47 protein-coding genes, 1 tRNA gene, 1 pseudogene and 1 riboswitch (2 of these 50 running past the window's edge) are annotated in these 57,518 nt (G+C 72.7%); of the genes and pseudogenes, 22 read left to right on the forward strand and 27 right to left on the reverse strand.

Annotated features, from left to right (window positions below; all coding sequences use genetic code 11):
* Nucleotides 1–342, forward strand: partial view of a Gfo/Idh/MocA family oxidoreductase gene (locus AB0F10_RS00985; protein WP_360619613.1) — the end only. It extends 636 nt beyond the left edge of the window; 342 of the gene's 978 nt are visible here — the last part of the coding sequence; the start codon falls outside the window, past its left edge; the stop codon is at nt 340–342.
* 61 nt (nt 343–403) lie between these two features.
* Here AB0F10_RS00985 and AB0F10_RS00990 read toward each other — a convergent pair whose 3' ends face one another.
* The 3 genes from AB0F10_RS00990 to AB0F10_RS01000 all read right to left on the reverse strand — a co-directional run bounded on the left by AB0F10_RS00990 (nt 404) and on the right by AB0F10_RS01000 (nt 3,155).
* Nucleotides 404–1,411, reverse strand: a complete 1,008-nt coding sequence (locus AB0F10_RS00990; RefSeq protein WP_360619615.1) for an inorganic phosphate transporter — start codon at nt 1,409–1,411, stop codon at nt 404–406.
* Nucleotides 1,412–1,414: 3 nt separating this feature from the next.
* The gene (locus AB0F10_RS00995) at nt 1,415–2,041 is read right to left on the reverse strand and encodes a DUF47 family protein (protein WP_360619617.1); all 627 of its coding nucleotides are present in this window, start codon (nt 2,039–2,041) and stop codon (nt 1,415–1,417) included.
* A gap of 145 nt (nt 2,042–2,186) precedes the next feature.
* Nucleotides 2,187–3,155 (reverse strand): hypothetical protein, encoded by a 969-nt coding sequence (locus AB0F10_RS01000; RefSeq protein WP_360619618.1) that lies wholly within the window; start codon nt 3,153–3,155, stop codon nt 2,187–2,189.
* 110 nt (nt 3,156–3,265) lie between these two features.
* Here AB0F10_RS01000 and sigJ point away from each other — a divergent pair, with 110 nt between their 5' ends.
* Nucleotides 3,266–4,150 (forward strand): RNA polymerase sigma factor SigJ, encoded by an 885-nt coding sequence (sigJ, locus tag AB0F10_RS01005; RefSeq protein WP_360619620.1) that lies wholly within the window; start codon nt 3,266–3,268, stop codon nt 4,148–4,150.
* Here the strand turns inward: sigJ and AB0F10_RS01010 are convergent.
* The gene (locus AB0F10_RS01010; protein WP_360619622.1) at nt 4,133–4,639 is read right to left on the reverse strand and encodes a DUF402 domain-containing protein; all 507 of its coding nucleotides are present in this window, start codon (nt 4,637–4,639) and stop codon (nt 4,133–4,135) included. The genes sigJ and AB0F10_RS01010 overlap by 18 nt on opposite strands.
* A 20-nt stretch (nt 4,640–4,659) precedes the next feature.
* Here AB0F10_RS01010 and AB0F10_RS01015 point away from each other — a divergent pair, with 20 nt between their 5' ends.
* Nucleotides 4,660–6,714 carry an ATP-dependent DNA helicase gene (locus tag AB0F10_RS01015; RefSeq protein WP_360619624.1) on the forward strand — a complete coding sequence of 685 codons (2,055 nt, stop codon included), beginning with the start codon at nt 4,660–4,662 and terminating at the stop codon, nt 6,712–6,714.
* Between the two features lie 45 nt (nt 6,715–6,759).
* Here the strand turns inward: AB0F10_RS01015 and AB0F10_RS01020 are convergent, their stop codons facing one another.
* Nucleotides 6,760–8,046, reverse strand: coding sequence for an AI-2E family transporter (locus AB0F10_RS01020; protein ID WP_360619625.1), 1,287 nt, complete (start codon nt 8,044–8,046; stop codon nt 6,760–6,762).
* A 105-nt stretch (nt 8,047–8,151) separates the two neighbouring features.
* On the opposite strand from AB0F10_RS01020, the gene AB0F10_RS01025 reads away from it, so the two are divergent.
* Nucleotides 8,152–8,448 carry a co-chaperone GroES gene (locus tag AB0F10_RS01025; protein ID WP_360619722.1) on the forward strand — a complete coding sequence of 99 codons (297 nt, stop codon included), beginning with the start codon at nt 8,152–8,154 and terminating at the stop codon, nt 8,446–8,448.
* Nucleotides 8,449–9,525: 1,077 nt separating this feature from the next.
* On the opposite strand, the pseudogene AB0F10_RS01030 reads toward AB0F10_RS01025, so the two are convergent.
* Both AB0F10_RS01030 and AB0F10_RS01035 read right to left on the reverse strand, forming a co-directional pair.
* Nucleotides 9,526–11,418: pseudogene (locus AB0F10_RS01030) on the reverse strand (PrsW family glutamic-type intramembrane protease); the annotation flags it as partial.
* 76 nt (nt 11,419–11,494) lie between these two features.
* On the reverse strand, nt 11,495–12,700 hold the full coding sequence (locus tag AB0F10_RS01035; RefSeq protein WP_360619626.1) for an FUSC family protein: 1,206 nt from the start codon (nt 12,698–12,700) through the stop codon (nt 11,495–11,497).
* A gap of 40 nt (nt 12,701–12,740) precedes the next feature.
* Between AB0F10_RS01035 and AB0F10_RS01040 the strand changes: the two genes are divergently transcribed.
* Complete coding sequence (locus AB0F10_RS01040; RefSeq protein WP_360619628.1) at nt 12,741–13,379, forward strand: metal-dependent phosphohydrolase; 639 nt, start codon at nt 12,741–12,743, stop codon at nt 13,377–13,379.
* Here the strand turns inward: AB0F10_RS01040 and AB0F10_RS01045 are convergent.
* From AB0F10_RS01045 to AB0F10_RS01055, 3 genes are read right to left on the reverse strand one after another with little or no spacing between them, the layout of a single operon-like run.
* Entirely contained in the window at nt 13,363–13,632 is a 270-nt protein-coding gene (locus AB0F10_RS01045) for a DUF4031 domain-containing protein (RefSeq protein ID WP_360619629.1), read from the reverse strand. The genes AB0F10_RS01040 and AB0F10_RS01045 overlap by 17 nt on opposite strands.
* The gene (locus tag AB0F10_RS01050; RefSeq protein ID WP_360619631.1) at nt 13,629–15,428 is read right to left on the reverse strand and encodes a glycerol-3-phosphate dehydrogenase/oxidase; all 1,800 of its coding nucleotides are present in this window, start codon (nt 15,426–15,428) and stop codon (nt 13,629–13,631) included. Before AB0F10_RS01050 ends, AB0F10_RS01045 begins: the two co-directional genes overlap by 4 nt.
* A 26-nt stretch (nt 15,429–15,454) precedes the next feature.
* Nucleotides 15,455–16,333 carry a winged helix-turn-helix transcriptional regulator gene (locus AB0F10_RS01055; RefSeq protein WP_360619633.1) on the reverse strand — a complete coding sequence of 293 codons (879 nt, stop codon included), beginning with the start codon at nt 16,331–16,333 and terminating at the stop codon, nt 15,455–15,457.
* A 56-nt stretch (nt 16,334–16,389) separates the two neighbouring features.
* Here AB0F10_RS01055 and AB0F10_RS01060 point away from each other — a divergent pair, with 56 nt between their 5' ends.
* Together AB0F10_RS01060 and AB0F10_RS01065 are read left to right on the forward strand one after the other, a co-directional pair.
* Nucleotides 16,390–17,622 carry an MFS transporter gene (locus AB0F10_RS01060; RefSeq protein WP_360619634.1) on the forward strand — a complete coding sequence of 411 codons (1,233 nt, stop codon included), beginning with the start codon at nt 16,390–16,392 and terminating at the stop codon, nt 17,620–17,622.
* Nucleotides 17,623–17,633: 11 nt separating this feature from the next.
* Nucleotides 17,634–18,635: a GNAT family N-acetyltransferase gene (locus AB0F10_RS01065; RefSeq protein ID WP_360619635.1), complete on the forward strand. Its 1,002-nt coding sequence runs from the start codon at nt 17,634–17,636 to the stop codon at nt 18,633–18,635.
* A 63-nt stretch (nt 18,636–18,698) separates the two neighbouring features.
* Here AB0F10_RS01065 and groL read toward each other — a convergent pair whose 3' ends face one another.
* Nucleotides 18,699–20,321 carry a chaperonin GroEL gene (groL, locus tag AB0F10_RS01070; RefSeq protein WP_360619637.1) on the reverse strand — a complete coding sequence of 541 codons (1,623 nt, stop codon included), beginning with the start codon at nt 20,319–20,321 and terminating at the stop codon, nt 18,699–18,701.
* A gap of 350 nt (nt 20,322–20,671) precedes the next feature.
* Here groL and AB0F10_RS01075 point away from each other — a divergent pair, with 350 nt between their 5' ends.
* Complete coding sequence (locus tag AB0F10_RS01075; RefSeq protein ID WP_360619638.1) at nt 20,672–21,190, forward strand: GNAT family N-acetyltransferase; 519 nt, start codon at nt 20,672–20,674, stop codon at nt 21,188–21,190.
* 204 nt (nt 21,191–21,394) lie between these two features.
* On the opposite strand, the gene thrC is transcribed toward AB0F10_RS01075, so the two are convergent.
* Nucleotides 21,395–22,675 carry a threonine synthase gene (gene thrC, locus AB0F10_RS01080; RefSeq protein ID WP_360619640.1) on the reverse strand — a complete coding sequence of 427 codons (1,281 nt, stop codon included), beginning with the start codon at nt 22,673–22,675 and terminating at the stop codon, nt 21,395–21,397.
* Between the two features lie 12 nt (nt 22,676–22,687).
* A riboswitch (SAM riboswitch) is annotated at nt 22,688–22,825 on the reverse strand.
* Between the two features lie 176 nt (nt 22,826–23,001).
* Here thrC and AB0F10_RS01085 point away from each other — a divergent pair.
* From AB0F10_RS01085 to AB0F10_RS01095, 3 genes are read left to right on the forward strand one after another with little or no spacing between them, the layout of a single operon-like run.
* A complete protein-coding gene (locus AB0F10_RS01085) occupies nt 23,002–23,994 on the forward strand; it encodes an ATP-binding cassette domain-containing protein (RefSeq protein ID WP_360619642.1) in 993 nt (330 codons plus the stop codon).
* Complete coding sequence (locus AB0F10_RS01090) at nt 23,991–25,001, forward strand: ABC transporter permease subunit (protein ID WP_360619643.1); 1,011 nt, start codon at nt 23,991–23,993, stop codon at nt 24,999–25,001. Before AB0F10_RS01085 ends, AB0F10_RS01090 begins: the two co-directional genes overlap by 4 nt.
* Nucleotides 25,002–25,041: 40 nt before the next feature.
* A complete protein-coding gene (locus tag AB0F10_RS01095; protein ID WP_360619724.1) occupies nt 25,042–25,419 on the forward strand; it encodes a DUF3263 domain-containing protein in 378 nt (125 codons plus the stop codon).
* A 5-nt stretch (nt 25,420–25,424) separates the two neighbouring features.
* Here AB0F10_RS01095 and AB0F10_RS01100 read toward each other — a convergent pair whose 3' ends face one another.
* Nucleotides 25,425–27,638 (reverse strand): AAA family ATPase, encoded by a 2,214-nt coding sequence (locus AB0F10_RS01100; protein ID WP_360619644.1) that lies wholly within the window; start codon nt 27,636–27,638, stop codon nt 25,425–25,427.
* 78 nt (nt 27,639–27,716) lie between these two features.
* Between AB0F10_RS01100 and AB0F10_RS01105 the strand changes: the two genes are divergently transcribed.
* Genes AB0F10_RS01105 through AB0F10_RS01115 form a run of 3 tightly spaced genes read left to right on the forward strand, consistent with a single transcriptional unit; the run spans nt 27,717 to nt 32,079 of the window.
* Nucleotides 27,717–28,409, forward strand: coding sequence for a hypothetical protein (locus AB0F10_RS01105; protein ID WP_360619646.1), 693 nt, complete (start codon nt 27,717–27,719; stop codon nt 28,407–28,409).
* Nucleotides 28,410–28,453: 44 nt separating this feature from the next.
* Nucleotides 28,454–31,228 (forward strand): alpha/beta fold hydrolase, encoded by a 2,775-nt coding sequence (locus tag AB0F10_RS01110; RefSeq protein ID WP_360619647.1) that lies wholly within the window; start codon nt 28,454–28,456, stop codon nt 31,226–31,228.
* A complete protein-coding gene (locus AB0F10_RS01115) occupies nt 31,225–32,079 on the forward strand; it encodes an ABC transporter permease subunit (RefSeq protein WP_360619649.1) in 855 nt (284 codons plus the stop codon). The genes AB0F10_RS01110 and AB0F10_RS01115 overlap by 4 nt, the downstream gene beginning before the upstream one ends.
* Here the strand turns inward: AB0F10_RS01115 and AB0F10_RS01120 are convergent.
* Together AB0F10_RS01120 and AB0F10_RS01125 are read right to left on the reverse strand one after the other, a co-directional pair.
* Nucleotides 32,069–33,394, reverse strand: coding sequence for a HAMP domain-containing sensor histidine kinase (locus AB0F10_RS01120; RefSeq protein ID WP_360619650.1), 1,326 nt, complete (start codon nt 33,392–33,394; stop codon nt 32,069–32,071). The genes AB0F10_RS01115 and AB0F10_RS01120 overlap by 11 nt on opposite strands.
* Nucleotides 33,391–34,077, reverse strand: coding sequence for a response regulator transcription factor (locus tag AB0F10_RS01125; protein ID WP_360619652.1), 687 nt, complete (start codon nt 34,075–34,077; stop codon nt 33,391–33,393). The genes AB0F10_RS01120 and AB0F10_RS01125 overlap by 4 nt, the downstream gene beginning before the upstream one ends.
* Before the next feature lie 36 nt (nt 34,078–34,113).
* Between AB0F10_RS01125 and AB0F10_RS01130 the strand changes: the two genes are divergently transcribed.
* A complete protein-coding gene (locus AB0F10_RS01130; RefSeq protein WP_360619654.1) occupies nt 34,114–34,716 on the forward strand; it encodes a DNA mismatch repair protein MutL in 603 nt (200 codons plus the stop codon).
* A 15-nt stretch (nt 34,717–34,731) separates the two neighbouring features.
* On the opposite strand, the gene AB0F10_RS01135 is transcribed toward AB0F10_RS01130, so the two are convergent.
* Entirely contained in the window at nt 34,732–35,517 is a 786-nt protein-coding gene (locus AB0F10_RS01135) for a DeoR/GlpR family DNA-binding transcription regulator (RefSeq protein WP_360619656.1), read from the reverse strand.
* 187 nt (nt 35,518–35,704) lie between these two features.
* On the opposite strand from AB0F10_RS01135, the gene AB0F10_RS01140 reads away from it, so the two are divergent.
* The 3 genes from AB0F10_RS01140 to nagA all read left to right on the forward strand — a co-directional run bounded on the left by AB0F10_RS01140 (nt 35,705) and on the right by nagA (nt 38,720).
* Nucleotides 35,705–36,628 carry a sugar isomerase gene (locus tag AB0F10_RS01140; RefSeq protein ID WP_360619657.1) on the forward strand — a complete coding sequence of 308 codons (924 nt, stop codon included), beginning with the start codon at nt 35,705–35,707 and terminating at the stop codon, nt 36,626–36,628.
* 68 nt (nt 36,629–36,696) lie between these two features.
* Nucleotides 36,697–37,623, forward strand: coding sequence for an ROK family protein (locus AB0F10_RS01145; protein WP_360619658.1), 927 nt, complete (start codon nt 36,697–36,699; stop codon nt 37,621–37,623).
* Nucleotides 37,620–38,720, forward strand: a complete 1,101-nt coding sequence (gene nagA / locus AB0F10_RS01150) for an N-acetylglucosamine-6-phosphate deacetylase (protein WP_360619660.1) — start codon at nt 37,620–37,622, stop codon at nt 38,718–38,720. The genes AB0F10_RS01145 and nagA overlap by 4 nt, the downstream gene beginning before the upstream one ends.
* On the opposite strand, the gene AB0F10_RS01155 is transcribed toward nagA, so the two are convergent.
* Entirely contained in the window at nt 38,686–39,456 is a 771-nt protein-coding gene (locus tag AB0F10_RS01155) for a phosphatase PAP2 family protein (protein WP_360619662.1), read from the reverse strand. The genes nagA and AB0F10_RS01155 overlap by 35 nt on opposite strands.
* A gap of 15 nt (nt 39,457–39,471) precedes the next feature.
* On the reverse strand, nt 39,472–40,875 hold the full coding sequence (locus AB0F10_RS01160; RefSeq protein ID WP_360619663.1) for a serine protease: 1,404 nt from the start codon (nt 40,873–40,875) through the stop codon (nt 39,472–39,474).
* 112 nt (nt 40,876–40,987) lie between these two features.
* Between AB0F10_RS01160 and AB0F10_RS01165 the strand changes: the two genes are divergently transcribed.
* Nucleotides 40,988–42,193 carry a DUF4032 domain-containing protein gene (locus AB0F10_RS01165; RefSeq protein ID WP_360619664.1) on the forward strand — a complete coding sequence of 402 codons (1,206 nt, stop codon included), beginning with the start codon at nt 40,988–40,990 and terminating at the stop codon, nt 42,191–42,193.
* Nucleotides 42,194–42,212: 19 nt separating this feature from the next.
* Here AB0F10_RS01165 and AB0F10_RS01170 read toward each other — a convergent pair whose 3' ends face one another.
* A complete protein-coding gene (locus AB0F10_RS01170) occupies nt 42,213–43,997 on the reverse strand; it encodes an NAD-binding protein (RefSeq protein WP_360619666.1) in 1,785 nt (594 codons plus the stop codon).
* A 117-nt stretch (nt 43,998–44,114) separates the two neighbouring features.
* On the opposite strand from AB0F10_RS01170, the gene AB0F10_RS01175 reads away from it, so the two are divergent.
* Entirely contained in the window at nt 44,115–44,966 is an 852-nt protein-coding gene (locus AB0F10_RS01175; protein ID WP_360619668.1) for a hypothetical protein, read from the forward strand.
* Here AB0F10_RS01175 and AB0F10_RS01180 read toward each other — a convergent pair.
* On the reverse strand, nt 44,959–45,558 hold the full coding sequence (locus AB0F10_RS01180; protein WP_360619669.1) for a peroxiredoxin-like family protein: 600 nt from the start codon (nt 45,556–45,558) through the stop codon (nt 44,959–44,961). The two genes, AB0F10_RS01175 and AB0F10_RS01180, sit on opposite strands and share 8 nt — an antisense overlap.
* A 67-nt stretch (nt 45,559–45,625) precedes the next feature.
* On the opposite strand from AB0F10_RS01180, the gene AB0F10_RS01185 reads away from it, so the two are divergent.
* Entirely contained in the window at nt 45,626–46,231 is a 606-nt protein-coding gene (locus AB0F10_RS01185) for a TetR/AcrR family transcriptional regulator (RefSeq protein WP_360619671.1), read from the forward strand.
* A 21-nt stretch (nt 46,232–46,252) separates the two neighbouring features.
* Here AB0F10_RS01185 and AB0F10_RS01190 read toward each other — a convergent pair whose 3' ends face one another.
* Entirely contained in the window at nt 46,253–46,678 is a 426-nt protein-coding gene (locus tag AB0F10_RS01190; protein WP_360619673.1) for a GNAT family N-acetyltransferase, read from the reverse strand.
* A 36-nt stretch (nt 46,679–46,714) separates the two neighbouring features.
* Nucleotides 46,715–46,791, reverse strand: a tRNA-Thr gene (locus tag AB0F10_RS01195).
* Between the two features lie 173 nt (nt 46,792–46,964).
* On the opposite strand from AB0F10_RS01195, the gene ugpC reads away from it, so the two are divergent.
* Nucleotides 46,965–48,050, forward strand: coding sequence for a sn-glycerol-3-phosphate ABC transporter ATP-binding protein UgpC (gene ugpC, locus AB0F10_RS01200; protein ID WP_360619675.1), 1,086 nt, complete (start codon nt 46,965–46,967; stop codon nt 48,048–48,050).
* Between the two features lie 65 nt (nt 48,051–48,115).
* Here ugpC and AB0F10_RS01205 read toward each other — a convergent pair whose 3' ends face one another.
* The 5 genes from AB0F10_RS01205 to AB0F10_RS01225 form a co-directional block, all read right to left on the reverse strand.
* Complete coding sequence (locus tag AB0F10_RS01205; protein WP_360619677.1) at nt 48,116–51,013, reverse strand: Hsp70 family protein; 2,898 nt, start codon at nt 51,011–51,013, stop codon at nt 48,116–48,118.
* A 57-nt stretch (nt 51,014–51,070) separates the two neighbouring features.
* Nucleotides 51,071–52,192, reverse strand: coding sequence for a 23S rRNA (guanosine(2251)-2'-O)-methyltransferase RlmB (rlmB, locus tag AB0F10_RS01210; RefSeq protein WP_360619679.1), 1,122 nt, complete (start codon nt 52,190–52,192; stop codon nt 51,071–51,073).
* Nucleotides 52,192–53,607 (reverse strand): cysteine--tRNA ligase, encoded by a 1,416-nt coding sequence (gene cysS / locus AB0F10_RS01215; protein WP_360619681.1) that lies wholly within the window; start codon nt 53,605–53,607, stop codon nt 52,192–52,194. Before cysS ends, rlmB begins: the two co-directional genes overlap by 1 nt.
* Before the next feature lie 89 nt (nt 53,608–53,696).
* On the reverse strand, nt 53,697–55,097 hold the full coding sequence (locus tag AB0F10_RS01220; protein ID WP_360619683.1) for a class II fumarate hydratase: 1,401 nt from the start codon (nt 55,095–55,097) through the stop codon (nt 53,697–53,699).
* A gap of 35 nt (nt 55,098–55,132) precedes the next feature.
* A protein-coding gene (locus AB0F10_RS01225; RefSeq protein ID WP_360619685.1) for a BTAD domain-containing putative transcriptional regulator crosses the window boundary here: on the reverse strand, nt 55,133–57,518 show its 3' portion. 587 nt of this gene lie beyond the right edge of the window; 2,386 of the gene's 2,973 nt are visible here — the last part of the coding sequence; its start codon lies off the right edge, out of view; the stop codon is at nt 55,133–55,135.

The following is a 57,518-nucleotide window of genomic DNA, read 5'->3' on the forward strand; positions in this document are numbered from 1 at the left end:
ACGGGAATCCTGCTGGGCTGGGACTCCGGTGCGGTCGCGGCCCTGTCCTGCAGCCTGGTCGGCGAGACCCGCACCGCGGCGTCGATCACCGGCACGCTGGGGCGGATCGACCTGCCGCAGGGCTTCTTCGTGCCGCGCGGCTTCGTGCTGCACCGGGCCGGCCAGGCGACGGAGGACATCTCCTACCCGTTCCCGGGCAGCGGCTACCAGTACGAGGCGGTGGAGGTGCAGCGCTGCCTCGCCGCGGGCCTGCGGGAGAGCCCGCTGATGCCGCACGCGACGACCCTGGAGATCATGAGCCTGCTGGACACGATCCGCGCCCAGATCGGCGTCGCCTACTGACGGAGCTTGTTTATCGGCGAAGCTCGGGGCCCGACCCCTCGGTGCGGCCGGGCCCTGCGGCTCAGCTGAAGAGCGGCTTCACCAGGAAGTAGACGACGCAGGCGATCAGCGCCGCCGCCGGGAACGTGGTGATCCAGGCGATCACGATGTTGCCGGCCATGTTCCAGCGGACCGCGCTCAGGCGCTTCGTCGCGCCGACGCCCATGATCGCCGAGGTGATCGTGTGAGTCGTCGAGATCGGCGCGTGCAGGACCAGCGCGTTGAAGAACAGCACGGAGCTCGCCACCATCTCGGCCGCGAAGCCCTCCGCCGGACCCAGATCGATGATCTTGCGGCCGAGCGTGCGGATGATGCGCCAGCCGCCCGCGTAGGTTCCCGCCGCCAGCACCAGCGCCGACGTCCAGAACACCCACCACGGAATGTGTGACGGGCTGTCCTGGAAGCCGCCCGTGTAGAGCGCCAGGACGATGATGCCCATCGTCTTCGCCGCGTCCTGCATGCCGTGGCCGACCGACATGAAGGCCGCCGAGACCGTCTGTGCGTGACGAAAGCCGCGGCTGAGCCTGCCCGGTTGGCCGCGGCGGAAGATCCACATGATCGCGACCATGACGATGAAGCCCAGGATGAAGCCGGCGAACGGCGAGAGCACCATCGGGATCAGGACCTTGTCGATGATGCTGCCCCACAGGACTGTGCCGTGGCTGGCGAACAACGTCGCGCCGACCAGGCCGCCGAAGAGCGCGTGCGACGAGGAGGACGGCAGGCCGAAATACCAGGTGATCAGGTTCCAGGCGATCGCGCCGACAACGCCGGCGAAGACCACCCCCAGGCCGGATACGCCTTTCGGGAGGCTGACCAGCCCTTCGCCGACCGTCTTGGCCACCTCCTTGCCGAAATACGCGCCGACGAGGTTGCCGATCGCGGCCATCGCAAGGGCCACGCGCGGGGTCAGGGCCCGGGTACTGACGCTGGTGGCGATGGCGTTCGCCGCGTCGTGGAAGCCGTTGGTGTAGTCGAAGGCCATCGCGGCGATGATCACCGCGATAACGGCTATGAGCTCGGGGGACAAGGTCTAGGACTCCTTGACCGTGATGGTCTCGACCGTGTTCGCCACGTGCTCGAAGGCGTCGCAGGCGGCCTCCAGCTCGTCGGCGACCTCCTTCATCTTCAGGACCGTCAGCGCGTCGTACTCGCCGGAGAAGAGGCGGACCAGCAGCATCCGGTACGCCCGGTCACCGTCGTTCTCCAGGCGGTTGATCTCGATCCAGTACTCCTCGAGATTCTTCATGGTCTTGAGCCGCGGCATCGCGTCCGCGGTGATCTTGGCCTGCTGGTCGAGCACGGTCACCAGCTCGTGCATCTCGCGCGGCAGCGACGGCAGCGCGGTGAGCCCGTACAGGTAGAGCAGGTTGCCGACCGCCTCGAGGTGGTCCATCACGTCGTCGAGCTGCGAGCCCAGCTGGTAGATGTCCTCGCGGTCGAACGGCGTGATGAAGGTCGAGTTGATCTTCTTGTACAGCGTGTGGGTGATCTCGTCGCTGTCGTGCTCGACATCGGTGAGCCGGTCGCTGACCGACTGCACGTCCGCGCCGGGCAGGGCGAGCTCGTTGAGCAGCGCGGTGCCCTTGACGAGGTTCTGGGCGGCGCGGCTGAACAGCTCGAAAAAGGCGCCCTCGGTGGGGCGGAAGGAGAACTTCACGGCGCGAACCTCGATCGAGGAGTGGACGAGACGGAGGAATGCTAGGTAACCCCTCCCCGGTTGCCGATCTCGCCCACCCCTGCTTAGCGGCAGTTCAAGGCGCGTTCACTTGCCGTTAACCTGGGATGCCGTCTATCTGGTTGCTTCAGACAGTTTGGGCGATGTCAGGTCGCGACGCGTTCGGTCGCGGGGTCGGCGTGAGGCGGCGGCCCACCGACGCGGACGGCATCCGCGGCGCGGCCGGGCGGGACACCGGATGCCGGCGCAGGTGCCGGGCCAGGCCGACCTGGTCGACGTCGGCGATGACGTCCACGCCGGCGGCGCCGAGCTCGGCCCAGATCGCCCGCCGGGCCCGCCGGTTACCCTCGGGCAGCCCCGAGAACCGCACGGTGCGGCCGTCCTCGTGCGCGGCGCGGACCATCGCGTGCAGCAGGTGCCGCTCCTCGGCGGAGATCGGCTCGCGCCCGTCCCAGCCGAACCGCCGGTTCCACGCCTCGCTGACCATCGGCGCCAGCGCGGGCGGCGCGGAGGCGGTGCCGAGGTCGTCGAAGGTGCCGTCGGCGAACGCGTACCGGCGGCGCTGGCCGGCGAGCAGCTCGCGGACGTCGACGATGCCCGCGATGATCACGGTGATCGCGCCCGGGTCGATCTGCCCGTCGACGCAGCGGGTCAGCAGCGGGGCGTGGTCACGCAACTGCTGATCAAGCATCCGGAACGCCCGCAGCAGCATGTCGGCGTCCCGGGTGGGACCGGCGAACTCGACGACGAGCCGGAACGGCACCCGTTGATCGCGGCAGAGGCGGCCGCCGCGCGCGTGAACCCGGGCGAAGAGCGGGGAGAGCACCAGCCGGCGCAGCGTGCGGCCGGGCTGCGGCCCCCCGGGCCCCATGAACAACTCGCCGTGCGGGCCCGGCCGGACCGGCACGGTGAGGCCGGCCAGCCCGCGCCGCAGCACGTCGGGCAGTGGATCAATGACCTGGTCTCCGACGAGCGCGTGCCCGGCCGGCAGGTACGCGCGCGGACGCCGGGCCACCGCGACCCCGACGGTCGCCGCGCCGGCGGCCCCCGTGACCCCGGCAAGACCGCCGAGGAGCGTCGCCACGTCGTTCGTCATCGCCTGCCCCCGCCCCGAGTACGTGAAATAGGACTAAATGGTCTTATAGCGCTCACCACTGTGTCACATGAGACACCTGTGGCAAGGCAATCTCGCGCAGAATTTCATTCATGCCGTCGGACGAGTTCGAAGCTGAGCGCCCCCGTCTACTCGCGGTCGCGTACCGGATGCTGGGCAGCCGGGCCGAGGCCGAGGACGTCGTGCAGGAGGCCTGGCTGCGATATCACGCCGCCCGGACCGGCGGCGGGATCCGTGATCTGCGGGCCTGGCTGACCACGATCACCGGGCGCCTCTGCCTGGACGTGCTCAGGTCGGCCCGGGTGCGCCGCGAGGCGTACCCGGGTCCCTGGCTGCCGGAACCGGTCGTGTCGCCGGCGGAGGACCCGGCCGAGAAGGTCGCCCAGCGCACGGAGGTGAGCCTGGCGCTGCTCGTCGTGCTGGAACGGCTGACGCCGGAGCAGCGGGTCGCGGTCGTGCTGCACGACGCGTTCGAGATGCCCTTCGACGAGGTCGCCGCGGTGCTCGACACCAGCGCCGGCGCGGCACGCCAGCACGCGTCCCGGGGCCGCCGCGCGGTCGCCGAGGGCCGGCCCCGGCACAATGCGGACGTCGCCGAGCAGCGGGCGGTGCTGGAGGCGTTCCTGGCGGCGGCGTCCTCCGGCGACCTGCGCGCCCTCGCGGCCGTGCTCGCGCCCGAGGTCGTGGCGATCGGTGACGGCGGCGGCGTGGTCAGGGCGGGCCGCAGGCCGATCCTCGGACCGGACCGGGTGGCCCGCTTCTACGCGGGAATCCTGCGCAAGATCACCGAAAGTGCCCACGGCGTCACGATGGAGCCGATCCTGGTGAACGGAGACGCGGGTGTGCTGATCCGCGGCGACTACCCGGACGGGCGAAGGCTGCTCTCCGTGCTGAGCGCCGCCGTCTCGGACGGCCGCATCACGGCCGTCTACAACCAGGCCAACCCCGCCAAGCTGGCGTCAGTCGACGACCGCTGACAGCCATTTCCGGTAGGCGGACGCGAACGGCTCGGAGCCGTCGCCCAGGGCGGTGAAGAGGAGCCCGGCCGCGGCGTGCGCCTCGGCGACGACCTCCGCGGTGTAGCCGTACGCGAGCCGGTGCTCCTCGAACTCGTCCTCGTCGCGAAGCTCGATCAGCCCGGTGTCGCGCCGGCGCGAGACGTCGAGGTCGAGGTCGACGATGTGCACCGTGTCGCCCTCCCAGCGCGCGGGGGTGGCGACGTCGCAGTAGACCTCGCTGGTGCGCGGCGGCGGGTTGAACATCCCGGTCCACCAGGCGTGATGCGGGATGAACAGGACGAACGGGATCTGCTCCACGGAAGGCTGACCGTGGTAGACGGAAACCGTGCCGCGCGTCACACCGACCCAGACTCCCAGGTCGTCCTCGTTGAGCCTGCGCGCGGGATAGTCCCGGTGAGCGGTGCCGTCGTACTTCGTGTAGACGACCCGGACCATCTCGCTCGGCATGACAAGACACTAACGGTGACATGGTTTCGTCGGTGGTGGCGGGTACGGTCTCCGACGTGACCGCCGCGACCCGCAAGAAGGCAACCGCGTCCCAGCTTCTCGCCGCCGCCGTCGGCGCGGTGCCGGGAGGGGCGTCCCGGCCGGGACAGGAGCAGATGGCCGCGGCCATCGAGCGGGCGGTGAAGGAGCGCGAGCACCTGCTGGTGCAGGCCGGCACCGGCACCGGCAAGTCCCTGGCCTATCTGACGCCGGCGCTGCTGGTCGACGGCCCGGTGGTGGTCTCGACCGCCACGCTGGCGCTGCAGAACCAGCTTGTCGAGCACGACCTGCCCCGCCTGGCCGACGCGGTGGAGCCGGTGCTGGGCCGCCGCCCGACGTTCGCGGTGCTCAAGGGCAGGCACCACTACCTCTGCGTGGCCAAGCTCGAGCACGCCGACGAGGAGGGCCCCACCGACACCCTCTTCGACGACGCGCCGCCGAAGGCGACCCAGTGGCTGGGCGAGGCGGGCAAGCTGGGAAAGCAGATCATCCGCGTCCGGCAGTGGGCGGAGAAGACCACGACCGGCGACCGCGACGAGCTCGACCCCGGCGTGGACGAGACCGCCTGGCGCCAGGTGTCGATGCCGGCCCGCGACTGCGTGGGCGCCGGCCGCTGCCCCTACGGCGCGGAGTGCTTCGCCGAGGCGTCCCGGGTCCGGGCCCGCGAGGCCGACATCGTGGTGACCAACCACAGCCTCCTCGCGGTCGACATGCTGGCGGAGCGCAACATCGTGCCCCCGCACAAGCTGCTGATCGTGGACGAGGCCCATGAGCTCGCCGACCGGGTCTCCTCGGCGGCCCAGGCGGAGCTGACCCCCGAGGCGGTCGAGCGGGCCTCGAAACGGGCCCGGCCGCTGATCTCCCCGGCGGCGGCCGAGTCGCTCGCGGAGGCGGCCGACTCGCTGACGGTCGGCCTCGGCGACATCCCGGCGGGCCGGCTGACCACCGGGCTGCCGCCGCTGCTGCACCAGGCGGTCCTGCTGATCGACTCGGCCACCCGGGCGGCCCTGGACGCGATCGGCGACGTCAAGAACGACGACCCCGATCCGGTGCGCAAGCAGCAGGCGAAGGCCATCCTGGACGACATCTCGACGACGGCGCAGCGCCTGCTGGAGGAGTCGGAGTTCGACGTCGCCTGGGTGGAGAAGTCCGACCTGGGAAACGGCCGCCGGGCGCTGGTGGTGGCGCCGCTGTCGGTGGCCGGCACCCTGGCCACCAACCTCTACGACGAGCGCACCGTGGTCGCCACCTCGGCGACGCTGACGCTGGGCGGCCGCTTCGACACCGTGGCCAGATCCCTGGGCCTGCCGACGGCGGCCCCGGTTCCGGCGGCCCGGGCGGCCGCGGCACCCCCGGTCTCCGGCGACGGCTGGAGCTCCCTCGACGTCGGCTCCCCCTTCGACTACCCCCGCCAGGGCATCCTCTACGTGGCCTCGCACCTGCCGCGACCGGCGGCGTCCGGCCTGCCGGACGCGGCCGGCGAGGAGCTGATCAAGCTGGTGACGGCGCTCGGCGGCCGCACCCTCGGCCTGTTCTCGTCCCGGCGCGCCGCGACACAGGCCGCGGAGCTGCTCCGGGCCCGCACCGACCTGCCGGTGCTCCTGCAGGGCGAGGAGTCCCTGCCGATCCTGGTCCGCAAGTTCCGGGAGCAGCGGGAGAGCTGCCTGTTCGGCGTGATGTCCCTCTGGCAGGGCGTCGACGTGCCGGGCGACGCCTGCCAGCTGGTCGTGATCGACCGCCTGCCGTTCCCCCGCCCGGATGAACCCCTGGCGGCGGCTCGCGCGGCGGCGGTGGACGCCGGCGGCGGCTCGGGCTTCGCCGCGGTGAGCGTCCCCATCGCCGCGGTCCGGCTGGCGCAGGGCGTCGGCCGGCTGATCCGCTCCACCGGCGACAAGGGCGTGGTGGCGGTGCTGGACTCCCGCCTGGAGACGGCGCGCGGCTACGGCGCCTTCCTGCGCCAGTCCCTCCCCCCGTTCTGGTATACGACCAGGCCGGAGGTGGCGCTCGGCGCCCTGGAGCGCCTGGCGAAATCCTGAATGCCGGGCCCGGCCGGGATCGCGGCTCTCCGGCCGGCCCCGGGCTCAGGTCGCCGGCTCCGTCTCGATGACGACGGGGTCCGGCGGCACCCCGGGCGGCCGCTGAACCAGCCGGCGGACACCCGTGTTCATGACGGCGATCAGCGGCACGGCGACCAGCGCGCCCACGATCCCGGCCAGGACCACGCCGGAGGCGATTCCGATGATCACGACGAGCGGGTGGATGGCGACCGCCCGGCCCATGATCAGCGGCTGCAGGATGTGACCCTCGAGCTGCTGCACGAGGATCACCGCGCCCAGCACTATGAGCGCGACCACCCAGCCCTCGTCCACCAGCGCGACCAGCACCGCCACCGCACCGGAGACGCTCGCACCCACGATCGGGATGAACGCGCCCAGGAACACCAGCGCCGCCAGCGGGAACGCGAACTGCACGTCGAGGATCACCAGCGCCAGCCCGATGCCGGTCGCGTCGATGAACGCCACCAGCACGGTCGCCCGCACGTAGGACCCGAGCGTCGACCACGACGCGTCACCGGCATCCGCCAGGCTCCACCGGGCGTTGACCGGAAACAACCGCACCAGGAAAATCCAGATCTTGCGGCCGTCGCGCAGGAAGAAGAACGTCGCGAACAGCACCAGCAACGCGCCGGTCATCACCTCGAACAGCGTCGTAGCGGTCGCCAGCCCGGTGGCCGTGAGCGACGACGTGTTAGCGGTGATCCACTTCTGCACCTCATCGCTCGCCTGATTGACCCAGTCGTCCGCCAGGTGCAGCGGACCGTTCTCACCCCACGCCTGTATCTGCTTGATGCCACCGTCGGCGTTCTTGGTCAGCTCCGGCAGCCCCTCGACGAACTGGCTGACCACCAGCGTCAGCGTGCCCGCCACCGCGGCGACGCCGCAGATCAGCACCAGGAACGTCGCGAACGACGGCGGCAGCCGGAAACGCCGCAGCCAGCCGACCGCCGGCGACAGCAGCGCCGACAGCAGCAGCGCGATGGCCAGCGGAATCACGACGATGCTGATGATGCCGATGAAGCGGAGCAGCACCCAGCCGACGACACCGACCACGATCAGCCGCCACGACCAGGCCGCCGCGATCCGCAGCGAGTGCGGCACCTCCGCGTCGTCGCGGCTCGCGGTCGACTGATCGTCGACCGGCGGCTCGGGCGGCGGCATCACAAATTCGGACTCCTCGTCGTCCGGAGTGCGGTCGTTCTCGACCCGTGCGGTGCGCACGGACTCGCGGCCCGACTCGTACGCCCGGCGAAGATTCTTCCGGACCCGTTGCAAGCGGCTCAACCCGCTGACCCCCTCGTCCGTAGTCACGCCGTCCCACCGTAGTCGAGACCGACTCGTCCGCACGTCAGTCGCGGGGCGTACCGTCCTCTCGTGAGCACCGACACCCGTACCGAGGCCGGGCTGCCGATCCGGATGTTGCACGACCGCGTCCTCGTCCGGCTCGACGGGGGCGACGGCGAACGCCGCTCCACCGCCGGCATCGTCATTCCCGCCACCGCCTCGCTGGGCCGCCGCCTGTCCTGGGCCAAGGCCGTCGGCGTAGGGCCGAACGTGCGCTCCATAGTCCTGGGCGACCGGGTGCTGTTCGACCCGGAGGACCGCGCCGAGGTGGAGCTGCACGGCAAGGAGTACGTGCTGTTGCGCGAGCGCGACGTGCATGCCGTGGCGGCGACCCGCGTCGAGGCGGACGGGACCGGCCTGTACCTCTAGTTACGCCCGGAGCAGCGCGAACACCCCCAGCCGAGGCATTCGCGCCGATAGCGCGCGTAGTCGAGCGGATCGCACCGGCCACGCTGACCGCCCGGCACCCCCGACCCAACCGATTTCGGTACGTCCACAGCGGACGTCGAATCAGCCCCGGCGCGGCGTTCCGTCGGCGGGGCCGGGGTCGGCGGGCCACTCGCCGGGTGACCGATCGTGGCCCTGCTGATCACGGCCCTGCTGATCGCGAGCCTGCTGATCGCGAGCCTGCTGATCGCGAGCCTGCTGATCGCGAGCCTGCTGATCGTCGGCCTGCCAGCCGTAGTCCGCTTCTGGCCGGTTCGCGGCCTCGTACCCCTCGCGGGAGTAGTCGATCCAGCCCTCGCCGCCGGAGGCGGCCGGCCGGGTCTGCGGTTCGTCGGCGGCCGGGGGCACGCCGTAGCCCTGCCCGGCGACGGGTCCCCAGCCGGCCGGATCGCCGGCGGCGGGGAAGGCGTCCCTGAGCGGCTGGACGGGTCCGGGGTTTCCGGAGGCGGGTGCCTGGTCGGCGGGCCGGGTGTGGCCGGCGGCCGGTGCGCCGTAGCCGGGGCCGGGGCTCTCGTCGTGGCCGTAGCCGGAGGTGTCCGTCACCGGGGCGCCGGTCGCGGGCTGACCGTAGCCGCCGGCGCCTTGGCCCGGCTGGCTTTCGCCCCAGGCGGCGTCGCCGGGCTGCGCCTGCCCGGGGGCACCGTAACCAGGCTGAGCGCTGTAGCCCGGCTGAGCTTCAGAAACAGGCTGAGCGCCGTAGCCCGGCTGAGCTCCAGAAACAGGCTGAGCGCCGTAACTCGGCTGAGCTCCAGCAGGCTGAGCGCCGTAGCCCGGCTGAGCCCCATAGCCCGGCTGAGCCCCATAACCAGGCTGAGCCCCATAGCCCGGCTGAGCCCCATAACCAGGCTGAGCCCCATAGCCCGGCTGAGCCCCATAGCCCGGCTGAGCCCCATAGCCCGGCTGAGCTCCAGAAGCAGGCTGAGCCCCATAGGCCGGTTGAGCGCCGTAACCGGGCTGAGCCCCATAGCCCGGCTGAGCGCCATAGTCCGGCTGAGCGCCATAGCCCGGCTGAGCGCCATAGCCCGGCTGAGTCCCATAGGCCGGCTGAGCGCCATACCCGGGCTGAGCGCCATAGCCAGGCTGAGCGCCATAGCCAGGCTGAGCGCCATAGCCAGGCTGAGCGCCATAGCCAGGCTGAGCGCCATAGCCAGGCTGAGCCCCATAGCCAGGCTGAGCGCCATAGCCCGGCTGAGCCCCATAGCCAGGCTGAGCCCCATAGCCAGGCTGAGCGCCATAGCCGGGGGCGCCGGCCATTGCCGGGTATGGGGTCGGGGGCAGGCGGACCGGGACCGGGACGACCGGCTCCTCCGGCGCGCTCACCGTTCGCGTGACCCCGTCCGGGAACGCGATCTGATAGGCCGTCCCGTCCCAGAACGCCTGCGGCATCTGCGGGTCCCGGCCGACGAAGACCGACCGGTAGTCCGAGATCAACGTCAGGAGCCGGCGCTCCTCGTCCATCGACTTCTGCAGCTCGTTCGGCGTGCGGTCCAGGCCGCGCTGCATCCCGTCGCGCACCAGCGCCAGCTGCGTTCCCGCGTACTGGAAGCCGCGCATCGCCTTGAGGCCCGCGTCCCCGGCCACGCGCTTGGCCCAGCGCCGCGCCGAATGCCGGCGGCCGAGGCTGCCCATCGTCGCCACCTCCGGCGGCGACAGCCAGCCCGCGCTCACATAGCCCGGCAGGATGCGCTCGCTGATCCGCCCCTCGTAGCTGCGCAGGGCGATCGCGAAGCCGACCACCAGGAAGAAGAACGGGACCATGAAGCCCAGGTAGCCGTACAGCATGATCAGGGTCTCGCCGGTGGCCACCGAGAGCGTCGGCAGCAGGTTGAACGTGCCGTGCAGCATCATCGCCGCGAGCAGGCCCGCGATCGGGGCCAGCCACCGCACCCGGCGCTCGGCCGAGCGGGCGGCCAGGCCCATGCCGATGCCGGTCATCGAGGTGAAGAGCGGGTGCGCGAAGCCGGTGAACAGGATGCGCACGATGAAGATCAGGAAGAGGTTCTGGATGCCGGTCGCCGGGCCGTACTGGTCGACGCCCGACGCGTAGCCGTGACCGCCCAGGTAGAGCACGTTCTCCACCATCGCGAAGCCCAGCGCGGAGAGCCCGCAGTAGACGATGCCGTCGGTGATTCCGGACCATTCCCGGCGGCGGCGCCAGAGCAGCAGGAACGGGCCGAGCGCCTTCATGGACTCCTCGATGAACGGCGCGACGAGCACCGCCACCAGGGCGTCCGGCAGGCCGAGCCGGTCGAAGAGCACGGACGCCGCCGAGTTGACGCCGAGCGCCACCAGGGTCGCCACCGCGGAGCCCCAGGCAAAACAGAAGATCAGATAGCGGGTCGGCTCCGGCTCGTACCGGTCGAGCCAGAGGAAGCATCCGACCAGGACCGGGACCGGCAGGATCGCCGCGCCGAGGCCGACCGCCAGGCCATCGAGGCCGGCGTTGAAGCCCAGAAGGATCAGCATGGCGATCGCGCAGACCGCGATGAAGCCGATCACGAGGGTCAGCGGCAGCCAGCGCCGCCACCCGATCGCCCGCCCGGGCATTCCCGCGACCTTGGCCGGGTCGGGCATCGGCACGTCCGGCGCCGCCTCCCCGGCCGGAAGCGAGACAGGCCCGGCGTCCGGCGCCACGGCACCGGGCACGGCCAAGCTGGGCCCGGCGTCCGCCGCGGCGGTGAACGGGCCGAACGCCGGCGTGGCGTCCGGATAGCCGGGGTTGGGGTAACCGGCCGGCGGCATCGACGGGTCCGCATCCCCCGGGAAGGCGGAGGGCGGCGGCACGAAACCCGCGTAACCGGGCGTCGGCGCGGCGGGTTCCGGCGTCGGGGAGGCCGGAGTCGCGGGGAGGGGTGCCGGGTCGGGCGACCCGCCGGGAGCTACGTCGGCCATGCCGTCAGCGTAGCCACCCCGCCGCACCCCGGCGGTCCCGCAGCGGCGGAAATGGATCAAGGGCGGGAAAACGCCGTCAGGCGGGGCCCCGGCCGGTGGGCCCGGGCCGGGACCGCCCGGGGTTCTTCCGTACGGAACGCGCCCGGCCGTGCCGCCCGATGGCGTGCCGGACCAGGCGCGGCGCCTCGGCGTGCTCGACGCCGGTGGCCCGCAGCAGGTCCGAGACAGTCGTGCGGATCTGCGCCACGACGACCCCGCCGGAGAAGCCGACCCCCTCGTCGTACGCCCGCCCGGCCTCGGCCGCCGCCCGCAGCGCCCGCTCCCGGGTCGCGACCGGCTCGACGCCCTTGGCCCATTCGTCCCGGAGCAGGTCGACGGCGTCGGCGAGCAGCCCGATCGACGCCGACAGGCATTGCGGGATCGGCTCCCCGTCGTCCAGCCCCGTCATCACCCGCCTGGCCAGCACCCGGACGTTGCGCAGCGCATAGGTCAACTGGTCGGCGCCGTCCACGTACAGGCTCAGCGCGCCGCGGGAGCGCCACCGGGCCGGCGCGAAGGCGATGTTCTCGCTGGCGGCGGCCGCGGCCGTGGCGAAGGCCGCGAAGTTGCCCTCCGCGGCCCGCAGCCGGTCGAGCGCCGCCCGCACCTCGTCGGACTCACCCGAGCGCAGCCCGGCCGCGATCGCCCGCATGCCCTCCGCGAGCGCCTCCAGCGCGGGGTCGGCGGCCCGGCGCACCACGGTCAGCGGGTTGAGCGGCAGCAGGATCGTCATCACGGTCAGGCCGACCGCGCCGCCGATGAGCGCGTCGAAGAACCGGCTGAACGGCTGTCCGGGGGTCGTGGCCAGCGTCGCGACCAGCACCGCGGACGAGGCGGACTGCACGACCAGGGGCGTGCCGCCGCCGACCGCCGCCGCGACCACGATCGCCAGCACCACCACCAGGCCGATCTGCCAGCCGCCGCTGCCGATCAGCAGGATGATCGCGTCGCCGATGCCGATGCCGATGGCGACACCGACCACCAGCTCGATCGTGCGCCGCGCCCGCTGGCCGATAGACGAGGCGAGCGTGATGATCGCGGCGATCGGCGCGAAGAACGGGCTGTTCCGGCCGAGCAGGCCGTCGGCGATGAACCAGGCGAGCCCGGCCGCCAGCCCCGCCTGCACGGCGAGCGGGAAGGCACCCCGTACGCGGGAGAATCCGGCACCGGCCGAGGAGCGGGACCGGCCGCCCAGGCCGGCGAGGGCCGCCGCGATCCGGCCCTGCTCCCCGGCGTCCGTCATGTCTGCAGACCCTAACCGGGCACGTGTCAGGATTGCGGCCGTGACGACACATGTTGACCGGTGGGTGCGCGCGGCCCGCGGCGCCGGGGCCGGCGCCGACGACTCCGACCTGGCGGCGGCCGGCGAGTACCTGCTGACCCGCTGGTCCGAGCCGCAACGGCAGTACCACACGGTGGCGCACCTGACCGCCGTGCTGGATGTGATCGACGAACACGCCGGCCTGGCGCCGGGCCCGGATCTGGTCCGGCTCGCCGCCTGGCTGCACGACGCGGTCTACGACCCGCGGGCGCTCGGCGACGCGAACGAACGCGACAGCGCGGAGTTCGCCGAGGGGCTGCTCGCGACGCTCGGGGTGCCGGCCGCGACGGCGGCGGAGGTGGCCCGGCTGGTCGGCCTGACGGCGGGGCACGCGACGGACGAGGACGACCTCGACGGGGAGCTGCTGTGCGACGCCGACCTGGCGATCCTGGCCAGCGCCCCCGACGACTACGCGGCGTACACGGCGGCGATCCGGCGGGAGTACGCGCACGTGCCGGACGACGCCTTCCGCGGCGGCCGCGCGCAGGTGCTGAAGGCGCTGCTGGAACTGCCCTCGATCTACCGGCACCCGCCGCTGCGGGCGGCCTGGGAGGACCGGGCGCGGGCCAATCTCGAGGCCGAGCTCAAGACCTTGGGCTGAGGTGCTTCGGGCGGCGCAGGCCGGCGGCGCGCAGGCGCGCGGAGAGGTCGCGGGACCGGACCAGTGTCGCGCCGAGCCAGAGCGCCGTGGGGAAGCGCGCGGCCGGGATGTCGTAGTGGTCCCGGTCGAACGCCCGCCGCGGCACGCCCAGCATCTCGGCGAAGACGTGCAGCTCGGCGTAGGAGACGTCGCTGGCCAGGTGGGACCAGAGCCGTCCCCGGCCCGGCCAGCGCGGTTCGTCGACGAGGATCAAAGATCGACTTCGAGCATCTCCGTGCCCCGGTCGGCCGCGTAGCCGCGCACGTCGGGCACCCCGAGGCGGGCGGCGTCGGCGGTGAGGTCGTCCGGCATCTTCTGCGACTGCCGTTCGGCCTCCACCCGGGCCAGGTAGTGCTCGATCTCCCGATCGCGTACCGCCTTGTCCCAGCCGAGGGCCTCGCCCATCACGGCGGCCGCGTGCGCGGCGGTCTCGGCGCCGCGGTGCGCGGTCTCGATCGAGATCCTGGTGCGCCGGGTCAGCACGTCGTCCAGGTGCAGGGCGCCCTCGGCCTGCGCCGCGTAGGCGATCTCGGCGGCGAGGTATTCGGGGGCGCCGGCGAGCGGGGTGGCCAGCTCCGGCTTCGCCGCGATCATGGCGAGCAGGTGCACGGTGAGGGTGCCGTAGCGCTCGAGCAGGTGCTCGACGACGCCGGCGGTGACGCCGTGGCGCCGGGCCATGTCCTGCCGGTCGCGCCAGGCGGCGGCGAAGCCGTCGGCGCCCAGCAGCGGAAGCTGATCGGTGCGCGAGGGTCGCGCGGGCCCGCCGAGACGGCGCACGGCCCGGTCGATGACGTCGGCGGCCATGACCCGGTATGTCGTGTATTTGCCGCCGGCGACGAGCAGCAGCCCGAGCATCGGCTCGACGACCGCGTGCTCCCGCGACAGCTTCGAGGTGGAGTCGGCCTCTCCGGAGAGCAGCGGTCGCAGCCCGGCGTAGACGCCCTCGATGTCGTCGGTGGTGAGCGGCCGGTCGAGCACGGTGTTGACCTGGTCGAGCAGGTAGGCGATGTCGCGCGCGGAGGCGGCCGGATGGGAGCGGTCCAGCCGCCAGTCGGTGTCGGTGGTGCCGATGATCCAGTGCCCGCCCCACGGAATGACGAAGAGCACCGAGGTGGGTGTGCGCAGGATCAGCCCGGCCTCGCCGGTGATGGCCGAGCGGGGCACGACGAGGTGCACGCCCTTTGAGGCCCGGACCCGCAGGCCCGGCCGCACGCCGACGTCGCTGAGCATGCGCGACAGGTCGTCGCTCCACACGCCGGTGGCGGCGACGACCGTGCGCGCCCGCACCTCGATCTCGGGCGAGTCGGGGGCCTCGAGATCGCGGACCTTGACGCCGACGACCTCCCGCGCCTCGCGCACGAAGCCGGTGACCCGGGCGCTGGTGACGACGGCGGCGCCGAGGCTGGCCGCGGTGCGGGCCAGGTTGACCACCAGCCGGGCGTCGTCGACCTGGCCGTCGAAGTAGCGGATGGCCCCGGCGATCTTGTCGGCCCGCAGGCTGGGGAAGAGGTGCCGGGCCCCGTCGCGGGTCAGGTGCCGGTGCAGCGGCATGCCCCGCCCGCTGCCGAACACCCCGGCGAACGCGTCGTAGGCGGCGACGCCGAGCCCGTAGTAGGCCCGCTGCCAGACCCGCGCGGGCGGCGAGGCGGCGGGCAGCGGCACGAGGATCGGCACCGGCCGCACGAGGTGCGGCGCGAGGCGGCTGGTGAGCAGGCCGCGCTCGGTCAGCGCCTCGTGCACGAGGTGAAGCTCGAGCTGCTCGAGGTAGCGAAGGCCGCCGTGGATCAGCTTGCTGGACCGGCTGGACGTGCCGGCGGCGAGGTCGCGGGCCTCGACCAGCGCCACGCTCAGGCCGCGCGAGGCGGCGTCCAGGGCGGCGCCGGCGCCGGTTACCCCGCCGCCGATGACGAGGACGTCGAACTGCTCGTCGCGCAGCCGGCGCAGATCGGAGACGCGACGGATCGGGGAGAGCCGGCCGGCGGCATATCGGGAGACGGAGGGTGAGCGCACAACCCCCACGTTAGCGCTGACGTGTGTCACCCCGGAGGATGAATGTGACGGGTGATCTTCCTGTCGACGTCGGTGACCAGGGCGCGGACCTGGTCGAGCATCTCCGTGACCGACGCCGCGGGGTCCGTCACCGGGAACTGCACCGCGCGGATCGTGGCGGCCGGGTCGGCCAGCAGGGTCAGCCGCTTGAACCGGTCGACGCCGGCGGCCCGGAACGTCGGCAGCCGCAGGCCACCGGCCAGCCGGCCGTCCGCGTCGGAGAGCAGCGGGAACGGCAGCCGCGCGTGCGCGGCGAACGCCTCGAGCTGGTCGGGCCGCTGGGTGCTGACGCCCCTGATCCCGGCGCCGGCCGCGGCGAAGTCGGCGGCCCGGGCCGCGTACGTCATCGACTCCAGGGTGCAGCCGGGCGCGCCCGGTATGTCGGCCCAGCCCGGCGGGTAGTCCAGGGCGCTGGGCGCGAAGGCGCCCGGGAAGAAGTAGAGGACCGTCCAGCCCGGGACGGCGAGCGGCACCCGGCGGCCCACCAGCGCGTGCACGCGCCGGGACTCCGCGGACTCCGGCCGCGCCGACGCCGTCAGGGAGCCGTCGCCGAGCACGTGCCGGGTGCCCCAGTCCTGCAACGCGATGAGCACCGGCAGCAGCCCCTCGCCCTTGGGCGTCAGCAGGTAGTCGTAGCGCGGCGGATGCTCCGAATATGCCGCGCGCCGCAGCACGCCGTGCTCGACCAGCGCCGACAGGCGTTCGGTCAGCGCCCGGCGGCTGACGCCCAGCGTGCGCTGCAGCGCCTCGAACCTGGTCACCCCGCCGGCGATGTCCCGGACCACCAGGAAGGTCCACCAGTCGGTGAGCACGCCGAGGGCCTGCTCGATGCCGCAGTCGGCATCAACTGGTTCGACCCTTCGCACACCCTGAAGTATAGTCCGTTCCAAAATGGAACTTACTGGAACGGGGGTCGGGGACCGTGAGCGTCTTCTGGCGGTGGTGGGTGGCCGGGACAAGCAGCGATCTGGGCTCGGCGGTCGGCGGCGTGGCCCTGCCGCTGACGGCGCTCACGGTCCTCGACGCGACACCGTTCCAGATGGGGATGATCGCCGCGTCCGGCTACGTCGCCTGGATCGTCATCGGCCTGCCGGCCGGGGTCATCGTGCAGCGGCTGCCCCTGCGCGGCGCCCAGATCGGTGCCGACCTGGTCCGCGCGGCGGCCGTCGCCTCGATCCCGGTGGCGTGGTGGTTCGGGCTGCTGACGGTCGCCCAGCTGATCGTCGTGGCCCTGATCGTCAGCTTTGCGCACGTCATCTTCTTCGTCGCCAACACCACCTTCCTGCCGGAGATCGTCAGCCGCGACCAGCTGCAGTCCCGCAACAGCCTGACCTCCGGCACCCACGCGACCACCCAGCTCGCCGGGCCCTCGCTCGGCGGCTTCGCGGTCCAGCTCCTCGGCGCGGTGCCGACCCTGCTCGTCGACGCCGTCAGCTATCTCGTCTCCGCCGTCCTGCTGCGGACCCTGCCGGCCCGGCACGGCCGGAAGCCCGGCACGCCGACGCCGATGGGCGTGATGATCCGCGAGGGCTGGGCGTTCGTGACCCGGCACCCGATGATGGGCCCGGCCATGTGGTCGGCCACCGCGTCCAACTTCGTCAACGGCGCCTACCTGGCGCTCTTCCCGCTCTACCTGGTGCGGGACCTGCACGCGCCGGCCGCCCTGGTCGGCGTGCTGCTGGCGGTCGACGGCGTCGGCACGCTGATCGGGGCGTCGCTGACGACCCGGATCACGAACGCGCTCGGCACCGCCCGCGGCCTGATCATCCTGGGCTTCGTGGAGGCGGCGGGCGCGTTCGTCATCCCGGCGGCGACCGGCCGGGCCGCGTACGTGACCTTCACCGTCGGCGTGCTGATCTTCGCCGGCACCGGCGTGGTCTTCAGCGTGACCACCCGCACCTACCGGCAGATCGCCAGCCCGCCGGAGCTGCTGTCCCGGGTGATGGCCACGGTCCGCTTCGTCTCCTGGGGTGCGATCCCGGTCGGCGGGCTGGTGGCGGGCGCCCTGGCCGGACCGCTCGGCGCCCGGGCCACCCTGCTGGTCTTCGCGGCGGCGGCGGTCCTCGCCCCGCTGGCGCTCTACTTCTCGCCGGTCCGGGGGCGGCGGGACCTGCTCGATCCGGCCGTGGCCGAGCACGCGGCGGCCGCCGGGTAGGTTCGGCGGTTGTGGACAGCGAGTTCTGGATCTCCGAACTGACCGACGACGACGTTCCCGCCGTGGTGGCCCTCTGCCGGACCGCTTTGGACCTGCCGGAGGACGCCGCCGACGCCGCGGACATCGTGCTGCGCCTGCGCGAGACCACCGGCACCGGCGGGTGGTCCACGACGCCGCGCAGGCTGGCGGGTTTCATCGCCCTGACGTCGGCCGGCCCGGGTCCCGCCGCGGCCGGCGCCGCGCTGTCGGGTGAGCCGGTCTCCGTCACCGGCGGGCGGGTCATCGGGGTGGCGCTGGGCTCCGTGTCGCACCGGGACTCCTCGATCGGGCACGTCGACCTGGTCGCCGTCGACCCGCAGAACCGCCGTCGCGGCGTCGCCCGGGCGCTGCTGGCCCGGGTCGAGGGCGCGCTGGCCGGCCTCGGCGCCGGCGACGTCGTCATCGCCGGCAACGCGCCCTACTACGCCTGGCCCGGCATCGACGTGCGCTACACCCCCGCGATCTGCGCCGCCATGGCGTTCGGCTTCGAGCAGGACCAGCCGGCCTGGAACATGACAGTGGACACCGCCGCCGCCGGGCTGGGACCGACCGCCGACCACGAGGCGCGGCTGGCCGGCGAGGGCATCGTCGTGCGGCGCGCCGGCGCCGAGGACGTGCCGGGTCTGGTCGGCTTCGCGCTGGCGAACTTCGGCAAGGGCTGGGCCGGGGAGATCACCCATTCGGTCGGGCGGGACCGGGCCGGCTGCCACCTCGCCCTGGCCAAGGACGGGTCCATCCTGGGCTTCGCCGCGTACGGGTCGTCGCGGCCGGGCTGGTTCGGGCCGATGGGCACCGCCACCGCCGCCCGCGGGCTGGGCATCGGCGCCCTGCTGCTGCGCCGGTGCCTCGCCGACCAGCGGGCGAGCGGGCACGACCGGGTGCAGATCGGCTGGGTCGGTCCCCTGCCGTTCTACTCGAAGGCGGTCGCCGCCCGCGTCGAGCGCGCCTTCCTGCTCTACCGCAAGCAACTCTGACGGCACCCGGGTACGCGAAAAGGGCGGGCCGCCGAAGCGACCCGCCCTTTCAGCAAGCTGGACTCAGAAGTCCATGTCTCCGCCACCGGGGCCACCGGCCGGGGCCGGGTTCTTCTCCGGCTTGTCCGCCACGACCGCCTCGGTCGTGAGGAACAGAGCGGCGATCGACGCGGCGTTCTGCAGCGCCGAGCGGGTGACCTTGGCCGGGTCGATGATGCCCGCGGCCAGCAGGTCGACGTACTCGCCGTTGGCGGCGTTCAGGCCCCAACCGGCTTCCAGGTTGCGCACCTTCTCCACCACGACGCCGCCCTCGAGGCCGGCGTTGACGGCGATCTGACGCAGCGGGGCGTCCAGCGCGACCTTGACGATGTTCGCACCGGTGGCCTCGTCGCCCACCAGGTCGAGCTTGTCGAACGCGGTCTTGCCGGCCTGCACGAGCGCGACGCCACCACCGGGGACGATGCCCTCCTCGACGGCCGCCTTCGCGTTGCGAACGGCGTCCTCGATGCGGTGCTTGCGCTCCTTGAGCTCGACCTCGGTGGCCGCGCCGACCTTGATGACCGCAACGCCGCCGGCCAGCTTGGCCAGGCGCTCCTGCAGCTTCTCGCGGTCGTAGTCGGAGTCCGACTTCTCGATCTCGGCGCGGATCTGGTTGACCCGGCCCTGGATCTGCTCGGCGTTGCCGGCACCGTCGACGATGGTCGTCTCGTCCTTGGTGATGACGACCTTGCGGGCCTGGCCCAGCAGGCTCAGGTCGGCGGCGTCGAGCTTGAGGCCGACCTCCTCGCTGATGACCGTGGCGCCCGTGAGGATCGCGATGTCGTCCAGCATGGCCTTGCGACGGTCGCCGAAGCCCGGCGCCTTGACGGCGACGGACTTGAAGGTGCCGCGCACCTTGTTGACGACCAGGGTCGCGAGGGCCTCGCCCTCGACGTCCTCGGCGAGGATGATGAGCGGCTTGCCGCCCTGCATGACCTTCTCGAGGATGGGGAGCAGGTCCTTGACCGCGGAGATCTTGCTGTTCGCGATGAGGATGTACGGGTCGTCGAAGACGGCCTCCATACGCTCGGCGTCGGTCATGAAGTACGCCGAGATGTAGCCCTTGTCGAAGCGCATGCCCTCGGTGAGCTCAAGCTCGAGCCCGAAGGTGTTGCTCTCCTCGACGGTGATGACGCCTTCCTTGCCGACCTTGTCCATGGCCTCGGCGATGATCTCGCCGACCGTGGAGTCACCGGCGGAGATGGAGGCGGTGGAGGCGATCTGCTCCTTGGTCTCCACATCCTTGGCTAGCTGCGACAGGGCCTCGGAGACGGCCGCTACGGCAGCCTCGATGCCCCGCTTGAGCGCCATCGGGTTGGCGCCGGCCGCGACGTTGCGCAGGCCTTCGCGGACCAGGGCCTGCGCGAGGACGGTCGCCGTCGTCGTGCCGTCGCCCGCGACGTCGTCGGTCTTCTTGGCGACCTCCTTGACCAGCTCTGCGCCGATCTTCTCGAAGGTGCCCTCGAGCTCGATCTCCTTGGCGATCGACACACCATCGTTGGTGATGGTGGGAGCGCCCCACTTCTTCTCGAGCACGACGTTGCGGCCCTTGGGACCGAGCGTCACCTTGACGGCGTCGGCGAGCTGGTTCATGCCACTCTCGAGGCCGCGACGAGCTTCCTCGTCAAATGCGATGATCTTGGCCATACGGCTGTGTCCTCCTGGACATTCGCGGTGCCGGGCCGGTCCGGCCCGTTTCCGCACGTTGAGAACGCTGCGGACGTCACCACCTGGCGATGTGACGTCCTCAGGTCGAGCCGGATAGCCCGCGACGACCGGTCCCGTGCCCCGGCACCGATGGCGATGCCGCTGCCGTGACCCCACCGTCCCGACCTGCTGGCACTCACGTGGCGCGAGTGCCAATCACTTGTTTAGCACTCTGATGGGGCGAGTGCAAGCAGAACGATCGGGCTCCGGGGTGCCCGGTTCGTGCACCCGCGCGGTCGAATATCCACGTCCTGCTTGCCCCGCGCCCGGTCACCGGGTAGCAAGGCAGCATGACCAGCACCCTGGCGCCGCCCGTCACCGTGCACCGGGTCACACCCGGCGATGCGGCCCGGATGCGGGCACTGCGGCTGGAGATGCTGGCCGACAGCCCTCTCGCGTTCCTGGAGACCCTCGCCCAGGCGGCGGCCCGGCCGCACGCCGACTTCCGGCGGCGCGTCGTGCAGGCCTCCTCCGGCGACCAGCTGGCCCAGTTCGTCGCGGACCCGGGCGGCCGGCTGATCGGCCACGCGGGCGGCACGGTGCTGCCCGAGGAGCCGGACACGACGGTGATCTTCGCGGTCTACATCACACCGTCACACCGGGGCACCGGGGTGCTGAGCGAGTTGATCGAGGCGGTCGCGCGGTGGTCGGTCGCGGCCGGCCGGCCGGAGTTGCTGCTCGAGGTCGTGGTCGGCAACGACCGGGCCGTCCGGGCTTATGAACGGCTGGGCTTCCGCGACATCGGCAAGCGGGTGCCGCACCCGGTCATCCCCGCCCTGACCGAGCTGCAGATGCGCCGGCGAGCCTAGGGCGGAAGTTGGTCGGGAGGACGCACGCACAGCGCCTCCGGCACTGGGTCGTTGGACCCCTAGGAGATTGTCACCAAGCTCAAAGGTGGGGCCACGTACGGCGTCACGTCCTCCCGCGTAGAGCATCCTGCCGAGCCTGAGATCCCGGCGCAAGTCCTCAGGGGAAGGAATCTCGACGTTAGGCAGATGTTCAGTTACTCTCCGTCAGCCCAGGAGGCCGGCGTCGCGAGCGCCGCGCAGCGACGGCTTGATCCGGTGCGTCGGCCCGACCTGCCCCGCGACGGCGTCCAGCGTCTTGAGCCCCTCGCCCGTGTTGTAGACGACGGTCTCCTTGTCGGGGTCGAGCCGGCCGCTCGCGACGAGCTTCCTGAGCACCGCGACGGTGACCCCGCCGGCGGTCTCGGCGAAGACGCCGGTGGTGCGGGCGAGCAACTGGATGGCGTCGCGGATCTCGTCGTCGTCGGCGTAGTCCATCCAGCCTCCGGTGCGGGTCACGGCCTCGATCGCGTAGGCGCCGGCGGCCGGGTCGCCGATGTTCAGCGACTTCGCGATGCCGGTCGGCTTCACCGGAATGATCTGGTCGGTGCCCTTGTGCAGTGCCGTGGCGATGGGGTTGCAGCCGGCCGACTGCGCGCCGAAGACGGTCCAGCCGCCCTCGGGCGCCTCGACCAGGCCGATCTCCACGAGCTCGGTGAAGGCCTTGTCAATCTTGGTCAGCAGCTCGCCGCTGGCCATCGGGACGACCACCTGGGCGGGGATGCGCCAGCCGAGTTGCTCGGCGACCTCGTAACCCAGAGTCTTCGAACCCTCGGCGTAGAACGGCCGGACGTTGACGTTGACGAAGGCGGTGTCCTCGAACTCGTCGGTCTCGACCAACTCGCCGCACAGCCGGTTGACGTCGTCGTAGGAGCCGTCGATCGCGACCAGCTCGCCGCCGTACACCGCGGTGGTGATGATTTTGCCCTGCTCGAGGTCGCCGGGGATGAAGACGATGGACGGAACCCCGGCGCGCGCGGCGTGCGCGGCGACGGAGTTGGCCAGGTTGCCGGTCGAGGCGCAGGCGAACCGGGTGAAGCCCAGCTCCCGGGCGGCGGTGAGCGCGACGGAGACGACCCGGTCCTTGAAGGAGTGCGTCGGGTTGGCGGAGTCGTCCTTGACCCAGAGCGGCGCCCGCAGCCCGATCTCGGCGGCCAACGCGGGCGCGCTGACCAGCGGGGTCAGGCCGGGGTCGAGGGTGACCCGGGTCGCGGGGTCCTGCCCGGTGGGCAGCAGGGCGGCGTAGCGCCAGATGTTCTGTGGGCCCGCCTCGATCGCCTCGCGGGTGACCGCGGCGAGCGCGGCGGCGTCGTAGGCGACCTCGAGCGGGCCGAAACACTCGTAACAGGCGTGCTGCGCGATCAGCGGAAACTCGGCACCGCAGCCACGACAGACGAGGGCCCGGGCGGGGCTGGCGGACTTGCTGGGGGCGTCGACGGCAGACGTCACAATGAGGCCTTCCTCTCATCTTTCCCCGGGCGTCATCGGACGCACATGGGGACGGAATTAGCACCTGCCGCACGCGGCCTCGTCATCGAGACATGCGCGGTGGTTGCCGGGGCGTCATCGGGCCGTTCCCTCAGCCCCTCTGGATGAGGTATTCAGTTGTGTTCCCAACACCTTACGACGCGGGCGGCGGAATCGGAGTCAACCGTCCCGAGGTGTGAGCGACGTCCTTTCCTCGGCCTCCCGGCCCGCGGGCCGAAAGCCGCGTGCAGGTGGCGGCGGGTGCCTAAGGTGACGCAGGTCATTCCACAACGCGCGGGAGGTCCGGCGTGAGCGCCGTCCTGGAGATTCAGGGTCTGCAGAAGACCTATCGCAGCCGCAAGGGGGTGCGCAGGGCCGTCGACGGCTTCGACATGCTCGTCGAGGCCGGGCAGGTGCACGGCTTCCTCGGGCCCAACGGCTCCGGCAAGACCACCACGCTGCGCACCCTGCTCGGGCTGATCAAGGCGAACGGCGGCCGGATGTCGCTGCTCGGCCACGAGGTGCCGCGGGCGCTGCCCGAGGTGATCGGCTCCGTCGGCGCGATCGTGGAGAGCCCGCAGTTCTTCGGCAACTTCTCCGCGCACGACACCCTCTCCCTGCTGGCCGACGCGGGCGGCGTGCACCGGGCCCGGGTCGACGAGGTGCTCGAACTCGTCGGGCTGCGGGACCGCTCGAAGGATCGGGTGAAGACCTACTCGCTGGGCATGAAGCAGCGCCTCGCGGTCGCGTCCGCGCTGCTCAAGAACCCGCGGCTGCTGATCCTGGACGAGCCCGCGAACGGCCTGGACCCGGGCGGCATCCGGGAGATGCGCACGCTGATGCGCAACCTGGCCGCCTCCGGGATGACCGTGCTGATCTCCAGCCACATCCTCGGCGAGATCCAGTTGATCTGCGACTCCGTCACGATCATCTCGGCCGGGCGCCGGGTGGCCGCCGGAGCCGTCTCCGACGTGCTCGCCCAGCACGAGACCTCCTCGGTGCGGGTCCGCGTCGAGTCGATCGGCGACCTCACCGCCTCCGCGGGAGCGTTGCGGGAGATCGGCGCCCAGGTGGTGGTCGAGGCCGATCACCTCATGGTCACCGGCATCGCCGAGCCGAGCGCGATCACCCGGGCGCTCGCCGCCCGTGACTTCTTCGTCAGCGAGCTGGCGCCGGTGACTGTCGACCTGGAGAGCGTGTTCCTCGAGCTGACCGGCACCACGCCGGTCGAGGGAGTGCACCGCCAGGTCGACCAGTCCGCGCCGGTGGCGGCCACCCCGAACGGCGGGTGGGGGCTGTGAACCTCTTCAGGGCGGAAATGCGGCGGCTCACCAAGCGCCGGGTCATCCGGTTCTTCGTATTCGGCACGCTGGCACTGCTGGCCGCGATCGTGGTGGGCATGTTCGCGACCCACCAGCCGAGCACCCCGTCGGTCCGCGCGGCGGCACAGGCCGAGGCGGACCGGGACTACCGGCTCGCCGTCGAGTCGCTCGCCGAGGAGATGAGGGCCTGCGAGACCGCCCGGGGCACGGCGCAGGCGGCGAACTACCCGCCCGACTGCGACCCCGGGTACCGGCCGTCCAAGGCGGACTACCAGGCCGAGTACTACATGCCGCCGACGTTCGTCTTCCGGGAGCAGTTCGGCCTGATGATCGTCACGCTGGCGGCGCTGCTCGCGGTGATGGCGTACCTCGTCGGCGCGAGCTACGTCGGCGCCGAGTGGAGCAGCGGCGCGATGATGAACCTGCTGCTCTGGCGCCCGCAACGGCTCAGGGTGCTGAGCACCAAGCTCGGCGCGCTGACGGCCGGCCTGACCGCGCTGACGGTGCTGGTGTCGGCGGCCTGGACCGGGCTCTTCGCGCTGGTTGCCGACCTGCGCGGGACGATGGACGCGATGACGTCCGGCGCGTGGCAGTCCTTCGTGCTCATGGAGGTGCGCGGGCTGGTGCTGGTGCTCGTCGCGGGCGCGGTCGGCTTCGGGCTCGCCTCGATCGGCCGGCATACGGCGATGGCGCTGGGCACGGCGATCGGCGCGATCATCGTGTTCCAGTTCGGCCTCGGCACCCTGCTCTCGCTGGCGCAGGTGCACTTCGTCGAGGCGTACCTGGTGCCGGTCTGGGCCACGGCCTGGATGGACAAGTCGATAACGGTGACCGACTGGCAGCCCTGCGACTCCGTGATCAACCCGGGTTGCCAGGCGGGAACGTTGACGCTCACCTGGCCGATGGCCGGCGGGGTGCTCGCGGCCCTGGTCATCCTCGTTGTGGGGGTGGCCATGTGGACTATGCGTAGCAGGGACGTCACTTAAGGTAGTTTCGGCGGGTCAGGCACACACTCGCACGGCGGGGATCGGCGGCTGCCACTATGCTGGCGATCCCCTTCGTACATCTGTGCGTGCTCTCCCACCGCCCAGGAGCGCCATGCAGCCCGACGCCGAACTCAACCAGCAGGTCCCGGCGCCCCGCGAGGCCGACGCCGACGAGACCACGCCGGCACCCGCGCTCTCCGACCGCGAGGTGCAGATCCTCGCGTTCGAGAGCAAGTGGTGGAAGCACGCCGGCTCCAAGGAACAGGCGATCCGCGACGCGTTCGGCCTCTCGTCGACCCGCTATTACCAGCTGCTCAACGCCCTGCTGGACAACCCGGCGGCGCTGGAGCACGACCCGGTTCTGATCGGCCGGCTGCGCCGCCTGCGCTCCACCCGGGCCCGCACCCGCCGCCGCTGAGGCGCCTAACCCGGCGCGTGCGTTGACGCGTACGCCTCCAGCCAGGCGACCTGCACCGGGTCCAGCGAGGCCCGCACCCGCGTGCGGGCGACGCCGACGTGCGCCGCGGTGACCGTGGAGGCGTCCAGCGACTCGCGCATCGCGGCGAGCGCCGCCTCGCGGATCAGCGCGGCGCAATCCGCGGCCGAATAGCCCTCCAGCGACGCGCCGAGCTCGTCCAGGTCCACCGCGCCGTCGAGCGGCACCGACCTGGCGGACGCGCGCAGGATCGCGGCCCGCGCCCCGGCGTCCGGCGGCGGCACGAAGACCAGGCGCTCCAGCCGGCCCGGGCGCAGCAGCGCCGGGTCGATCAGGTCGGGCCGGTTCGTCGCGCCGATCACCACCACGTTGCGCAGCGACTCCACCCCGTCCAGCTCGGTCAGCAGCGCGGCCACCACCCGGTCGGTGGTGCCGCCGTCGGTCGACTGGCCGCGGGTCGGCGCGAGCGCGTCCACCTCGTCCAGGAAGACCAGCGTCGGCGCGGCCTCCCGGGCCCGCCGGAACAGCTCCCGCACGGCCCGCTCGCTGTCGCCCACCCACTTGCTCAGCAGCTCGGCGCCCTTGACCGACAGCACGTTCGCCTTGCCCGTCCCGGCGATGGCCTTGACCAGGTACGTCTTGCCGCAGCCGGGCGGGCCGTACAGCAGGACGCCGCGGGGCGGCTGCACGCCGAGCCGGGCGAACGTGTCCGGATAGGTCAGCGGCCACAGCACCGACTCGGTGAGGGTCTGCTTCACCTCGACCATGTCGCCGACGTCGTCGAGGGTCACCTGGGCGACCTCCAGCGTCGACTCGGCCATCGAGGTCGGCCGGACCACATCGAGCGCGGCCTCGAAGTCGGCCATCGCCACGGTCGGCGACTCGGCGTCCTTCTGCCGCAGGGCCGCGCGGACCCCGGCCTCGCGGGCCAGGGCACCCAGGTCGGCGGCGACGAACCCGGGGGTACGCCCGGAGACGTCGTCCAGCCGCACGTCCTCCGCCAGCGGCATGCCCCGGGTCAGCACCCGCAGCTGCTCGAGCCGCATCGCCGCGTCCGGCAGCGGCACGGCCAGCTGGACGGCGAGCAGATCCGGCGCCCGCAGGGCGGGGTCGACCGCCTCGGGGCGGCTCGTCGTGCACACCACCGCGCCGCCCGCCTTCAGCAGCTCCGCGAGCACCTGGCGGAAGACGGTCGACAGCGGCCCCGGCTCGTCGCGGGGCGCGAGCGCGTCGACGTCGGCGATCAGCAGCACGGCCGGGCCGCCCGAGCGCACGTCGCGGGCCAGGTCGCGCAGCCGGGCCGCCGCGGAGTCGTTGGTCAGCGCGGCCAGCTCCGGCCCCCAGACGGAACGCACGGTCGCACCCACCTCGACGGCCACCGCCCGGACCAGCGCCGACTTGCCCGAGCCGGCCGGCCCGCTGACGAGGACGCCGAGCGAGACCGTGGTGCCCAGCCGGCCCAGCACCTCGCCATGGTGGAAACCGAGGTCGAGCAGCTCGACGAGCTCCTGCGCCTGTGCCCGGAGGCCGGGCAGGTCGCCCAGGCTGGGCGGGGGCGTCTCCGGGTCGGTGGACGCCGGCCACCGCGCCGTCGCCGGCGCCGGGGCGGGCTGGTCGCGTACGGAAGAGGACTGCCCGTCCTGCCAGCCGACCACCGTGTCCATGGTGACGAGGGCGGAATCGGCGCCCTCGAGCGCGATCACCGTGAGCAGCGTGCTGGTCCAGGCGTAGCCGACGCGGTTGGCGAGGCTGCGCCGGGCGGCCTCGACCAGCGGCCGGTGACCAGCGTCCGGAAGCACGTCCTGCGGCAGCAGCGAGACGTCGTCGCCCGCGGTGACCACCTTGCCGAGCAGCGCGAGGCGCAGCATCTCCGGCGACACCACCGCGACGATCTCGGCCGGACCGGCGAGGGTGACCCGCCGCGCCTGGACCACCGGCACGGGCGTGACCGTCACCTGGCCGCCGTCGCGCAGGCCCAGATTGCCGAGAATCAGGTCGTCGGCGTAGAGCAGGGCCCGGCTCGCCGTCGGCTCGGCCCGGGCGGCGATGCCGGCCGTGGTCCGGCGCCCGGTGAGCCGCAGCGGATCGCCCGGATTGACGGCGAGCGCCGCCATCACCTCGGGATGCAGACGGACGATTCCGCGGCGGGCGTCGAGGGCCGCGGGCCGCTGGATGGCGGTCAGCGTGAGGTCGTCTGGCACCGCGGGAGCCTCCGTTTGGCCGAGGGGACTAGGTTGACACGCTAGCTGTCGTTCGCCGCATGGGGAGGCACCACCACTATGAGGTTCCGTCACGCCACTTTGGCCGTTGCCGCGCTGACCGTGTTCGGCGCAGGCGCATGCAGTGACGACCCGGAGGTCGCCACTCCGGCCGCGACTCCCGGCGCGTCCGTCGCCGCCTCCGCGGGCGCCGCCGCCCTGGGCGAGCCCGGCGCCTCGGCGAGCCCGGGCACGCCGCCGACCGAGGGCACGTCGACCGCGAAGCCGCCGAAGAAGAGCGGTGGCGGCAGCAAGGCGCGGCAGGGCCCGGCCGGCAAGCCCGCCGGCTCGCCGGACGTGCTGACGGCCGCCGGCATCGGGCCCTACTCGATCGGCGTCGCGCAGGGCGAGCTGAAGACGGCCGGCCTGGTCGGCAAGGTCACCACCAAGAAGACCTGCGGCGCCGCCAAGGGCCTGAGCAAGTACCACTCCCCCGACCTGGCGTTCACCAGCGGCCGGCTGCAGCGGCTGACGGTGACCAGCACGGACATCGCCACCCCCACGGGCGCGAAGGTCGGCACGACCTATGCCGGCCTCAAGGGCATGTACCCGGCCGGCAAGCAGCTGGACGACTGGGTGGGCGCGAGCGCCTGGTACACCCTCGACGGCGGTAACGCCCTGCTCTTCCGGATCAAGGACGACAAGGTGGCCTCGATCGACGCCGGCGCCAGCAGCACCCTGCAGTTCTTCTACACGGACCAGCAGGGCTGCTAGCGCTTCACAGCTCACGCTCAGCGGCACCCCGCTAGCGTGAGCGCATGTCTGCCCTGCCTACCCGGCTACGCCGTGCCCTGCCCAGAGCGACACGGCGCCGGGTGGTGTCAGGTTCGGTGGTCCTGGTGCTGCTCGCCGCCCTGGTCTGCTGGGCAGCACTGCCCGAGCGCAAGTCCTGGACCGCCGTCGACCAGCGCCTGACCGTGCTCTCCGGTCCCGCGGGCACCGAGCCCGTCGACCTGGACACCCGCTTCTACCTGCCGTCCGGCGGGGACCAGAAGGTGCCGGCGGTGCTCCTGGCGCACGGCTTCGGCGGCTCCAAGAACTCGGTGAGCGACGACGCGGAGTCGCTGGCCGACCGCGGCTACGCGGTGCTGACCTGGACCGCGCGTGGCTTCGGCAACAGCGGCGGCGAGATCCACCTGGACAGCCCCGACTACGAGGTCAGGGACGCGCAGCGGCTGCTGGACTGGCTGGCCGCGCAGCCCCGGGTGCGGACCGACGCGGCCGGGGACCCCCGGGTCGGCGTGGTCGGCGGCTCGTACGGCGGCGCGCTGGCGCTGCTGCTCGCCGCGCAGGACCCCCGGGTCGACGCGATCGTTCCGCTGATCACCTGGAACGACCTGGGCAGGGCGTTCTTCCCGCAGTCGGCCGCCGCGCCGAGCACGCCGGGCGTGTTCAAGAAGAGCTGGGCCGGCCTGTTCTTCGGCGGCGCCTCGTCGTCGGTCGAGGACCTCGCCCGCGGCCCCGGCGCCGCGCCGCCGGTCCCCGCGGATCCCGCCTGCGGGCGCTTCGCGGCCGACGTCTGCGCCGCGTACCTGAAGATGGCGACGACCGGCACGCCGGATGCCGCCTCGGACGCGCTGCTGCGGCGCTCCAGCCCGGCGCCGGTCATCGACCGGATCAAGGCGCCGACGCTGCTCATCCAGGGCGCGGTCGACACGCTCTTCCCGCTGTCGGAGGCGGACGCCAACGCCCGCGGCATCGCGGCGACCGGCACGCCGGTCCGGGTCGCGTGGTTCACCGGCGGCCACGACGGCGGCGCCGGCCCGCAGACCGACCAGGACCGCACCAAGTTCCTGACCGCGCAGTGGCTCGACCACTACGTGAAGAAGAACGGCGACGCGCCGGCGAACAGCTTCACCTACTCGCGGGTGGCCGGCTTCAGCGCGCTGGACCGCGGGCTGGTCACCAACGGTTACTCCGATCCGACATATCCTGGGCTGACCGGGACGGGCCGCGCGGACGTCGCCGTCGCCGGCCGGGCGCAGGAGATCGCCAACCCGCCGAACGGCAACCCCGGCGCCCTCTCCTCGCTGCCCGGCGTCGGCGGCCAGGTCGGCTCGCTGCTCGGCAGCGTGGCCGGCGACCTCGCCGGCCAGCACGCCGAGTTCGACTCGGCGCCGGTGCCGAGCGCGATCGAGGTGGTCGGCGCGCCGAGTTTGCGGCTGAAGGTCGCGTCCGGAACCGGGTCGGCGACGGTCTTCGTGAAGCTCTACGACGTCGACCCGAACGGCGCCGCGACGCTCAGCGGCGGGCTCATCGCCCCGGTCCGGCTGACCGGGCTGCCCGCCGACATCGCCGCCGCGCCCGCGGTCACGGTGACGCTGCCGGCGATCGTGCGCCGGATCGACGCGGGCCATCTGGTCCGGGTCACGGTCGCGACCTCGGACCAGGCGTTCCTGACCCCGCCGGAGCCGGTCACCTACACGGTCGCGGTCGAGCCGGCGGTCACCCTGCCGACGGTGGTGGGCACGCCGATCGCGAACCCGCAGGTGATCTGGCGGTACGTGCTCGCCGGCCTGATCGCGGTCATCGTGGCCGGCCTCGTCGTGGTCCTGGCGGTGCGCCGCCGCCGGCTGCGCCGCCAGCAGGCACCCACGATCGACGAGTACGCGGAGACGCCGCTGGTGGTCCGCGGTCTGCGCAAGGCGTACGGGGACGGGTTCGTCGCCGTCGAACGGGTCGACTTCACTGTCGAGCGGGGCCAGGTGGTCGGCCTGCTGGGCCCGAACGGCGCGGGCAAGACGACGACGCTGCGGGTGCTGATGGGCCTGACCATGCCGACCGAGGGCGACGCGCTGGTCTTCGGGCACCGCCTCGAGCCGGGCTCGCCCGTGCTGTCGCGGGTCGGCGCGCTGGTCGAGGGGCCGGGCTTCCTGCCGCACCTCACCGGCCTGGAAAACCTGCACGCGTACTGGCAGGCGTCCGGCCGGCCGGCCGGGGACGCCCGCTTCGACGAGGCGCTGGAGATCGCCGGGCTGGGCGACTCCATTCATCGGCGGACCAAGAACTACAGCCACGGCATGCGGCAGCGCCTGGCGATCGCGCAGGCGATGCTCGGCCTGCCGGAGTTGCTGGTGCTGGACGAGCCGACGGACGGCCTCGACCCGCCCCAGATCGCGGAGATGCGCCGGGTGCTGCGGCGCTACGCGACGGACGGCCGGGCGGTGCTGGTCTCGAGCCACCTGCTCGCCGAGGTCGAGCAGACCTGCACGCACGCGGTGGTGGTCAACAAGGGCCGGATCGTGGCGTCCGGCCCGGTCGACGACATCGTCGGCGACTCGCCGTCGGTGCAGCTCGAGGTCTCCGACGTCGACGCCGCCGCCACGGTGCTCGCCGGGCTGAACGTCCGCTCGGTGACGCCGGACGGCACGTCGGGCCTGATCGTCGACATGAACGGCACGCCGCGCGCGGAGGTGGTCGCGTCGCTGGTGCGCGCCGGCGTCGGGGTGGACCGGGTGGTGCCGCGGCGCCGCCTGGAGGACGCGTTCCTGGCCCTGGTGGGCGACAACTCGCGAGGAAGTGGAGACCGATGAGCGCGGCCGCTACCGGTTATCGGGCGACGAAGACCCTGCCCCTGCTGGCGGAGGTGCGCCGGCAGGCCTCGCGCCGGCGTACCCAGCTGGCCCTGGGCTTCATGGCCCTGTTGCCGGTCATCATTCTGCTCGCCTTCGAATTCGGCGGGGACGGCGACGACGACAACGGCCGGGGCGCGTTCTCCAGCCTGGTCGAGCTGGCCACCTCGGGCGGCCTGAACTTCGCCCTGTTCAGCATCTTCGTCTCGGCCGGCTTCCTGCTCGTCGTGGTGGTTGCCCTGTTCTGCGGCGACACGGTGGCGAGCGAGGCGAGCTGGGGCAGCCTGCGCTACCTGCTGGCGATCCCGGTGCCCCGGGCGCGGCTGCTCGGCGCGAAGCTGATCGTGGCGCTGGGCTACTCGCTGCTGGCGCTGCTCACGCTGGCCGGCACCGCCCTGCTGATCGGCACCCTGCGGTACGGCTGGCATCCGCTGGGCAGCACCGTCTCCGCCGAGATCCCGGCGGGCGAGGGGGTGCTGCGCCTGCTGGCGATCCTCGGCTACCTGGCGGTGGTGCTGATGGTGGTGGCGGGCCTGGCCTTCCTGCTGTCGGTGCTGACGGACGCGGCGCTGGGCGCGGTCGGCGGCGCGGTCCTGCTGTGGATCCTGTCGAGCATCCTGGACCAGATCACCGCGCTGGGCTCGATCAGGGACTTCCTGCCGACCCACTACAGCGACGCGTGGCTGGGCCTGCTGTCGACCCCGATGCAGACGGACGACGTGGTGCGGGGCGCGATCTCGGCGATCTCCTACGCGACCATCTTCTGGTCGCTGGCGTTCTTCCGCTTCACCCGCAAGGACATCACCTCGTAAGCCGCCGCCGGCCGGCCACCCGCGGGCCCGGAATCGCGGGACCCGGCTCCGGCACGCCCAGCAGCATCGCGATCCGCGCGCCGCCGAGCGGGCTGCGCTCGATGGTCAGCCTGCCGCCGGCCGCCTCGGCCACCCGCCGCACGATGTCGAGCCCGAGGCCGGAGGAGCCGGCCCCGCTGACCCCGCGCTGCACCGCGTTCGCCGGGTCGCTGATGCCGGGGCCGGCGTCGTCGACGAACAGGCCCGCCGCGGAGACGCCGACCCGGAACGCGACGCCCTCGGGCGTGTGCGCGAAGACGTTGCCGAGCAGGGCGTCGACGGCCAGGATCAGCTCGCTGCGCGGCAGCGGCACGGGCACCGGCCGGTCGCCGCCGACCACCTCCCACGGCCGCGCCTGGTCCTCGGCCAGAGCGGACCAGAAGGCGAGCCGATCGGCGAGCACCTCGACCAGGTCGGAGCTCTGCGTGCCGCGGGCCTCCACGCCGAGCCGGGCACCCGCGATGATCGCCTCGAGCTCCGAGTCGAGCATGTCGCAGGCCTGCCGCATCCGGTCCGCGATCAGGCTCGGCGGCATGGCGTCCGCGTCGAGTCGCAGCGCCGTCAGCGGCGTGCGGAGCCGGTGCGACAGGTCAGCGGCGAGTTCGCGTTCCGCGTCGAGCAGCCGGCGCAGGTCGCCGGCCATCGTGTTGAAGGCCAGTGCGGCGTCGCGCAGCTCGCGCGGCCCGGACGGCTGCACCCGTACGGCGAGCTCGCCGGCGCCGAGCCGGCGGCTGGAGTCGGCCAGTCCCCGGGTGGCGCGGACCAGGCGGCCGCCGAGCCGGTCGGCGACGAGCACCGAGCCGCCGACGAGCACGATGGCGAGGCCGCCGAGCGCCAGCCAGGCCGGCCAGACCCCGCGGCGCATCTCCTCGTCGGTCACGAAGACCTCGATGACCACCGCGCGCCCGTCGCTGAGCACGCTGGGCTGCAGGTAGGCGATCCCGCCGGTGGCCGCGGCGGTCACCGGGCGGCGGTATCGGTTGGCCGAGGCGATGTCGTCGGCGGTGACGTGCGTGGCGCCGACCGGTTCGAGGCCCGGCAGGTGGATGGCGAGCCGGCCCGCCCCGCCGGCGACGGTGCTGGCGACCGCGCTGGTCAGCAGCTGCGGGTCGGCGTCGACGGCGAGGGCCGCGACCATGGCCGCGGCCTGCTGGCGGGCGTCGCCGATGGCCCGGTCGTGGGCGATCTGCCGGGTCGCGAACGTCAGCGGCACCAGGAAGGCCAGGGCGACCATCGACGTGATGGCCAGCGCGAGCCGGTTCAGCTCCCATCTCACCGCGGTTCGACCATCATCACTCCGACGCCGCGCACGGTGTGCAGGAAGCACGGCGCGGCGGCCGTCTCGCCGAGCTTGCGGCGCAGCCAGGAGATGTGCACGTCGATCGTCTGCTCCTCGCCGATCCGCGTCTGGTTCCACACCTCGGTCAGCAGCTCGCGGCGGCTGATCACCTGCCCGACCCGTTCGGCCAGGTAAGTAAGGACATCAAACTCGCGGCGGGTGAGCTGCAGGGGCTTGCCGCGCAGCGTGGCACGGCGCTGCCGGGGCTGGATGACGAGGTCGCCGACCGTGACGGTGTTGGGCGAGGTGTCGGCGGCCACCCTGGTCCGGCGCAGCACCGCCGCGATCCGGGCCAGGATGTGGCCGGCCGAGAAGGGCTTGGTCACGTAGTCGTCGGCGCCGGCGCTGAGCAGCGTGATGATGTCGGACTCGGCACGCCGCGCGGTGGCGACGATGACCGGCACCTCGGAGACGGAGCGCATCATCCGCAGCGCGTCGGCGCCGTCGATGTCGGGCAGGCCCAGGTCGAGGATGACCAGGTCCGGCCGCTGTTCGGTAAGGATCCTCAGCGCCTCGGCCGCCTGAGCGACCGGGCGGACGACGTGGCCGGCGTCCGTCAGCGCACGCGTCAGGGCGGCCGAGATGTTCCGGTCGTCCTCGACAAGCAAAATCAGCGCCATGGGACAACATTAGGGGGAAGTGCGATCATGGCCCACGTGCGATCTCCCCGAAGCCTGGTCCCGGTGCTCGGCTGGTGCGCCGCGACCGCGACCAGCGTGGCGCTGGCCTCGGTGGCGATGCTGCCGGTGCTGCGCGCCGCCACGCCCGACGGGAGCGCCGTGGTCTCCGTCGACCAGCTGCGCGACTCCGGTGCGGTCGAGCCGTCGCCGCTGCCGGGCGGCCCGCCGGACTCGTCGCCGGAGCCGGAGGTGACCACCTCCCCGCCGCGGACTCCGAAGTCCAGGCCCAAGCCCGGCGGCGCCACCCCGTCCCGGACCTCGGCGACACCGGCCAGGACGACGCCGGCCGTGCAGACCACGACCACCATCGAGGACGGCTGGACGGTGACCACGGACGGCGCCGGCGACAAGACCTACGTGCGCTCGTTGCGGGTCGACGGCGGCCAGGCGGTGATCCGGATCACCGACGGCGAGGTGAAGGTGGTGACCGCCACGCCCAGCGACGGCTACTCGGTGGCGACGGTGCAGAACAGCCCGGACAACCTCGCGGTCTACTTCAACGAGGTCAACCACAGCTTCGTGATCCACGCGGTGTGGAACGTCGACCGCCCGTTCGTCGAGGTCAGCGAGATCGGCTGACGACCGGGCCGCCGGTCAGGCGCAGACGACCTGCACGCCCGCGTCGCGGAAGCCGTCCAGCAGCTCCGGCGGCGCCCCCGAGTCGGTGACCAGGGTCTCCACCATGCTGATCGGGCAGATCCGGGCGAACGCGTGCCCGCCGAGCTTCGACGAGTCGGCGATCACCACGACGCGCTTGGCCCGGGCGACCATCAGGCTGTTCATCGCGGCCTCGCCCTCGTGATGCGCCGCGGCGCCGAGTTCGACGTCGAGCGCGTCGACCCCGAGCAGCACGATGTCGAGCGTGACCTCCTTGAGCAGCGCCCCGCCCAGCGGGCCGACCAGCTCGAACGACTGCGGGCGCACGACGCCGCCGGCCACCACGATCTTCATCCGCGAGCGGACCAGCAGTTCGTTGGCGATGTTGAGCGCGTTGGTCACCACGGTCAGCTGGGCGCCCTCGCCGCTGGTGTTGAGGTCGGGCCGCACCGCGAGGGCCCGGGCCACCTCGGTCATGGTCGTGCCGCCGTTGAGGCCGACGACCGTGCCGGGTACGACCAGGTTCGCCGCCGCCTCGCCGATGCGCTGCTTCTCCGCCGAGTGTTTGGCGCTCTTGTAGCGCAGCGGCAGGTCGTAGGAGACGCCGTTGGCGACCGCGCCGCCCCGGGTCCTGGTGATCATCTGCTGCTGGCCGAGCTGGTCGAAGTCCCGGCGGATGGTCGCCTGCGAGACTTCGAGCTTGTCCGCGGCGTCCTCGACGGTGACCCGGCCACTCTCCGCAAGCAGCTCGAGCAGGGCATTCCACCGCGCGTACCGGTCCACCCGAGCTCCCTGCTGCACGTTTCGTGATAAGAGTGTGCACATTAGTGCGCGAAACGTCGCGAAGCAAAGAGAGTGCCTGCTCGAACACGCTACGGTGGTTGCGAACGCGCGGAGCTTCCAAGCAGAATGACGCTCGAAATAGCGGTGTACCGAACGCATCTGCGCAGGCGATTGAGGGAAAACTGCCATGAGTCACGTCAAGGTGGAAATCGCCAGTCAGCCCGACTGCTGGCTGCAGGCAGCCAAGTTGGCAGGCTCCCCCGGCCTACCCGCCGCGGGTGAGCGGGTGGCGGTCGCCGGCTGCGGCACCTCCTGGTTCATGGCCAAGGCCTACGCCGCCCTGCGCGAGGAGGCCGGGCTCGGCGAGACCGACGCGTTCCAGGCGTCCGAGTTCCCGACGGGCCGCGCGTACGACCGGGTCGTCACGATCACCCGCTCCGGCACCACGACCGAGGTCATCGACCTGCTGGACGCCCTCGACGGCCGCACGCCGACCACGGTGATCACCGCCGACGGCGCGGAGCCGGCCGCCGGCCTCGCCCGGGACGCGATCGTCCTCGACTTCGCCGACGAGCTCTCGGTGGTGCAGACCCGCTTCGCCACCAGCACGCTCGCCCTGCTCCGGGCCCACCTCGGCACGGACCTGGAGCCGATCGCCGCGGACGCCGAGGTCGCGGTCCGGCTGCCGATGCCGGTGCACCCCGCGCTGGCCAAGCAGATCACCTTCCTCGGCCGCGGCTGGACCATCGGGCTCGCCGAGGAGGCGGCGCTCAAGTGCCGCGAGGCCGCCACGTGGTGGGCCGAGGCGTACCCGGCGATGGACTACCGGCACGGCCCGATCTCGATCGCCGGGCCGGGGCGCGTGGTCTGGGCGTTCGGCGAGATCCCGGCCGGCCTGGCCGACGACGTGGAGGCCACCGGGGCCGCGTTCGTGCACAGCCGCTACAACGGCGGCTACGCCGCCCTCGGCAGCTGGCGCGGCGGCCGGGCCCCGCTCGACCCGATGGCGGACCTGGTCGTGGCGCAGCGCGTCGCCGTGCTGCTCGCCACCAGCCAGGGGCTCGACCCGGACCACCCCCGCAATCTCACCCGCTCGGTCGTCCTGCCGTGACGCCCCTCAGACACCACCGGACGCAGCGCGGCGTCGATACCCGCAAGCGCTGACGAAGGGGCAGGACCGTGAGCAACGACGTCGTGGTGGCGCTGGACGTTGGCGGCACCGGAATGAAGTGCGCCCTGGTGCGGCCCGACGGCGCGGTGCACCACACCGAACGACACCCGACGCTGGCCGCACGCGGGCCCGAGGCGGTCACCGGGAACATCCTCGACATCGCGGCCGGCCTGGCCGACCGCGCCCGCGCTGACGGGCTCCGGCCGGTCGCCGCCGGGGTGGTGGTGCCCGGCGTGGTGGACGAGGAGACCGGCACCGCCGTCTGGTCGAGCAATGTCGGATTCCGCGACGTGCCGCTGCGCGACCTGACGTCGGCGCGGCTGGGCCTGCCCGCGACGCTCGGCCACGACGTCCGCGCCGGCGGCGTGGCCGAGGCCCGCCTCGGCGCGGGCCGCGACGAGCGCAACGTGCTCTTCATCGCCATCGGCACCGGCATAGCCGCCGCACACGTCGTCGACGGCAAGGCCTTCGGCGGCGCACACGGCGCGGCCGGCGAGGTCGGGCACGTCATCGTCCGGCCCGGCGGGCCGCCCTGCGGCTGCGGCGCCCGCGGCTGCCTCGAGTCGGTGGCCTCGGCCTCGGCGGTCGGCCGGCGCTACGTCGAGCTCTCGGGCATCGAGGACGTCACCGCGTTCGACGTGGCCACCCGCGCCGCCGCCGGCGAAAAACTGGCGAACTCCGTCTGGACCGAGGCGATCGAGGCGTTCGCGGACGGGCTGCTCACCGCGCAGGCCCTCTACGACGCGGGGATCGTGGTGCTCGGCGGCGGGCTCGCCGAGGCCGGGGAGGAGCTGCTCGCGCCGCTGCGGGTCGCGCTGGACGCCCGGATCACCTTCCACCGGATGCCGCGGATCGTGCGCGCGGCGCTCGGCGACACCGCGGGCTGCCTCGGCGCGGCCCTGCTCGCGCTCGACAGCCTGGGAGCAACCCCTTGACGGAGAAGATCAGCGGCCGCGTCGTCCGGCCCGGCGCCGTCGTGCCCGGGTACGTCGAGGTGGACGGGCCGACGATCCTGTCCGTCTCGGCGCGGGGCGACGCCGGCGACGACATCATCGTCCCCGGCTTCGTCGATCTGCACTGCCACGGAGGCGGCGGGCACACCTTCACCCAGGGCGACCCGGCCGCCGCCCGCGCGGCCGCCGCGTTCCACCTGCGGCACGGCACCACGACGATGCTCGCCAGCCTGGTCAGCTCCCCGTACGAGCTGATGCGCGACGCCACGGCGGCGTACCTGCCGCTGGTCGCCGACGGCGCGATCGCCGGGCTGCACTTCGAGGGGCCGTACCTGTCGCACGCCCGCTGCGGTGCGCAGAACCCGGCGTACCTGCGCGATCCGTCGCTGGAGGAGCTCACCGCCCTGGTCAAGCTCGGCGACGGCGCGGTACGGATGGTCACGATCGCCCCGGAACTGCCCGGCGCCGTGGCCGCCGTCGACCTGCTGGTGTCCAGCGGGGTCGTCGCGGCGCTGGGGCACACCGACGCGACGTACGAGCAGACCCTGGCCGGTGTCGCGGCCGGCGCGACCGTCGGCACCCACCTGTTCAACGGGATGCGCCCGGCGCACCACCGCGAGCCGGGGCCGGTCGTCGCGCTGCTGGACTCCCCGTCGATCGTCTGCGAGCTGATTCCCGACGGCTTCCACCTGCACGACGGGATGCTGCGCTTCGCGGCCCGCGCGGCCGGGCCGGACCGCGCGGCGCTGATCACCGACGCGATGGACGCGGCCGGCATGCCCGACGGCGAATACGAGCTCGGCGGCCAGGCCGTCACGGTCGCCGACCGGGTGGCGCGGCTGGTGCGGGACGGTTCGATCGCGGGCAGCACGCTGACCATGGACGCGGCGTTCCGCCGGGCGGTGGGCGCGGGCCTCGACCTGGCGACGGCGTCCGCGATGGCCTCGACGACGCCCGCCCGCGCCCTGGGCCTGGCGGATCAGGTCGGCGCGCTGGAGGCCGGGCTCCGCGCGGACCTGGTCGTGCTCGGGCCGGACCTGACGGTCAGGCGCGTGATGCGCGCGGGCGCCTGGCTCTGACCGCCCGCTCGGCCGCCGGGCGATCGATGCCGGCGGGCCGGTCGACGCCGTTGGGCAGGCCCGGCAACGGAACGGCGTCCCACGGCACCCGGGTCAACAGGCGGGCGAGCAGCAGGCCCAGCAGCAGCCCGGCCACCGAGTCGGTGACCCAATGGAAGGCCAGGTAGGTAGTGGTGAAGAACACGATGGCCGGCGGCAGCACCCGCACGGCGAGGTAGGCGCGCGGCGACAGCGGTGCCCTGCCGAGCGACCGCAGCAGCGCGCTGATCAGCAGCGCGATCACGGCATACCACGCCACCGCGTTGGCGACGTGCCCGGACGGGTAGCTCATCGCGAGCGGGCCGGACGCGGCCGGGTTGAACAGGATCTCCGGGTCCGCCCCCGTGAAGTGCGGTGCCGCGCGGTCCAGCCAGATCTTCAGCGGGCCGATCGTGGCGGACGTCAGCAGGAACGCGGCCACGATCATCAGCACCGGCCGCACCGAGCGCATCCGCCACGCCACCAGCCCGGCCAGCACGATCGAGGTCGACATCAGCACCTGACCGCCCTGGCCCAGGTAGTTGAACACCCGCAGGGTCACATACAGCGGCGTCGGGCGATGCTGGTCGACCCAGTGGGCCACCTGCACGTCAAGCGCGAGCAGGTGGCCGCGGGCGAGCGCCACGGTCAGCGCGACGAGGCCGGCGAGCAGGCAGGCGTCGAACCACCAGCCCCGGGGCCGTACGGGCATGAGCATGGCGCACACGGTACGTCAGAGATACGACCTGATCCTGCTGTTGAGCAGGTCAGCGCGGACCCCCGAGTTCGGGCAGCCGCCGAAGTGGTGCAGCGCCACCACCTTGTTGGTCTTGCGGGAGAGCACCGGGCTGCCGCTCGAACCACCCTCGGTGTCGCAGTAGTAGGAGACGTCGGAGTTCTGCGCGTACCCGTCGAAGGCCGGGTCGACCACCGCGCAGGTGCCCGCCGGCTCGCCGAGGCGCCCGGCGATCCGGGTCGGCTCGCCGGCCGGGTGCTGCGGCACGTAGAGCTCCTGGCCCTTGGCCGGCACCGCGGTGTCCAGGCTGAGGTAGCCGAACTTCTGCACCTCGGCGAAGTTGCCCACCGTGAACAGCGTGTAGTCGAGGACGTGCTCCGTGGAGAGCACCTTGTCGCCCCAGACCTTGGTCGGCTTGAAGACGTCGAAGCCGCCGCACTTGGCGCACTGATAGTTGAACCACACCTCGGTCTCGTACGCGGCGGCCGAGTTGTCGAAGCAGTGGTTGTTCGTCAGCATCCGGTTCTTGGCGCCGATCCGCCAGCCGGTGCAGAGCTCGGTGCCGTTGATCAGCAGCCGCGCGATCGACTTCGACCGGGTGTACGCCACCGGGTCGGCGGAGCGGTAGCAGACCGCGTCCGAGCTGGTGTCGCTGCCGCAGATGGACTCCTCGTGGCCGGTGGTCCCCGGCCGGGTGAGGCTCTCCGACGGAATCCGGGCCAGCTCCTTGCGGGAGAAGCCGCGGGCGACCTGGTCGACGTTCACGCCGAGCTGCCCGAGCAGCGAGCCGACCAGCGCGCCGCCGGCGCGGTGCGTCTCGACCACCGCGGTGTCGCCGGTGATCGACATGGCCCACCGGCCGGAGCCGGCGACTCCCTCGATCAGCTTCGGCGCCTCGTAGCGATAGGACTCCTCGCCCGTCGAGTCCGACACCGTCACGTAGTCGCCCGGCAGCATCGTCATGCGGCTGAAGTGCACCTTCACGTACGAGGCGTCCGGGTAGTGCAGGACCTGGCGCTCCGGGGCGCCGTACCCGAGCAGCTTGTCGATCCGCAGCAACTCGCCGACCTTCTGGCGGCCGTCGCCGCCCGCGGCCGTGCCGGACTCGGGAAGAATCTCCATGCCGGTCCCGCCCGCGGCGGGCTCCGAGGTCTTCGCCGCGGGCTTGCCGGGCGACTCGGAAGCGGCAGGCGTGCTGCTCGGCGAGGTGTTGCCGCCGGTCGCGGCCGCGGGCTGCCGCACCGACACGGGGGTACGGGTCGGGCCCGCCGCCTCCTGCCAGGAGCCGACCGGGCGAACCCCGTCCGTCGAGAACCTCCAGGCCGCCGCACTGGCCGTGCCGGCCAGTGCCAGGGCAGCACCCGCCCCGACGACGATGCTCACCACGCGTCGCAAATTCACTCCCGCCCCTCTGATCACACCGCCGATATAAGAATCAGTCCGGCTATCTCGCTTCTGTGTAACGAACCACGTGCGGCAGCGACGCGCCGTGCCGAACGTGCACACTGGCTTCGTGCGAATCACGTCCGCCCTAGTCGACCCGGCGCTGCTGGACCTGCCGTGGAGCGTTCCGCTCGAGGAGTGGCCCGCCTCCCACCTGGTCGCGTTGCCGCAGGGCATCTCGCGCCACATCGTGCGGTTTGTCAAACTCAATGACACCGTCTACGCCCTCAAGGAGACCCGGGAACGGATCGCCGAGCGGGAATACGACCTGCTGCGGGCCCTGGAGCGGATCGACTTCCCGGCCGTCGAGGCGGTCGCGGTGGTCACCGACCGGGTGGACGACGCGGGCGAGCCGCTGGAGACGGTGCTGATCACCCGGCATCTGCAGTTCTCGCTGCCGTACCGGGCGTTGTTCTCGCACACGCTGCGGCCCGAGACGATGAACAGGTTGCTCGACGCGCTCGCCGCGCTGATCGTCCGCATGCATCTGACCGGCTTCTCGTGGGGCGACTGCTCGCTGTCCAACACGCTCTTCCGCCGCGACGCGGGCGCGTTCGCGGCCTACCTGGTGGACGCGGAGACGGGCAACCTGCACCCGCGGCTCTCCGAGGGCCAGCGCAGCGAGGACATCGAGATCCTGCGGCTGAACATCTTCGGCGAGTGCCTGGACCTGGAGGCCGCCGAACTGCTGCACGAGGCGATCGACCCGGAGAAGGTTGTCGACGACATCGTGGCCCGCTACGAGCGGCTGTGGCACGAGGTCACCTACGAGCAGGAGGTCTCCCGCGACGCCCGGCACGACATCGAAGGCCGCATCCGGCGCCTCAACGACCTGGGCTTCGACGTCGCCGAGGTGGCGATGTCCACCGTGGACGGCGGCTACCGGGTCCGGCCGAAGGTGGTCGACGCCGGCTACCACACCCGCCGGCTGCTGCGCCTGACCGGCCTGGACGCCGAGGAGAACCAGGCGCGGCAGCTGCTCAACGACCTGGACGCCTACCGGGCGGAGTCGGATCTGACCGACGAGCAGCAGGCGGCGCACCGCTGGCTCACCGAGGTCTTCGAGCCGGTGGTCCGGGCGGTGCCGGCGCACCTGCGCCGCAAGCTCGAGCCGCAGGAGATCTTCTCGCAGATCATCCAGCACAAGTGGCTGCTGTCCGAGCGGGCCGGCCGCGACGTCGGCATGGCGCCCGCGGTCCAGTCCTATCTGACCGACGTGCTGGCGCACAAGCCGGACGAGCAGGCCGTACTCGGCCTCGAACCGAGCGAGCGGTAGCCCGGATCCGGCAGGGCGGTCAGGCCGGTTCCTCCGCGGCGCCGGCCAGGCCGGCCGGCGGGCTGGCCTGCTCGACCAGGGCGCGCAGGCCGGCGCGGCGGGCCACGATCAGGATGCGGTCGCCGGTCGCCAGCACCCGCCGGTGGTCCGGCGCCCAGTCCACCCACTCCGAGCCGGCCGATGTCAGGCCGATCACGCGTACGCTCAGCGGCCGGTCGGCCCGGCTCAGCGGCACCCCGTCGAGCGGGGCTCCGGCGTGGACCTGCACCTCGGCGACCAGCAGCGCGTGCCGGTCGACCGGGATGGTGGCGAGCACCTCGCGCTCCAGCATCGCCGCCGCGAAGGTCGGCGCGGCCAGCCGGGACACGCTGCGCGAGATGTTGATGTTGAAGGCGGTCTCCACCCGCTGGGCGAAGTCGTCGTCGAAGAGCCGCAGCACGACGCGGAGATCCGGGCTGACCACGCGGGCGTTCAGCGCGGCCTGCAGGTTGGTGACGTCGTCGGTGGAGACCACCACCAGCGCCTTGCTGGTGGCGATCGACGCCGCGCGCAGCGTCTCCTCCAGCGCCGCGTCGCCGACGATGAACGGCACGCCGAGCTGCCGCGCGGCCTTGGCGCCGCGGGCGTCGGCGCGGCGATCGATCGCCACCACGTCCAGGCCCAGGTCGACGAGCTGGCGCAGCACCCGGGTGCCGACGCTGCCGAGGCCGACGACCACGATGTGGTCCTGGTACTGGGTGGCGACCTTGCCGCTGTGCAGCTCGAGCCGGGCGTTGACCATGCCCTCGACCACCGCCGCGGTGATCAGCGGCAGCAGCGCGAGCCCGGCGATGGTCAGCACCAGCTGGGCGGCCTGCGCGACGCCGTTGCGCTGAATCTCCACATCGGACGATCCGACGACGGTCAGCAGCGTCACGTAGATCGAGTGCCAGAAGCCGTGGATCCGGTCGGCGTGCACCAGCACCGCGCCCGCCGCCACGGTGACGGCCAGGGTGGCCATGACCGCGATGCCCAGCTTGCGGCTCAGCGCGGCCCGCAGCGCCCGGCCCATCGCCCGCGCCGGCCGGCGCCGGCGGCGGGCCTGTATCCGGCGCTGCGCGTCGACCACCTGGCCGGTGGGACGGCCGGAGGCCTCGGCGAGCACCAGATCCGTCGGCTGCCGCGCGCCGGGCGCCGGATCCGCGGGCAGCACGTCGACGCGCCCGGCGCCGTCCGCCGCGGTCAGGGCGCAGACCAGCTTGTCCGGGCTCACCTCGCCGCGGCGCGCCACGTACAGCGTGCGGCCGGCGAGGCGGAGGTGGGTCGGCGTCACCTCGCCCAGCGAGGCCGCGACGAACGCCGGGGCGGCCATCGCCGCGTCGGACAGGACCGCGCAGTCGGCGAAGAGCCGCCGGACGCCGTAACCGAGACCGCTGTTGAACATCCGGATGACCAGCCGCAGGTCCGGCTCGACGGACTGGGCGCAGAGCGCGGCGTGCAGGTTGACCACGTCGTCGGGCATCACCAGGCCCAGGGCGGCGGCGCCCGCGAGCCCGGCGGAGCGGAACGTGTGCTCGTCGAGGCGGTCGGCGCGGATCACCCGTACGCCGCGCAGGTTGGCCAGGTCGGGAACGTCACCGCGCAGGGTGGTGGGCACGATCACGGTGAGCCGGATCCGGTGGCCCGCGTTCGACAGCTCCTCGGCGACGGTGTAGACGAGCGAATCGGCGCCACAGATCACGAAGTGCGGCCGCCCGTCGGCGCTGCGCCGCAGCCGGGACACGAACGCGCGGCCGGAGGGTTCGCGCTGGGAATCGGCGGCCATGCCCGCATGGTAGTCACGTGATCACCACCGCTTGAACGGGTCGACCCCCGAACCCTCCACGGAGGCCGTTCGTTTCCCTTTCCGAACGTTTCGTCCGAGTTTGCAGGAGGAAGATCGATGCGCAAGTGGTTCTACGCCGGGGCGGTGGTCGGCGGCTTCCTGCTGCTCGGCGCGGCACCCGCGCACGCCGACCTGATCCCCGCGCCGGCCGATGGATTGTTGCCGTCGGCCAACGGCCAAGGTATCGGGCTGGACCCGGCCGGCAGCCTCAACCTGGAGAGCCCGCTGGGCGGCGCCTCCCGGCTCGTCAGCATCAGGCCGGGCCAGAACTCCACGGACCTCCAGGGCGCCGGATCGTCCCTTTCGGACATGTTCCCGAGCGACGGCAGCCTGCTGCGGGCGCCCGGCGAGCCCATCGACAGTGAGCGGGGCTCCCGCCTGGCTCCGGCGGGCCTGCCGCTGGCCCGCAGCGGCGGCGTCACCGGCGCCCGGGCCGGTCGCGGCCTGGGCGGGCTCAGCGGCGGCCTGCCGACCGGCAACCTGACCAGCCTCATCCCGAGCGGCCTGCTCGGCGGGGGCCTGCTCGGCGGCGGTCTGCTGTCGCCGGCCGCCTCACCCAGGGAGTCGACGCTGTTCGACGGGGGCCTGCCGCTGCTCGGTGGCCTCGGCGGCCTGATGCCGGTGAACGAGACGCCGGACACGGACACGGACCCGGCCGACGACCGCGACGCCACGAGCATGCCCGCGGGCGGCACCGCGGTGGACCCGTCCGCCGTCGACCCGTCCACCGTCGGCCCCGCCGCCGACCCGGCGACCGTCGACCCGGCGACCGTCGACCCGGCCATCGACGAGCCCGTCCGGGACCCGCGGGTGCACGAGGAGCCGATCGACGACGAGGCGAGCGCCGGCAAGCGGGCCTTCTCCGAGGGCGGCCGGCCGATCGCGGGCGAGGACGAGGACTTCAAGTAGGCAGTACGGGAGTCGAGCCCGTCCCGGAGCTTCCGGGGCGGGCTCGACCGCGTTCGGCGTCCGCGGACAGGGCGAGCAACTCGTCGACCGACCACTGGTCGTAAGCGTGGGTGCCGTACTTGCTCGCGACGATCGAGCCGTCGGGGGCGATGAGGAAGTCCGCCGGCAGGCCGGTGCGACCACCCTGCGGATTGAGCGACGGGCTCCGCTCCCGCCCGCGCAGCACGGCGGCGGAACTCCGCAGCACCGCGCGCAGGATGGGCAGCCAGGCGCCGGGATTCAGCAGCGCCCGCGGCGATGCGCCGACGCCGAACTCGGCGTACAGCCTCTTGCCCGGGTCGGCGATCACCGGGAACGGCACGTCCGCGGTGTGCTCGCGCAGCAACTCGGCGGTCGAGTGGAAGACCAGCACCTCGCGGATCCCGGCCGCCTCGATCTCGGCCCGGCGCAGGATCAGCGACCGCACGTGCAGGTTGCAGACCGGGCAGCCGGCGAAGCGCCGGAACTGCAGATGCACCAGGTGCCGGGGATCCGGAACCGGCACCGGCGGACCGGTGACGGGGGTGAGTTCGCGCGCGCTGACCTCTCGCATCGAGCCTCCTCCGTAGGTGTACGTCATACTCTAACAGTTGTAGGTGTATGCCGTACGCTGTCAATCGATGCCCCGTCCCAGATCCGTCAGCCCCGACCGTCTCGCGCAGGCCACCCTGGCCGTCATCGACCGCGACGGACTCGCCGGGCTCACCATGCGCGCGGTCGCCACGGAGCTGGGGCTGACCACGATGGCCGTCTACCGCTACGTCGCGGACCGCGACGAGCTGGAGGCCCTGGTCGTCGAGGAGGTGCTCCGCACGCTCGACACCTCGCCCCCGGCGGCCGAGCCGTGGACCGAGCAGCTGAGGATCCTCACCGAGCGGATCCGCGCCGCCGTCGGCGACCACCCCGGCGTGGTCCCGCTGCTGGTCAGTCACCGGCACCGCTCGGCGGGCGTGCTGCGCTGGTCGGAGACCGTGACCGGGGTCCTGCACGCCGCCGGGTTCACCGGCCCCCGCCGGGTCGTCGCGCTGCGCGGCCTGCTCAGCTACGTGATCGGCGCGCTGCAGCTCGAACACCTCGGCCCGCTGTCCGGCAGCGGCACCGTGACCATCTCCGAACTCGCCGGCCATCCGCACCTCGCGGAGACCGCGCGCCACGCGCGCGGCGTCGGCGCCGACGAGGAGTTCGCCGGCGGCCTGTCGATCATGCTGCGCGGGCTGGCGACCTGAACCCGGCCCGGGCGGCCGCCGTCAGGCCTGGTCTCCCGGGACGAAGTCCCAGTTGAGCAGCACGAACGGGGACTCCTCGGTGGCGCCGGCCCGGCGGTAGGTGGCCTGCGCGGCCTCGTTGTCGGTCTCGGTGCCGACCCACATGCCGTAGCAGCCGCGCTCGCGGGCGATGTCGGCCAGCGCCCGGACGAGCGCGGAGCCGACGCCCCGCAGCCGGGCGACGGGCGCCACGCCGAGTTCGTAGACGAACATCTCCGTGCCCTTGTCCGGATGGGTCAGCTCGATCCCGGAGATCATGCCGACCGCCCGGTCGCCGTCGTAGGCGAAGAGCAGATGGTGGTCCGGATGCGTGAGGAACTTCTCAGTCGCCTCCGCCAGCGGCGGCCCGTCGAAAAGATCGGCGGCCAGGTGCACGGCCGCGGCGTCCACGATCCGCTCGATGCGCATGCCGACATGCTATGGGGAATTCTTTTCGTGGCGCTTTGGAGCCCCCGGTCGGAATCGAACCGACGACATCCTGTTTACAAGACAGGTGCTCTGGCCAACTGAGCTACAGGGGCGCGCGATCAGCATACCGGGAGACCATCCGGCGGGCGGAACGCCCATTGCCGGAACCGACCTTGGCAGTTACGGAAAAAAGCCTTACCGTGGCGGTCGTGTGGCTTGCCACGCGTGTTCCTCCCACTCGGATCGTCCGGCACGTTCCTGCCGGTGGAAAGGAAGTCGATTCACCATGGCTACGGTCACCTATGAGAAGGCCTCCCGGATCTATCCCGGACAGGAGCGCCCCGCGGTCAACGAGCTCGACCTCGAGATCGGCGACGGCGAGTTCCTGGTCCTGGTCGGCCCCTCCGGCTGCGGCAAGTCCACCAGCCTGCGGATGCTCGCCGGCCTCGAGGACGTGGACCGCGGTCGCATCCTGATCCAGGGCAAGGACGTCACGAACCTGCCCCCGAAGTCCCGCGACATCGCGATGGTCTTCCAGAACTACGCCCTCTACCCGCACATGTCGGTGTACGAGAACATGGCGTTCGCCCTGAAGCTGCGCAAGACCCCGAAGTCCGAGATCGACCGCCGGGTCAAGGAGGCCGCTCAGCTGCTGCAGCTGGACGAGTACCTCAGCCGCAAGCCGAAGGCGCTCTCCGGCGGCCAGCGCCAGCGCGTCGCGATGGGCCGCGCGATCGTGCGTGAGCCGCAGGTCTTCCTCATGGACGAGCCGCTGTCGAACCTCGACGCCAAGCTCCGCGTGCAGACCCGCTCGCAGATCGCCACCCTGCAGGCCAAGCTGGGCATCACCACCGTCTACGTGACCCACGACCAGGTCGAGGCCATGACGATGGGTCACCGCGTCGCGGTCATGCTCGACGGCGTGCTGCAGCAGTGCGACACCCCCCGGGTGCTCTACGACAACCCGGGCAACGTCTTCGTCGCGGGCTTCATCGGCTCCCCCGCCATGAACCTCAAGACCGTCCCGCTGACCGAGTCGGGTGCGGCGTTCGCCGAGCTCGCCGTGCCGCTGACCCGCGAGCAGGTCGCGGCGGCGAACGACGGCGGCGGCAAGGTGACCATCGGCTTCCGGCCCGAGGCGACCGACCTGGTCGCCCCGACCGAGGGCGGCCTGCCGATCGTCGTCGACCTGGTCGAGGACCTCGGCTCGGACGCCAACGTCTACGGCCACGCGGCCCTCGACGGCGGCTCGGAGCGGTTCGTGGTCCGCACCGACCGGCGCTCGATGCCGACCATGGGCGAGACCGTGTTCATCAAGCCGCAGACCAACCAGGTGCACGTCTTCCACGCCACCACCGGCCAGCGCATCTGAGTCAAGCGGCAGGAAAGGGCGGTTCCCCTCGGGGAGCCGCCCTTTTTCGTGCCCCCGCCCAAGGCTCAGTCGGCGAAGCGCTCGATGACGAAGTCCTCGTCGGCGACGCAGGCCAGGTAGGTCGTGTCCCAGGTGCAGGTCGACGTCCGGACGCCGGCCAGCGAGCCCAGCGGCACGGCGTCGTCGCCGAGGTGCTCGCCGGAGAGCGCCGGGTCGTCGGCCGAGGTCGAGAGCGCCTTCGAGAACTGCAGCATGTTGCCGCCGTCGAGCCGGCCGACGAATCCGGCCCGCGTCCACGCCACCCGGCCCTTGGCGTCGAGCAGGCTGGTCGACTCCGGCAGCGTGCTGCGGCTGGCGAGCACCGCCTCGCCGACCGTGACGATCCCGTCGACGTTCGCGACCGTCCGGCGCCAGACGACGCCCTTCCCGGCCGCGTCGATCGCCACCACCTGCGCGGAATCGGCGTCGGACGCGGTCGTCTCGACCACGCAGACCCGGTCGGCCCCGCACGAGGTCATCAGGCTGAGCCGCGCCGTGCTCGGCGCCGTGTAGAGCACCCGCGGCTCGTCGAGCTTCGCCAGGTCGTAGGCGACGATCCGGTTCGAGTCACCGGTCTCGACCACGAAGAGCCGGCCGTTGTGCGCGATGACCTGGGAGTCCGGCTCGGCCACGCTCTGCCGCGGGCCGGCCGACACCGCACCGGTCGACGCGTCGATGACCCGGGCGGACCGGTCCGCGCCGATCTGCACGATCCGGGCGTCGTCGTCGTAAGCCTCGGCGAACAGCCGCGAGGCCCCCGGCCCGGTGAGGTCGGGCTCGGTGGTCACCTTGATGACCTTGGTAGCCCCCGTGCTGTACTCGGTCGAGGGGCTCTTCAGCTCCCAGCCGACCTTGCCGTGATCGGTGACCTCGAGCCCGACGAGCCGGTTCTCCGCGCGGTCGACCAGCACGGCCTTGTCGCCGGCGAAGACCACGGAGTCGTCGCGGCCGAACCTGCGGTCCCACATCTTCTTGCCGTCGCCGGGGCCGAGCAGCACCATCCGGTGTTCGCCGGTGACCGAGTCGGCGTCGGAGATCGCGGCCACCGCGTCCGGCAGCGCGGAGAAGCTCTCCCAGCGGGTGGCGGTCCCCGCCTCGACGCTGCCCCAGAGCTTCTTGCCGCTGTCCGTGGCGGCCGCGACGACGCCGAGCGTCCCGTTGTCGTCGGTGCTCGCGAAGTAGGCGCGCCCGTCACGCAGGTTCGTTCCGCTGAAGCTGGAGGTGACGGGCACGACCGGCGCGATCCGGTGCTCATCGGTGAGCGGCCGGTACTCCAGCGCGGAGAAGCCGGGCCAGAGCAACACCACCGCGGTCGCGGCGATCCCGAGCGCCGCGGCGGTCCCGGCCGCGACGATCCAACGACCCTTCCCCCGGTACGCGGAGAGCCGCGGCCCGGGCTCAGGCTCGGGCTGCTTCGAGGCCAGCCACGGCTCGGCGTGCGGCGACACCGGGGCGGACGCGGGAGCGCCCGACTGCGGTGCGCCGGAGACCGGGTGCAGGACCGGCCCGCCCGAGTTGCCGAACGCGGCCGCCTCCCCGGTCGCCCACGGGTCGACGGGCTCGGCATAGCCCTCGCCGGGCCGGGCCGCCGGAGGCTTCGCGCCGTTGCCGCTCGCGGTTTCGGGCCTGCGCGCGGACGAGATGACCGCGCCGGACGGCAGCTCCGGACCGCCGTGCGCCATCGTATCCGTCGCCGGGGGAACCGCGGCCGCCCGCAGGGGCTCGGCCGGAGTGCTCGGCGCGTCCGGTGCCGCGCCGGCGGCCGGGATCGCGGCCAGCGCCGGGGCGGCCCGCTCCGTGGCGACGCCTTCCGGCGTCGGCGCGCCCGCCGGGATCGAAACGGAGGCGATGATCGCTCCCTCGGCCACCGGCAGCTCGGGCTGCTCCAGGACCGTCGGCGCGATGCCCAGCTCGCCGTGCAGCAGGCGGGCCACCAACGGCACCCGGGACGAGCCTCCGACCAGGAACAACCCGGCCAGGTCCGCCGGGTTCAGCCCCGCCGCCCGCAGCACCGAGCCCGCCTCGGCCACCCCCCGGCGCAGCAGCGGCCCGACCGCCGCCTCGAACTCCTCGCGGCTCAGCTGGACCGCGCGCTCGACCCCCGGCACCGGCACCGGGGCCAGCGCGGCGCGGGACAGCATCTCCTTCGCGCCGCGTACGTCGTCCCAGAACTGTCGCCGGGCCCGCCACTGCGCGAGCGTGACCGGCTCGGTCAGCGCGGCCCAGGCCGCGGGTTCGTCCTTCTCCAGCGTCGCGCCGAGGTGCGCGACCAGGGCCGCGTCGAGGTCGAGGCCGCCCAGGTCGTCGATGCCGCCGGAGGCCGCGACCGCGAAGCGCGGCAAGCCCTGTGGCGTGACGCCCTCGTTGCGGACGACGGCGACGTCCAGCGTGCCGCCGCCGAAGTCGAAGACCGCGAGCGCCGATCCGACCGGCACCGGGCGGCGCAGGACGTCCGCGAAGTAGCGGGCCGCGGCGACCGGCTCGGCCACCAGCCGGGTCGCCGGCGGCCAGCCCGCGCGGGACAGCGCGGTGGTCAGCACCGCACGGCGCTGCGATCCCCACGCCGCCGGATGGGTCAGCACCGCGGGCGGCAGGAAGCCGGTGGCGGCGACCGCCTCGCGGGCCACCGCGCCGAGCAGGGCCGCCAGCATGTCTGCCGTCGGCACGTCGGAGCCGCCGAGCAGTACCGTCTCGGTGTCGACGTGCCGTTTCGGGTTCGGCTCGAGGCGGCCCGGCTCGGCCTGGCCGAGGCGGACCGCGTCACGACCGACGTGCAGCCGGCCCGTCGTGTCGAGATAGACGGCCGACGGCAGCAGCGGCCGGCCGTCGAAGAGCAGGGGCCGGGTGCGGCCGTCCGGCCAGCGCAGCATCGCGACCGTATGCGAGGTGCCCAGGTCGACCCCGAGCACAAAGCCGTCGGTCATGCCCCCTGCACCTCCGCCACAGCTGACCCGGCCCGTCACGTTACAGGCAGGACGCTCCTACCCGTAGATGCGGCGGCGGGAGACCTCGGCGAGGGTGACCGCGGCGGCGACGCTGGCGTTCAGCGACTCCACTTCGGACATCATCGGGATGCTCACCCGCAGGTCGCAGGTCTCCCCGACCAGGCGGGACAGGCCGCGGCCCTCGGAGCCGACCACCACCAGCAGCGGGCCGACCGCGGCCTCGAGCTGGTAGAGGTCCGTCTCGCCGTCCGCGTCCAGCCCGATCGCGGTGAAGCCGGCCTGCTGCGCGGCCTTGATCGACCGGGTCAGGTTGACCACCTGCGACACCGGCACCCGCGCGGCCGCGCCGGCGCTGGTGCGCCAGGCCGTCGCGGTGATGCCGGCCGCCCGGCGCTCGGTCATGAAGACGCCGTGCGCGCCGAACGCGGCCACCGAACGGATCACGGCGCCCAGGTTGCGCGGGTCGGTCACCCCGTCGAGCGCGACCAGCAGCGGCGCGGTCTGCTCCATCGCCGCGGCCACGAGGTCGTCGAAGTTCTCGTACGCGAACGGCGGGACCTGCAGGCCGACGCCCTGGTGCAGGACGCCGCCGGTCATCCGGTCGAGCTCGAGGCGGCTGATCTCCAGGATCGGGATGCCCCGGTCACCGGCGGTCCGGACGATCTCGGAGACCCGGTCGTCGATGTCGATGCCCTGCGCCACGTAGAGCGCCGTCGCCGGGATCGATGCGCGCAGCGCCTCGGTCACCGGGTTGCGGCCGAGCAGCAGCTCCGGGCCTTCCTTGGTCGGGTTCGAGCGGCGCCCGGGGGCGATCCTCGGCCCGCTGCGACCCTGCACCCGGCCGCCGCGCTGCGGAGCCGGCCGGCCGCTGGCGCCGCGGCCACCGCCCCGGCCCCAGGTGGTGTCCTTGCTGCCCGGGACGCCGATCTTGGGCGCCCGGCCCTCGGCGGCGGCGGCGCGCCGCTCCTTGTCCTGCTTACGGGCGGTCTTCTCGGGGAGCTTCTCGGTGCCCGAGTAGCCCTTGTGCCACGGGCGCTCGTCGGCGGGCAGGGTCTTGCCCCGGCCCTTGAGCCCGGCCCGGTTCTTGCCGCCGGAGCCGCCCGACGCGCCCTTCTTGGCGGTGACGCGCTTGCTCACATTGAAGGAATTTCCCGGCATCAGTGCTGCTCTCCTACCGTCCAGCGCGGCCCGGCCGGAGTGTCCTCCACCTGAACTCCCGCGTTCTTGAGCTGGTCGCGGACCGAGTCGGCCGCCGCCCAGTCCTTGCGTGCCCGCGCCTGCGCGCGTTGATCGAGTGCGAGGGCGACAAGCGAGTCGACGATCGGCTTGAGGTCGCCGCCGCTCTCGCCGGAATGCCACGCCGGGTCGATCGGGTCGAGGCCGAGGACGCCGAGCATGGCGCGCACCTCGGTCAGCGCGGCGCGGACGCCGGTCTCGTCGCTCGCGGCCAGCGCGGTGTTGCCCTCGCGGATCGTGTCGTGCACGACCGCCAGCGCCGCCGACGTGTTGAGGTCGTCGTTCATCGCCGCGGTGAACGCCGGCGGCACGTCCTTGGGGCGCCCGGTGCCGACGACCTCGACGGCCCGGTGCACGAAGCCCTCGATCCTGCGGTATGCCGTGGCGGCCTCACGCAGGGCGTCGGCCGAGTAGTCGATGCACGAGCGGTAGTGCGGCACGCCCAGGTAGTAGCGCAGCTCGACCGGCCGGATGCCCATGGCCAGCACGGCCTGCACATCGATGACGTTGCCCAGCGACTTGCTCATCTTGGACTCGCCGAGATTGAGCAGCGCGTGGTGCACCCAGTAGCGGGCGAACGGCAGCCCGCCCGAGCGGGACTGGGCGATCTCGTTCTCGTGGTGCGGGAAGGTCAGGTCGAGGCCGCCGCCGTGAATGTCGAACTCGGCGCCGAGGTAGCGCCGGGCCATCGCGGAGCACTCGATGTGCCAGCCGGGCCGGCCGCGGCCCCACGGGGAGGCCCAGGAGGCGTCGCCGGGCTCGTCGGCCTTGACGCCCTTCCACAGGGCGAAGTCGGCCGGGTGCCGCTTGCCCCGCTCGGGCGTCCCGCCGGCGGACAGCATGTCCTCCGGCCGCTGCCCGGAGAGCGCGCCGTACTCCTTGAAGCTGGGCACGTCGAAGTAGACGTCGCCGTTGCCCTCGGCCGACTCGTAGGCGTGCCCGCGCTCGATCAGCTCGCCGATCAACTCGTGCATCTCGGTGATGTGCGCGGTGGCGAGCGGCTCGTAGGTGGGCGGCAGCACGTTGAGCGAGCGGTAGTCGGAGTCGAGGACGAGCTTGTTCGCGTACGCGATCGCCCAGAAGGGGCGGCCCGTCTCCAGCGACTTCACGAGGATCTTGTCATCGACGTCGGTGATGTTGCGGATGAAGGTGACCTCGAGGCCGATGTGCAGCAACCAGCGGCGCAGCACGTCGTAGTTGACGGCGGAGCGCAGGTGCCCGATGTGCGGTATCGACTGCACGGTGAGACCACACAGGTAGATACCGACCTGACCGGGCGTCATCGGGACGAAGTCCCGGACGGATCGGGTCGCGGTGTCATGCAGGCGGAGCGTCACCGTACAAGGGTACCGACCCTCGCGAGCAAGTAACGTTCCGCCCGAGCGCGGGTTATCCACAGCCTCGTCCACAGGCCGGCGGGTGCCGATCAGGGGCGCGTCATCCGCAGCACGTCCAGGGTCGCGTCCAGGTCCTCCTCGGTCAGCACCCCGCTGGCGACGTGGCCCCGTTCGATCACCACCGCGCGGATGGTCTTGTCCTCCCGCAGCGCCTGCTTCGCGATCGCGGCCGCCTCGTCGTAGCCGAGATACCGGTTCAGCGGGGTGACGATCGACGGCGAGCCCTCGGCGTAACCGCGGACGACCTCGTGGTTGACCTCCAGGCCGGCGATGCAGCGGTCCGCGAGCATCCGCGCCGCGGCGGCCAGCAGCTTGATCGACTCGAGCAGGTTGCGGGCCATCACCGGGAGCATGACGTTGAGCTCGAAGTCGCCCTGGCTGCCGGCGAACGCGACCGCCGCGTCGTTGCCGATGATCTGGGCGGCCACCTGGCGCACCGACTCGGGCACCACCGGATTCACCTTGCCGGGCATGATCGACGAGCCCGGCTGCAGGTCGGGCAGGCGCAGTTCGCGCAGGCCGGCGCGCGGGCCCGAGCCCATCCAGCGGATGTCGTTGACGATCTTGTAGAGGCTGACCGCGACGACCCGCAGCTGCCCGGACGCCTCGACCAGCGCGTCCCGGGCGCCCTGCGCCTCGAAGTGGTTGCGCGCCTCGCTCAGCGGCAGCCCGGTCACCTTGTGCAGCAGCAGGATCACGGCCGGGGCGAAGCCGGGCGGCGTGTTGACGCCGGTGCCGACCGCGGTGCCGCCGAGGGGTAGCTCGGCGAGCCGCGGCAGCGTGTCGGTGAGCCGGTCGATGCCGTTCTGCACCTGCGCCGCGTACCCGGAGAACTCCTGGCCCAGGGTGACCGGCGTCGCGTCCATCAGGTGCGTCCGGCCGGCCTTGACCACCTCCGCCCAGTCGTTGGCCTTCGCGCTCAGCGCGGCCACCAGGTGGTCGAGGGCCGGGATGAGGCTGCTGGTGACGGCCTCGGTGGCGGCCAGGTGTATCGACGACGGGAAGACGTCGTTGCTGGACTGCGAGGCGTTGACGTGGTCGTTCGGGTGCACCGTGCGGCCCAGCTCACGCGAGGCGAGCGTCGCGATGACCTCGTTGGCGTTCATGTTCGACGACGTGCCCGAGCCGGTCTGGAAGACGTCGATCGGGAACTGATCGTCGTGGCCGCCCTCCGCCACCTGCCCGGCGGCGGTCATGATCGCCTTCGCGACGTCTCCATCCAGTACGCCCAGAGCCGCGTTGACCTGCGCGGCCGCCCCCTTGATCTGGGCCAGCGCGCGGATGTGCGAGGGCTCGAGGCCGCGCCCGGAGATCGGGAAGTTCTCCACCGCCCGCTGGGTCTGCGCCCGCCACAGGGCGTCGGCCGGGACCCGGACCTCGCCCATCGTGTCGCGTTCGATCCGGTAACCGCTGTCGTCAGTCGTCGTCACCGTTCCATCCTGCCCCCGTCGCGCGGGGTATGCAGTCAATCCGTGCCACTCTCCAGCGCCGCCAGCCGCCGCTCGACGTCGAGGCGCTCCGGGGCGTCCATCCGGGTGAACAGCGCCAGCGCCTGTGCCCAGCTCCGGCGGGCGGCGGCGGGATCGCCCGCGGCCAGGTCGACGGCGCCGCTGCCGGTCAGCGCCACCGCCCACTCGTACGGATACCGGTTCGCGACAAGGTGAATCGCTTCGTCGCAGCTCACCCGCGCCTGAGCGAACTCGCCCGAGGCCAGCAGCACCTCGCCGCGATACGAGCAGAAGAGCGACTTCAGGCGCTGGTGCCTGACCCGTTCGGCGATGACGATCGCCTGCCCGAGCAGCTCGAGCGCCGCCGCCGGCCGGCCCTCGGCGAGCTCCAGCAGCGCCAGCTCGGCGAGCGACTCCGATTCGCCGATCGCGTGCTCGGCCGCCCGGTTGAGCCGCAGCGCGACGCGCAGCATCCGACTGGTCGTGCCGACGTCCGCGCCCTGCCGCCGCTTGACCCCCGCGATGTTCAGGAACGAGTACGCGAGGCCGGCGGTCTCCTTCATCTCGATCGCCAGCTGCAGCCGGAGCCGGAAGCACCGCAGCGCCTGCGGCAGCCGGCCGAGCCGCGCGTGGGCGATGCCGCAGTGCTCCAGCCGCAGCGCGACGTTCATCAGGTCGTCACGGGCGATCCGGCTCACCGCCTGATGGGTGGCGAGCGCCTCGAGCGTCTCGAGCATCTCGGCGTTGCGGCCCTCCGACGCGTGGAGACCCGCGAGATTGAGCAGCAGCGTGGACATGCCCCGGTCGTCGCCCAGCGCGCGCCGGATCCGGATGGCCTCCTCCAGGAGCGCGCGGACCTCGGCGTGGCGGCCGAGCCGCAGGGCGCAGGACGCGAGGTAGTTCGCGACCGTCGCCACCGCGGCCTGGTCACCGATGTTCCGGGCCGTCTCCAGCCCGTGGGCAAGCAGCAGCTGGATCTCGGTGTGGTAGCCGCGCGTGTACAGGTACCGCCAGGCGGCCCGCGGGAGTCGCCAGGCGAAGTCGGGCCGGTCGATGGCGAGGGCGGCGTCGACGAACGCGGGCAGGTATGGCCGCTCGCGTTCGAGGTGCCGGCCGGGATCGTCGAGCGCGGCCAGCAGGTCGGGCCGGTCCGGCCGCCCGAGCCGCAGGTCGCGGTCCAGGTGCTCGCGACGTTGCCGCGGAGTCCAGGCCGCGATCGCGTGCAGGTGAAAGTCGAGGAGACCGGCGACGACGGCGGCACGTTCGCCGGCCGGGAGCTCCCCGGCGAGCGCGGCCGCATACTGCCGCAGCAGGTCGTGCAGCCGGTACAGCTCGGGCTCCGGCTCCTCGATCAGGTTCACGTCCACCAGGCCGTCCAGGGCATCCCGGGTGTCGTCCAGCGGCAACCCGGTCAGCGCCGCGACCGCCAGCGGCTCGAACCGCTCGCCCGGGTGCAGCCCGAGCAAGCGGAACACCCGCTGTTCGCGCTCGGGGAGCTGGGCGTACGAGAGGGTGAAGGCGCTCGCCACCGTCCGGTCCTCGGCGGCCAGCTCCGGCAGCGCCGACTCGCCCAGCCGCCGGACCAGGTCCGCCACCCGCCACCGGGGCCGATGCACCAGCCGGGAACCGGCGAGCCGGATCGCCAGCGGCAGCCGCCCGCAGCGGTGCACCACCTCGAGGGCCGCGTTCGGCTCCGCGGCCACCCGCCCACCGGCGATCTTCTCCAGCAGCACGAGCGCCTCGGACACGCCGAGCACCGGCAGGGACTCCAGGCGCACGCTGTCGAGGCCGACCAGCCGGCGGCGGCTGGTGATCAGGCTGAGGCTGCCCGCCGAGTTGGGCAGCAGCCGGCCGACCTGCACGCTGGACGCCGCGTTGTCGAAGACCACCAGCGCCCGGCGCCCGCTGAGCTCGGTGCGCCACAGCGCGGACCGCTCCTGCGTGCCCGCCGGGATCCGGTCCGCCTCGACGCCGAGCTGGCGCAGCAGGATCAGCAGCGCGGCGCCGGGCTCGAGCGGCTCGTTCTCGCTGTGCCCCTGCAGGTCGAGGAAGAGGTGGGCGTCCGGGTAGCCGTCGCCCAGCCGGTTCGCGACGTGCAGGGCCAGCGTCGTCTTGCCGCTGCCGGCCATGCCGTCGATCATCAGCACGGTCGGGCCGTGTGCGGCGCCCGCCCCGGCCGCCGCGAGCAGCCGGGCGACGGCGTCGTCGCGGCCGGTGAAGTCGGCAACCGTGCGCGGCAGGCAACGCGGCGGGGACGGCGCGGCGGACGGAGTGTCCTCGGCGGCCAGGATGCGCCGGTGGGCCTCCCGCAGCGCCGGGCCGGGATCGACGCCCAGCTCCATCTGCAACAGATCACGCGCCCGGCGGAACTCGGCCAGCGCCTCGGCCTGCCGACCGGCCCGC

It is taken from the genome of Actinoplanes sp. NPDC026623 (assembly GCF_040638275.1).
In the GTDB taxonomy this organism is placed as follows: Bacteria; Actinomycetota; Actinomycetes; order Mycobacteriales; family Micromonosporaceae; genus Actinoplanes.

Bases quoted from the DNA above. Each gene is read 5' to 3' on its own strand.
- AB0F10_RS01000 (WP_360619618.1), bottom strand. From the start codon at position 3,155: ATGACGAACGACGTGGCGACGCTCCTCGGCGGTCTTGCCGGGGTCACG.
- sigJ (WP_360619620.1), top strand. From the start codon at position 3,266: ATGCCGTCGGACGAGTTCGAAGCTGAGCGCCCCCGTCTACTCGCGGTC.
- AB0F10_RS01010 (WP_360619622.1), bottom strand. From the start codon at position 4,639: ATGCCGAGCGAGATGGTCCGGGTCGTCTACACGAAGTACGACGGCACC.
- AB0F10_RS01015 (WP_360619624.1), top strand. From the start codon at position 4,660: ATGGTTTCGTCGGTGGTGGCGGGTACGGTCTCCGACGTGACCGCCGCG.
- AB0F10_RS01025 (WP_360619722.1), top strand. From the start codon at position 8,152: ATGTTGCACGACCGCGTCCTCGTCCGGCTCGACGGGGGCGACGGCGAA.
- AB0F10_RS01035 (WP_360619626.1), bottom strand. From the start codon at position 12,700: ATGACGGACGCCGGGGAGCAGGGCCGGATCGCGGCGGCCCTCGCCGGC.
- groL (WP_360619637.1), bottom strand. From the start codon at position 20,321: ATGGCCAAGATCATCGCATTTGACGAGGAAGCTCGTCGCGGCCTCGAG.
- AB0F10_RS01075 (WP_360619638.1), top strand. From the start codon at position 20,672: ATGACCAGCACCCTGGCGCCGCCCGTCACCGTGCACCGGGTCACACCC.
- AB0F10_RS01105 (WP_360619646.1), top strand. From the start codon at position 27,717: ATGAGGTTCCGTCACGCCACTTTGGCCGTTGCCGCGCTGACCGTGTTC.
- AB0F10_RS01110 (WP_360619647.1), top strand. From the start codon at position 28,454: ATGTCTGCCCTGCCTACCCGGCTACGCCGTGCCCTGCCCAGAGCGACA.
- AB0F10_RS01115 (WP_360619649.1), top strand. From the start codon at position 31,225: ATGAGCGCGGCCGCTACCGGTTATCGGGCGACGAAGACCCTGCCCCTG.
- AB0F10_RS01125 (WP_360619652.1), bottom strand. From the start codon at position 34,077: ATGGCGCTGATTTTGCTTGTCGAGGACGACCGGAACATCTCGGCCGCC.
- AB0F10_RS01140 (WP_360619657.1), top strand. From the start codon at position 35,705: ATGAGTCACGTCAAGGTGGAAATCGCCAGTCAGCCCGACTGCTGGCTG.
- AB0F10_RS01155 (WP_360619662.1), bottom strand. From the start codon at position 39,456: ATGCTCATGCCCGTACGGCCCCGGGGCTGGTGGTTCGACGCCTGCCTG.
- AB0F10_RS01170 (WP_360619666.1), bottom strand. From the start codon at position 43,997: ATGGCCGCCGATTCCCAGCGCGAACCCTCCGGCCGCGCGTTCGTGTCC.
- AB0F10_RS01175 (WP_360619668.1), top strand. From the start codon at position 44,115: ATGCGCAAGTGGTTCTACGCCGGGGCGGTGGTCGGCGGCTTCCTGCTG.
- AB0F10_RS01180 (WP_360619669.1), bottom strand. From the start codon at position 45,558: ATGCGAGAGGTCAGCGCGCGCGAACTCACCCCCGTCACCGGTCCGCCG.
- AB0F10_RS01185 (WP_360619671.1), top strand. From the start codon at position 45,626: ATGCCCCGTCCCAGATCCGTCAGCCCCGACCGTCTCGCGCAGGCCACC.
- AB0F10_RS01190 (WP_360619673.1), bottom strand. From the start codon at position 46,678: ATGCGCATCGAGCGGATCGTGGACGCCGCGGCCGTGCACCTGGCCGCC.
- ugpC (WP_360619675.1), top strand. From the start codon at position 46,965: ATGGCTACGGTCACCTATGAGAAGGCCTCCCGGATCTATCCCGGACAG.
- AB0F10_RS01205 (WP_360619677.1), bottom strand. From the start codon at position 51,013: ATGACCGACGGCTTTGTGCTCGGGGTCGACCTGGGCACCTCGCATACG.
- rlmB (WP_360619679.1), bottom strand. From the start codon at position 52,192: ATGCCGGGAAATTCCTTCAATGTGAGCAAGCGCGTCACCGCCAAGAAG.